Source organism: Acinetobacter sp. FDAARGOS_724 (genome assembly GCF_013364475.1).
GTDB classification, from domain to species: domain Bacteria; phylum Pseudomonadota; class Gammaproteobacteria; order Pseudomonadales; family Moraxellaceae; genus Acinetobacter; species Acinetobacter variabilis.
Genome location: NZ_CP054908.1, coordinates 227971 through 285641, shown reverse-complemented (window position 1 = coordinate 285641; position 57671 = coordinate 227971). Strand labels below are relative to the sequence as shown.

Annotated in this window: 52 protein-coding genes and 1 pseudogene (2 of these 53 only partly in view); 39 read left to right on the top strand and 14 right to left on the bottom strand. The window is 42.4% G+C overall.

Annotation, left to right across the window (positions count from 1 at the left end; translation table 11 throughout):
* The 4 genes in view from FOC32_RS02690 to FOC32_RS02675 are tightly spaced (at most 58 nt apart) and all read left to right on the top strand, a layout consistent with a single transcriptional unit that may run on beyond the window.
* Positions 1-1369, top strand: the 3' portion of a protein-coding gene (locus tag FOC32_RS02690) for a UDP-N-acetylmuramoyl-L-alanyl-D-glutamate--2,6-diaminopimelate ligase (RefSeq protein ID WP_175966250.1). The gene continues 128 nt to the left of window position 1, outside the view; 1369 of the gene's 1497 nt are visible here — the last part of the coding sequence; its start codon lies beyond the left edge, outside the window; the stop codon is at positions 1367-1369.
* An 8-nt stretch (positions 1370-1377) separates the two neighbouring features.
* Complete coding sequence (locus FOC32_RS02685; protein ID WP_175966248.1) at positions 1378-2781, top strand: UDP-N-acetylmuramoyl-tripeptide--D-alanyl-D-alanine ligase; 1404 nt, start codon at positions 1378-1380, stop codon at positions 2779-2781.
* Positions 2782-3900, top strand: coding sequence for a phospho-N-acetylmuramoyl-pentapeptide-transferase (mraY, locus tag FOC32_RS02680; protein ID WP_175966246.1), 1119 nt, complete (start codon positions 2782-2784; stop codon positions 3898-3900).
* Positions 3901-3958: 58 nt separating this feature from the next.
* Complete coding sequence (locus FOC32_RS02675; protein WP_175966244.1) at positions 3959-4762, top strand: putative RNA methyltransferase; 804 nt, start codon at positions 3959-3961, stop codon at positions 4760-4762.
* A 58-nt stretch (positions 4763-4820) separates the two neighbouring features.
* Here the strand turns inward: FOC32_RS02675 and ponA are convergent, their stop codons facing one another.
* Positions 4821-7349, bottom strand: coding sequence for a penicillin-binding protein PBP1a (gene ponA / locus FOC32_RS02670; RefSeq protein WP_175966243.1), 2529 nt, complete (start codon positions 7347-7349; stop codon positions 4821-4823).
* A gap of 166 nt (positions 7350-7515) precedes the next feature.
* Here ponA and FOC32_RS02665 point away from each other — a divergent pair, with 166 nt between their 5' ends.
* From FOC32_RS02665 to FOC32_RS02590, 16 genes and pseudogenes are all read left to right on the top strand, one after another.
* Entirely contained in the window at positions 7516-8574 is a 1059-nt protein-coding gene (locus tag FOC32_RS02665) for a pilus assembly protein PilM (RefSeq protein ID WP_004787132.1), read from the top strand.
* Complete coding sequence (locus FOC32_RS02660) at positions 8574-9212, top strand: PilN domain-containing protein (protein WP_004787129.1); 639 nt, start codon at positions 8574-8576, stop codon at positions 9210-9212. The genes FOC32_RS02665 and FOC32_RS02660 overlap by 1 nt, the downstream gene beginning before the upstream one ends.
* Positions 9209-9925, top strand: a complete 717-nt coding sequence (locus FOC32_RS02655; protein WP_175966241.1) for a type 4a pilus biogenesis protein PilO — start codon at positions 9209-9211, stop codon at positions 9923-9925. Before FOC32_RS02660 ends, FOC32_RS02655 begins: the two co-directional genes overlap by 4 nt.
* Positions 9925-10452: a pilus assembly protein PilP gene (locus FOC32_RS02650; protein ID WP_034169727.1), complete on the top strand. Its 528-nt coding sequence runs from the start codon at positions 9925-9927 to the stop codon at positions 10450-10452. Before FOC32_RS02655 ends, FOC32_RS02650 begins: the two co-directional genes overlap by 1 nt.
* Positions 10453-10468: 16 nt before the next feature.
* Entirely contained in the window at positions 10469-12634 is a 2166-nt protein-coding gene (gene pilQ, locus FOC32_RS02645) for a type IV pilus secretin PilQ family protein (RefSeq protein WP_175966239.1), read from the top strand.
* Between the two features lie 36 nt (positions 12635-12670).
* Positions 12671-13207, top strand: a complete 537-nt coding sequence (gene aroK / locus FOC32_RS02640; protein ID WP_175966238.1) for a shikimate kinase AroK — start codon at positions 12671-12673, stop codon at positions 13205-13207.
* Positions 13208-13235: 28 nt separating this feature from the next.
* A complete protein-coding gene (gene aroB / locus FOC32_RS02635; protein WP_005233594.1) occupies positions 13236-14315 on the top strand; it encodes a 3-dehydroquinate synthase in 1080 nt (359 codons plus the stop codon).
* A gap of 12 nt (positions 14316-14327) precedes the next feature.
* A complete protein-coding gene (locus FOC32_RS02630) occupies positions 14328-15179 on the top strand; it encodes a hypothetical protein (RefSeq protein WP_175966236.1) in 852 nt (283 codons plus the stop codon).
* Between the two features lie 450 nt (positions 15180-15629).
* A complete protein-coding gene (gene gltB / locus FOC32_RS02625) occupies positions 15630-20105 on the top strand; it encodes a glutamate synthase large subunit (RefSeq protein WP_164071336.1) in 4476 nt (1491 codons plus the stop codon).
* A 72-nt stretch (positions 20106-20177) separates the two neighbouring features.
* Entirely contained in the window at positions 20178-21599 is a 1422-nt protein-coding gene (locus FOC32_RS02620) for an FAD-dependent oxidoreductase (RefSeq protein WP_104425619.1), read from the top strand.
* Positions 21600-21868: 269 nt separating this feature from the next.
* Positions 21869-22462 (top strand): LemA family protein, encoded by a 594-nt coding sequence (locus FOC32_RS02615; RefSeq protein WP_218945503.1) that lies wholly within the window; start codon positions 21869-21871, stop codon positions 22460-22462.
* Positions 22463-22499: 37 nt separating this feature from the next.
* Positions 22500-23543 (top strand): TPM domain-containing protein, encoded by a 1044-nt coding sequence (locus tag FOC32_RS02610; RefSeq protein ID WP_175966234.1) that lies wholly within the window; start codon positions 22500-22502, stop codon positions 23541-23543.
* A complete protein-coding gene (locus FOC32_RS02605) occupies positions 23537-24097 on the top strand; it encodes a TPM domain-containing protein (protein ID WP_175966232.1) in 561 nt (186 codons plus the stop codon). The genes FOC32_RS02610 and FOC32_RS02605 overlap by 7 nt, the downstream gene beginning before the upstream one ends.
* Positions 24098-24305: 208 nt before the next feature.
* Positions 24306-24788 (top strand): pilin, encoded by a 483-nt coding sequence (locus tag FOC32_RS02600; RefSeq protein ID WP_416378061.1) that lies wholly within the window; start codon positions 24306-24308, stop codon positions 24786-24788.
* Between the two features lie 59 nt (positions 24789-24847).
* Complete coding sequence (locus tag FOC32_RS02595; protein WP_175966228.1) at positions 24848-26044, top strand: serine hydrolase domain-containing protein; 1197 nt, start codon at positions 24848-24850, stop codon at positions 26042-26044.
* 223 nt (positions 26045-26267) lie between these two features.
* A pseudogene (locus FOC32_RS02590) lies at positions 26268-27033 on the top strand (IS5-like element ISAba31 family transposase).
* Between the two features lie 3 nt (positions 27034-27036).
* Here the strand turns inward: FOC32_RS02590 and FOC32_RS02585 are convergent.
* On the bottom strand, positions 27037-27321 hold the full coding sequence (locus tag FOC32_RS02585) for a pilin (RefSeq protein ID WP_175966226.1): 285 nt from the start codon (positions 27319-27321) through the stop codon (positions 27037-27039).
* 215 nt (positions 27322-27536) lie between these two features.
* Here FOC32_RS02585 and tfpZ point away from each other — a divergent pair, with 215 nt between their 5' ends.
* Positions 27537-28271 carry a TfpX/TfpZ family type IV pilin accessory protein gene (tfpZ, locus tag FOC32_RS02580; protein WP_175966224.1) on the top strand — a complete coding sequence of 245 codons (735 nt, stop codon included), beginning with the start codon at positions 27537-27539 and terminating at the stop codon, positions 28269-28271.
* Between the two features lie 87 nt (positions 28272-28358).
* On the top strand, positions 28359-29993 hold the full coding sequence (locus FOC32_RS02575; protein WP_175966222.1) for a PglL family O-oligosaccharyltransferase: 1635 nt from the start codon (positions 28359-28361) through the stop codon (positions 29991-29993).
* Between the two features lie 54 nt (positions 29994-30047).
* Here the strand turns inward: FOC32_RS02575 and bfr are convergent, their stop codons facing one another.
* The 3 genes from bfr to FOC32_RS02560 all read right to left on the bottom strand — a co-directional run bounded on the left by bfr (position 30048) and on the right by FOC32_RS02560 (position 31535).
* Positions 30048-30512, bottom strand: a complete 465-nt coding sequence (gene bfr / locus FOC32_RS02570; RefSeq protein WP_175966220.1) for a heteropolymeric bacterioferritin subunit Bfr — start codon at positions 30510-30512, stop codon at positions 30048-30050.
* A 226-nt stretch (positions 30513-30738) separates the two neighbouring features.
* Positions 30739-30933 carry a bacterioferritin-associated ferredoxin gene (locus FOC32_RS02565; RefSeq protein WP_159122679.1) on the bottom strand — a complete coding sequence of 65 codons (195 nt, stop codon included), beginning with the start codon at positions 30931-30933 and terminating at the stop codon, positions 30739-30741.
* A gap of 218 nt (positions 30934-31151) precedes the next feature.
* Positions 31152-31535, bottom strand: a complete 384-nt coding sequence (locus FOC32_RS02560) for a RidA family protein (protein WP_004787096.1) — start codon at positions 31533-31535, stop codon at positions 31152-31154.
* Between the two features lie 131 nt (positions 31536-31666).
* Between FOC32_RS02560 and FOC32_RS02555 the strand changes: the two genes are divergently transcribed.
* Positions 31667-32725, top strand: coding sequence for an RNA-guided endonuclease InsQ/TnpB family protein (locus FOC32_RS02555; RefSeq protein ID WP_004787095.1), 1059 nt, complete (start codon positions 31667-31669; stop codon positions 32723-32725).
* Positions 32726-32798: 73 nt separating this feature from the next.
* Here the strand turns inward: FOC32_RS02555 and FOC32_RS02550 are convergent, their stop codons facing one another.
* From FOC32_RS02550 to gmk, 3 genes are all read right to left on the bottom strand, one after another.
* Complete coding sequence (locus tag FOC32_RS02550; protein WP_175966218.1) at positions 32799-34904, bottom strand: RelA/SpoT family protein; 2106 nt, start codon at positions 34902-34904, stop codon at positions 32799-32801.
* Between the two features lie 219 nt (positions 34905-35123).
* A complete protein-coding gene (gene rpoZ / locus FOC32_RS02545; RefSeq protein WP_004650579.1) occupies positions 35124-35405 on the bottom strand; it encodes a DNA-directed RNA polymerase subunit omega in 282 nt (93 codons plus the stop codon).
* A 77-nt stretch (positions 35406-35482) separates the two neighbouring features.
* Complete coding sequence (gene gmk, locus FOC32_RS02540) at positions 35483-36106, bottom strand: guanylate kinase (protein WP_004787090.1); 624 nt, start codon at positions 36104-36106, stop codon at positions 35483-35485.
* A 135-nt stretch (positions 36107-36241) separates the two neighbouring features.
* On the opposite strand from gmk, the gene ispH reads away from it, so the two are divergent.
* From ispH to rplS, 12 genes are all read left to right on the top strand, one after another.
* Positions 36242-37192 (top strand): 4-hydroxy-3-methylbut-2-enyl diphosphate reductase, encoded by a 951-nt coding sequence (gene ispH, locus FOC32_RS02535; RefSeq protein WP_075167883.1) that lies wholly within the window; start codon positions 36242-36244, stop codon positions 37190-37192.
* A 163-nt stretch (positions 37193-37355) separates the two neighbouring features.
* Entirely contained in the window at positions 37356-37802 is a 447-nt protein-coding gene (locus FOC32_RS02530; RefSeq protein ID WP_175966216.1) for a pilus assembly FimT family protein, read from the top strand.
* Positions 37802-38350 (top strand): type IV pilus modification protein PilV, encoded by a 549-nt coding sequence (gene pilV, locus FOC32_RS02525; RefSeq protein ID WP_175966214.1) that lies wholly within the window; start codon positions 37802-37804, stop codon positions 38348-38350. Before FOC32_RS02530 ends, pilV begins: the two co-directional genes overlap by 1 nt.
* A 1-nt stretch (position 38351) precedes the next feature.
* Positions 38352-39389 (top strand): PilW family protein, encoded by a 1038-nt coding sequence (locus tag FOC32_RS02520; protein WP_175966212.1) that lies wholly within the window; start codon positions 38352-38354, stop codon positions 39387-39389.
* Positions 39386-40153 carry a pilus assembly PilX family protein gene (locus FOC32_RS02515; protein WP_175966210.1) on the top strand — a complete coding sequence of 256 codons (768 nt, stop codon included), beginning with the start codon at positions 39386-39388 and terminating at the stop codon, positions 40151-40153. The genes FOC32_RS02520 and FOC32_RS02515 overlap by 4 nt, the downstream gene beginning before the upstream one ends.
* A 15-nt stretch (positions 40154-40168) precedes the next feature.
* On the top strand, positions 40169-43858 hold the full coding sequence (locus FOC32_RS02510) for a pilus assembly protein (RefSeq protein ID WP_175966209.1): 3690 nt from the start codon (positions 40169-40171) through the stop codon (positions 43856-43858).
* Between the two features lie 9 nt (positions 43859-43867).
* A complete protein-coding gene (locus FOC32_RS02505; RefSeq protein ID WP_175966207.1) occupies positions 43868-44320 on the top strand; it encodes a type IV pilin protein in 453 nt (150 codons plus the stop codon).
* A complete protein-coding gene (locus FOC32_RS02500) occupies positions 44314-44781 on the top strand; it encodes a type IV pilin protein (protein WP_175966205.1) in 468 nt (155 codons plus the stop codon). The genes FOC32_RS02505 and FOC32_RS02500 overlap by 7 nt, the downstream gene beginning before the upstream one ends.
* A gap of 143 nt (positions 44782-44924) precedes the next feature.
* Positions 44925-45182 (top strand): 30S ribosomal protein S16, encoded by a 258-nt coding sequence (gene rpsP, locus FOC32_RS02495; protein ID WP_004809941.1) that lies wholly within the window; start codon positions 44925-44927, stop codon positions 45180-45182.
* Positions 45183-45203: 21 nt separating this feature from the next.
* Positions 45204-45752, top strand: a complete 549-nt coding sequence (gene rimM / locus FOC32_RS02490) for a ribosome maturation factor RimM (RefSeq protein ID WP_004787070.1) — start codon at positions 45204-45206, stop codon at positions 45750-45752.
* A 43-nt stretch (positions 45753-45795) separates the two neighbouring features.
* Positions 45796-46545, top strand: coding sequence for a tRNA (guanosine(37)-N1)-methyltransferase TrmD (gene trmD, locus FOC32_RS02485; protein ID WP_175966203.1), 750 nt, complete (start codon positions 45796-45798; stop codon positions 46543-46545).
* A 171-nt stretch (positions 46546-46716) separates the two neighbouring features.
* Entirely contained in the window at positions 46717-47088 is a 372-nt protein-coding gene (rplS, locus tag FOC32_RS02480; protein ID WP_004787066.1) for a 50S ribosomal protein L19, read from the top strand.
* Between the two features lie 522 nt (positions 47089-47610).
* On the opposite strand, the gene FOC32_RS02475 is transcribed toward rplS, so the two are convergent.
* The 3 genes from FOC32_RS02475 to FOC32_RS02465 form a co-directional block, all read right to left on the bottom strand.
* Positions 47611-48579, bottom strand: a complete 969-nt coding sequence (locus tag FOC32_RS02475) for a lipase family alpha/beta hydrolase (protein WP_175966201.1) — start codon at positions 48577-48579, stop codon at positions 47611-47613.
* Between the two features lie 169 nt (positions 48580-48748).
* Positions 48749-49759 (bottom strand): esterase/lipase family protein, encoded by a 1011-nt coding sequence (locus tag FOC32_RS02470; RefSeq protein ID WP_175966199.1) that lies wholly within the window; start codon positions 49757-49759, stop codon positions 48749-48751.
* Positions 49760-50265: 506 nt separating this feature from the next.
* Complete coding sequence (locus FOC32_RS02465) at positions 50266-51294, bottom strand: lipase secretion chaperone (protein WP_175966197.1); 1029 nt, start codon at positions 51292-51294, stop codon at positions 50266-50268.
* Between the two features lie 153 nt (positions 51295-51447).
* Here FOC32_RS02465 and truB point away from each other — a divergent pair, with 153 nt between their 5' ends.
* The 3 genes from truB (at position 51448) to FOC32_RS02450 (ending at position 53731) form a co-directional block, all read left to right on the top strand.
* Positions 51448-52353 carry a tRNA pseudouridine(55) synthase TruB gene (gene truB, locus FOC32_RS02460; protein WP_175966195.1) on the top strand — a complete coding sequence of 302 codons (906 nt, stop codon included), beginning with the start codon at positions 51448-51450 and terminating at the stop codon, positions 52351-52353.
* Positions 52354-52368: 15 nt separating this feature from the next.
* Positions 52369-53136 carry a sulfite exporter TauE/SafE family protein gene (locus tag FOC32_RS02455; protein ID WP_004787054.1) on the top strand — a complete coding sequence of 256 codons (768 nt, stop codon included), beginning with the start codon at positions 52369-52371 and terminating at the stop codon, positions 53134-53136.
* A 127-nt stretch (positions 53137-53263) separates the two neighbouring features.
* Complete coding sequence (locus FOC32_RS02450; RefSeq protein ID WP_005233643.1) at positions 53264-53731, top strand: hemerythrin domain-containing protein; 468 nt, start codon at positions 53264-53266, stop codon at positions 53729-53731.
* A 61-nt stretch (positions 53732-53792) separates the two neighbouring features.
* Here FOC32_RS02450 and FOC32_RS02445 read toward each other — a convergent pair whose 3' ends face one another.
* Positions 53793-54677 (bottom strand): EamA family transporter, encoded by an 885-nt coding sequence (locus FOC32_RS02445; protein ID WP_175966193.1) that lies wholly within the window; start codon positions 54675-54677, stop codon positions 53793-53795.
* Between the two features lie 332 nt (positions 54678-55009).
* Here FOC32_RS02445 and FOC32_RS02440 point away from each other — a divergent pair, with 332 nt between their 5' ends.
* Complete coding sequence (locus FOC32_RS02440; protein ID WP_175966192.1) at positions 55010-56158, top strand: hypothetical protein; 1149 nt, start codon at positions 55010-55012, stop codon at positions 56156-56158.
* Positions 56159-56202: 44 nt separating this feature from the next.
* Here the strand turns inward: FOC32_RS02440 and FOC32_RS02435 are convergent, their stop codons facing one another.
* Both FOC32_RS02435 and serA read right to left on the bottom strand, forming a co-directional pair.
* Complete coding sequence (locus FOC32_RS02435) at positions 56203-57069, bottom strand: EamA family transporter (RefSeq protein WP_175966191.1); 867 nt, start codon at positions 57067-57069, stop codon at positions 56203-56205.
* 124 nt (positions 57070-57193) lie between these two features.
* Positions 57194-57671, bottom strand: partial view of a phosphoglycerate dehydrogenase gene (gene serA, locus FOC32_RS02430; protein WP_004787044.1) — the final stretch only. 755 nt of this gene lie beyond the right edge of the window; the window shows 478 of its 1233 coding nt (coding positions 756-1233); its start codon lies off the right edge, out of view; the stop codon is at positions 57194-57196.

The window sequence follows — 57671 nt, the reverse complement described above, 5'->3', positions numbered from 1 at the left end:
CTTGTCTCAACCTGAAAAAACTGCAGAATATGCCAAGAAAGCCTTGTCATTGGGTGCACTGGCCGTGATTTCAGAACAAGATCTGGATATTGCTCCAGCTTTGGTAGTACCGAATGTCCGTCACTTGATGGGCGAATGGCAGAAGCACTATCTGCAAGCGACTCAGCCAGTCAATACTGCCCGTATTCTGGCCGTAACTGGTACCAATGGTAAAACCACAATTTCCCGTCTGGTTGCTGAGTTGCTGATGCTGCAAGGCAAAGCCTGTGCAGTTATGGGGACTACAGGAAATGGTATTTTGCCGAATCTGGAAGCCTCTTCTCATACCACACTCGATGCCCTGCAATTGCAAAATGCCTTGCATGCCTATGCACAGGCAGGTGCGGAATTTGCCTCAATTGAAGCGAGTTCGCATGGTCTGGAGCAGGGTCGTCTGAATGGTTGTACGATTGAAATTGCGGCTTATAGCAATTTAAGTCGAGATCATCTCGACTATCACGGTACGCTGGAAGCTTATGCAGAAGCCAAATCGCGTTTATTCAGCTTTAAATCTCTGAAAATTGCAGTCATCAATATTGATGACGCACATGCAGAGGTGATGCTGAATGCTGCAAAAACCAATCCAAACCAACCGAAAATTTTGACTTATTCTTTGTCGCAAGCAGCCGATTATCGGGTTCAGGATATCCAGTACAGTATTTCCGGTGCTGACTTTAAACTGATCACTGCACAAGATACATTTACTGTGCATAGTCCTTTGTTGGGTCATTTCAATATCGAAAATTTGGTTGCGAGCCTAGTTGTGGTAGAGCAGGTGGGATTTTCATTAGCCGATTTAATCGCAACTGTGCCTGAGCTGAAAGGTGCACCAGGCCGTATGCAGGTCATTCGTGATGATGAGCGTTTATTTGTCGTGGATTATGCGCATACTCCAGATGCCCTGAATCAGGTCTTGCTTACGCTGAAGCGTCATGTCAGCCAAAAACTCTGGGTTGCTTTTGGCTGTGGCGGTGATCGTGATCGTGGCAAACGTCCGTTGATGACACAGGCTGCACTTGAGGGCGCTGATATTGCAGTGCTGACTTCGGACAACCCACGTACTGAAGATCCAAACCAGATTTTCGCTGACATGAAGCAGGGTGTCGATTTTTCAGACAAAAGCTATCATGAAATTCATGACCGTCGTGAAGCAATTCGCTTTTTAGTCGACCAGGCGCAGCCAGGTGACATTGTAGTGATTGCCGGTAAGGGACACGAAAATTATCAGGAGATTGATGGGGTGCGACATTGGTTTGATGATTTGGTCGAGGTACAGGCCGCGATTGATGCCCAGCATCACAACCGTGATTTAGCATTTCCAGCGCATTAGGATTTTACATGCATACTTCAACAACAAGTACCGTGCCTCTAGAGCCATGGACAATTGAACAGTTACAGCAAGCCACTCATGGTTATTGGCTGAATGATAAAAAACCTGAAGGTCAGATTAAGCGGATTTTAACTGATTCCCGTCATGCCGAAGCAGGGGATGTTTTCCTAGCACTTAAAGGTGAGCGTTTTGATGCACATGACTTTATTGCTCAAGTGGCTGAGAAGGGCTGTGGAATCGCGATTGTCAGCCAACCTGTTGACGCAGATATTTGCCAGCTAGTAGTTGAAGATACTCGTCTGGCATTGGGTCATCTTGGCACTTATCGTCGTCAGCAAAACTCACAGCTTAAAGTCATTGCCTTGACTGGTAGTAGCGGTAAAACCACGACCAAAGAAATGCTGGGTAGTATCCTGTCGCGTTTGGCACCGACTTTAGTCACTCGCGGTAACCTGAATAATGATTTGGGTGTCCCAATGATGTTGCTGGAATTGCGTGCTGAACATCAGTATGCAGTGATGGAACTGGGTGCAAGCCATCAGGGTGAAATTGATTACACTTCCAACCTGGTACAGCCACATGTGGCCGGTATCATTAATATCGGTACCGCACACTTAGGTGAGTTTGGTGGCCGTGATGGGATTTGTCGCGCCAAGTCTGAAATCTATTCGCATATTTTTGAAACTTCGATTGTGCCTGCAGCAGATGATTATGCCGAGCAAATCCGTGCAGCCGTCAAAACCGAGAAAACTTTGAGTTTTGGTCAGGGTGGTGACGTCTATGCAACTGACGTAGAACTACATCCGCAATCTGCGACTTTCACGCTAAATACACCACAAGGTACTAAAACCGTAAATCTACCATTTGCTGGTGAACACAATGTGCAAAACGCAACTGCAGCGGTGGCTTTTTCTTTGGCAATTGGTATTAGTCTGGATGATATCGTGGCTGGCCTTGAACAAGCTGTTGGTGCCAAAGGTCGTTTGAACTTTATACCGCATAAAGATTTTTTATTTATTGATGATACCTACAATGCCAATCCAAGCTCGATGCGTGCAGCGGCTGAAGTTTTAGCGCAGCAGCAGGGCATTCGAGTGATGGTGACCGGCGATATCGGTGAACTGGGTTCATCTGCTGCAATCGAGCATTATAAACTTGGTCGGGATCTGGTATCGGTCAAAGGCATTAATTTTGTGGTGGCTGTGGGTGAATTTGCTCCAGCTGCACAAGAAGGTGCACGTAGTACGCAATATGGTAAGAAAATGCAGGCTTTCCTGAATCAAGAGCAGGCTTTACCGTTTTTAATTGATTTGATTGAAACACATCATCCCCAGCCAATGTCTTTCCTGTTCAAGGGGTCACGTTTTACCCATATGGAAACATTGATGGCTGCATTGATGGAGAAACTCTAAATGCTGTTATGGCTATTTGATCATCTGGCGGGCTTTGATAGCACGTTTCAGGTGGTTCGTTATCTAACTTTACGTGCTTTGCTCAGCGTCTTGACCGCTATGACTATCGGTTTGGTCTTGGGTCCGATCATGATCCGTAAATTGCAGGCACTAAAATATGGTCAGGCAGTAAGTTCGTTTGCTCCTGAGAATCATGCCAAGAAAATGGGTACACCGACTATGGGTGGGGTGTTAATCCTGCTCTCGATCGGGATCTCCACCTTACTGTGGGCAGACCTGACGAATCCTTATGTCTGGATTGTGCTCTCGGTGATGGTGATTTTCGGCGCCGTGGGCTGGGCGGATGACTGGATTAAAATCCGTTATAAGGACAATGCCGGCCTACCTGCACGCAAGAAATTCTTCTGGACATCAGTGGGTTCTTTGGGTGCTGGTATTGCACTGTATGTGATCGCACAGCAGCAACCGAATCCGGTTGTGACTGCCAATATGCTGGATGTGCTGATTCCATTCTTTAAGGATCACACCATTCCATTGTCCGTGATTCCGCTGGGAATTGGCTTCATTATTTTCACTTACTTCGTGATTAATGGTGCATCCAATGCCGTAAATCTGACCGATGGCCTGGATGGTCTGGCGATCATGCCAATTGTTCTGGTTGCAGCAGGTTTAGGGGTATTTGCTTATCTGGCAGGCGATGTACGTTTCGCTAACTACTTACATATTCCTTATGTGAAATATTCTTCCGAACTGGTAGTCATCTGTGCTGCGATGATTGGTGCCGGTCTGGCATTCCTCTGGTATAACGCTCACCCAGCTCAGGTGTTTATGGGTGATGTGGGTGCGTTATCTTTAGGTGCAATGCTGGGTACAATTGCCGTGATGGTGCGTCAGGAAATCGTGTTTGCGATTATGGCAGGTGTATTCTTGGTGGAAGCAATTTCTGTATTCTTGCAGATTGGTTCACTGCGGATGCGTAATAAACGCGTTTTCTTAATGGCACCTTTACATCACCATTATGAAAAGAAAGGCTGGCGTGAAACTCAAGTCGTCATTCGTTTCTGGATTATTACAATTATGCTGGTAGTTTTAGGCCTAATGACCTTAAAATTACGCTAAGAAATGCATTTGAAAAAGTCGGCGCATGCCGGCTTTTTTGTTTTGGAGAAATTAAAAAATGAACTTACTGATGTGTCCTGTTTGTCGTGAGCAGTTACGCTTAAATGAACGTACATGGCGCTGTGACAATCAGCATAGCTATGATATAGCCAAGCAGGGTTATGTGAATCTGCATGTAGTGCAGCATAAACATAGTAAAAATCCGGGTGATACGCCTGAATCTGTGCAGGCACGCCGTGCATTTCTGAGCGCAGGTCACTATGCACCTCTGCAACAGGCTGTGGTCAAGAAAATCTGTGAGCTGCGGATTGAAAATCTGCTCGATATTGGTTGTGGCGAAGGTTATTACACCGATGCCATGCAGGCTGAAGTGATGCAATGTGTCGGTGTAGATATTGCCAAAAATGCAGTTCAGGTTGCAGCTAAACTGAATAAAGAAATTACCTGGGTGGTAGGGACAGGGGCGACCTTGCCGGTATTGGATCAATCCATTGATCTGTGTACCAGCTTATTTAGCCCAATTCCGAAACAGGAAATCTTACGGGTATTAAAGCCAAAATCTTATTTGATGGTGGTAACCCCTGCACCACAACATTTATATGCGATGCGTGAAGCCTTATTTGAGGAAGTAAAAGCACACGAGCCACATAAATTTGTTGAGCAGTTGCAGGATGCATTTAATCTGGTAAGTGAACAGGTGATTGATGCGCCAATGACTTTGGCTCAAGCAGATTTAAAAAACCTGATTACTATGACTCCCTATGCTTATAAAACCAAACCTGAACGCCGTCTGGCACTTGAGCAGCAGGATCAATTCGATTTAATGGCTCAATTCCAGATTTATGTATTTCAGAAGAAATAAATTTAAAATCCAAAAATAAAAAATCCCTCAATAATGAGGGATTTTTTATTGGTTCAGATTATTCAATTTCTTCAATCAAGTTTTCCAAAGGATCCACCACCCGATTTGGCTGTAGTGGCTGGTCTCTTGGCGCTACTCTTTCATCATCCGGTATGCGAATTTCCTGATCAGGTAAATCTTCAAAATCATTGCTTTGTCGTTTAGGTATCACAACCGGAGCAGGTCGATACAGAGGCGTCGCTAAAGGTGGAGACGACGGATCATGCTGTTCTTGCTCACCTTGTACTACTTTATTACGGTTAATTGGCGCCTTGGCATTACGATCCAGGCGAACCCAAGCTTCTGGTGTGCCTTTTAAGGCATTCCCCATAAAGTCGGTCCAGATTGGTAAGGCTGCCACGCCACCATATTCACGGCGACCTAAAGTTTTTGGCTGGTCGAAACCGACCCAGGCAACGGTGACTAGCTTGCCATTAAAACCTGCAAACCAGGCATCTTTGGCATCATTGGTGGTACCGGTTTTACCCCCAATATCGCTACGACCAATTCTTAAAGCAGCACGTCCCGTACCATGCTGAATCACATCACGCAGGATATTAGCCATATCATAAGCAGAGCTAGATTTTAGAATACGTTCTGCCTGACGGTAATTACTGTCTTCAGCCGAGATTTGTGGTGTCTCTGGTTTCTGTGCTAAGGTTTTGTTATTGATTTCAATTGCTTCATCATCAGGAGTGAGCGCGCCTGTTGGTTGAGGGCTTTCTTCCTGAGCATTAATACACGAGATGCAGGCATATTCAGGCTTAGCCTCAAAAATAGTCTTGCCATAGGGATCTTCGATACGCGTAATAAAATGTGGCTGAATCCGATAACCACCATTGGCGAACGTAGCATAACCAGTGGCCATTTGGATTGGTAAAACCTGAGGTGTACCTAGAGCAATGGTGTAGTTACGTGGAATCTGGTTATCCTGTAAGCCAAAATCCATAAATAACTGACGGGTACGCTCAATACCGACGGTTTGTAATAGGCGAACTGAAACCGTGTTACGTGACAGATATAAAGCACGACGTAAAGGAATCATCCCTAAATAACGACCATCCGAATTACGCGGACTCCATTTACCAATAGTAATCGGTGCATCATTGACCATGGTGTGTGGAGTCATACCACGTTCTAAAGCCAGAGCGTAAACGAAGGGTTTAATAGTTGAACCCGGCTGACGCCAGCCTTTGGTCGCACGGTTAAATTTGGATTGATAAAAATTATAACCACCGACAATGGCTTCAATGGCACCATTATTCGGGTTTAATGCAATTAATTGACCCTGTACCTGAGGTGTTTGTACCAGTGCCCAGGAACTTTTATTCTCATTAGGTCTTAAACGAACAATATCTTTAACTTTAACAATCTGTGATGCTCTGCTTGGTGCAGCACCTACACTGTTTGCACTACGATAAGGACGAGCCCAGGACATGCCTGACCAAGGCACAGTTACGGTTGTACCATCCTGCATCAATGCTTCAAAGCTATTATTGTTGACCTTAGTCACTTCAGCAGGGTAAGTGTTGGCATAGACACGGAAATTTTGCAGGGGCTGATCATGAGCCTCAGCACCTCGCCAGCCATGACGACGATCATAAGCTTCTAAACCATCCTGTACCGCCTGTTCAGCATAAGCCTGACGTTCACTGTGGATCGTCGTGTAAACTTTATAGCCTGAATCTATGGCCTGTTCACCAAAATTTTCTACCAGTTCAGAGCGAACCATTTCACCGACGTAGGGAAATTTGTTACGCGTACTGCGGTCAGGCATATCCAGTTTAATCGGTTCAGCAATGGCTTCCTGATATTGGCTTTGATTCAGATAACCCAATTGCAGCATACGACCTAAAATCCAGTTACGACGTTCCAGTGCACGTTTAGGATTGGCCACCGGATTGTAGCGAGAAGGTGCTTTAGGAAGACCGGCGATCATTGCCATTTGCGCAATCGAAAGCTCATCTAAACTTTTGTTGTAATAGATTTTGGCTGCTGCCGCGATGCCGTAAGCATTTTTTCCCAAGAAAATTTTATTGACATATAAAGTCAGAATTTCTTCTTTACTTAAATTCTGTTCTATTTTACGTGCCAGGAAAATTTCAGTTAGCTTACGCTTTAAAGTACGTTCGGGACTTAAATAGTAGTTTTTGGCGACCTGCATGGTAATGGTCGAACCACCAGTCTGTACATCAGAGCCAGTAATGGTTTCACTGACTGCACGTCCTAAACCTTTAAAGCTGATCCCGCTGTGTTCGAAGAAACTAGAATCTTCTGCAGCGAGGAAGGCGTGAATAAATTCTTTCGGAATCTGTTCATAATTCACAGGAACAGAAAGCTTGCCACCATACTCTGCAATGAGCTTATTATCTGAGCTAAAAACTTGTAAAGGCTTTAATAAAGGTGCCTTTTTAAGCGTAGACATTTCAGGCAAAGATGGGGCAATATAGAGATACATGCCATAGAAACCCATCGGAATTGAGATCAAAATAATGATAATGATCAAAAAAAATGGATGAACAAGGCCTGAACAAGATAGCTTTTTCATAACAAGTAAGTTTTAATAAGAGCTAATGGCAAACTAATTACCGGTCAGTATATCCTTTAGATATACATATTGTTAGATGAGTTATTGTATCTGTATAAAATTATAGGCCGGCACAGATTGGTGAGTTTGTTTTTATTGGGGATAAAAAAATAATAGGAATTGTATTGTGCGCAGGTTATATCGTAAGCCAAATAAGGGGTTAATAGGAGTCGATATTAGTTCGACTTCTGTTAAAGTTTTAGAGCTCTCTGTAAAGAACGGTCGGTACTGGGTAGAAAGTTATGCTTTGGTCCCACTACCAGAAAGTAGTGTCGTTGAAAAAAACATTTTAAATCCAGAAGCGGTGGGTGATGCGTTGGGGCGTGCGATTAATTTGGCCAATACCCAGTCCAGTCAGTCAGCTTTTGCGATTCCAACTTCTATGGTCATCACCAAAATCATCGAAATGGATGCCGATATGTCGGATGATGAACGTGAAGTTCAGATTCGTGAAGATGCTGAACAATATATTCCTTTCCCACTTGACGAAGCCAGCTTGGACTTCGAAGTTCTGCCAGACCGTTTAACCAATCCGAACCGGGTCAATGTCCTGTTGGTAGCGACCCGAATAGAAAATGTTGAAGCGCGTTCTGAAGTACTGCAAATTGCCAATCTTAATCCAAAAATTGCAGATGTCGAAAGTTTTGCATTAGAAAATGCATTCAAGGTGTTTTCGGATACCTTACCGATGGGGGTAAATACTGTCGGGATCCTGGATATTGGTCATAGTATGACGACCTTATCCGTCATGCAGAATAACAAGATCATTTATACCCGTGAGCAGGTTTTTGGTGGCAAACAGCTGACTCAGGAAATCCAGAACCGTTATGGATTGTCTTTTGAGGAAGCAGGTCGTGCTAAAAAAACCCGTGCCTTACCGGATGACTATGACATCGAAGTGCTGGAACCTTTTCTAGATGCAGTCGTGCAGCAGGCAGCGCGTTCATTACAGTTCTTCTTCTCTTCATCTCAGTTTAACGAGATTGACCATATTTTATTGGCAGGGGGGAATGCCAATATTCCAGGTCTGGCAAAACTATTACAGCAAAAACTCGGCTACCGGGTCACGATTGCCAATCCGTTCCTGCAAATGGGCTTTTCTCCTCAAATTGATATTAAAAAAATTGAAAATGACGCGTCCTCACTCATGGTTGCATGTGGTTTGGCATTGAGGAGTTTTGATTAATGGCAAAGATTAACTTACTCCCTTGGCGCGATGAGCTAAGAATTAAAAGAAATAATGAATTTGTAGCGATTTGTGCCGGGGCACTTTTTCTAGGATTGGCAGCAGCAGGTTCAACCTGGTTCTATTACGATCAAAAACTTCAGGATCAGGAACAGGCCAATCAGCTGGTGATCAGTACTAACCAGAATCTGGATGTACAGCTGAAAGCATTGGATGGTTTACAAGACCAGCGTAATGCAATTGTTGAACGTATGAAGCTGATTCAGGGTTTACAGACTCAACGGCCGATCGCAGTTCACCTGATTGATGAAATTGTACGGGTCACACCAAGCAATATGTACATTACCAAATTCCAGCGTACCGGCGATAAATTCACCATTGAAGGTAAGGCGGAAAGTCCGAATACAGTGGCTGAATTGCTACGTAATCTGGAGGCTTCTACCTGGTATCGTAATGCATTTATGAATGCTTTCCTGGTTGCTGAAGAACCAAAAGATAAAGCGCCATCATCAGTGATTCCTCGAGTGGAAGAATCTTATGGCAGCTTTACGGTCACGGTTGATCTGGATCAAATCGCTGAGCCAACACTTAAAGAAGGACAAACACCAGTCACAACTACAGCGGAGGCATCATCATGAGTAATGACGGATTCGATGAATTAAGCCAAGACGTAGGGACTGTTCCTAGAAAAAAAATGACAGTTGAAAAGTTCTTTCAACAATTCAATACACTAGATCCAAATAATTATGGTAGCTGGCCATTATCAGTCAAAATTACCTGCTGGATCTTTATTGTTATTCTGGTTTTTATGCTGGGGTATTTCGGGTTTATTCGCGGCAAGATAGAAGCAATTTCACAAGCCAGTGCTCAAGAACAAAACCTGTTAAATGAATTCCGGGAAAAGGAATCCAAGCTGCGTAATTTACAGCAGTATCAGATTCAGTTGCAGGAGATGGAAGCACGTTTTAATCAGCAATTGGAACAATTGCCGAAAGAAACTGAAATTCCTGGTCTGGTTGAAGATATTAACCTGAGTGGAGTGAACTCCGGACTGAAATTCAAAAATATTCGTCTGGAACCTGAAATCAAGCAGGAATTCTTTATTGAACAACCAATCGCTATTGAAGCCACTGGGGATTATCATGCCTTTGGTTCTTTTGTGAGCAGTATTGCAGGACTTTCGCGCATCGTTACACTGCATGACTTCACCATTACAGGGACTGAAAATAAAGAAAAGAAATCTGAAATTCCTGTCATTGATTATGTGGTAAAAGCGAAAACCTATCGTTATGTTGGTAATGCAGATGCTTCATCTACTCCAGCCACAACTGATACGCAGGGAGCTCAGTAATGAATATCATTAAAATTACTTCAGCTTTAACGCTCGGATTTTTATTGGTGGGCTGTGAATCAAGAATTGATGCAGTCAATCAGGAAATGGCCAATATTCGTAATCAACCGCCATTACCGATTGAACCGGCGCCGGATTTTATTCCGACAGAAATGTTTAATTACGCAGCTCATCAGCTGAAAAGTCCTTTCCTGCCAAGCTCTTTAGCAGCCGAATTGAAAATTATGGCAGGTAAGCGAGTTTATCCCAACTTGTCACGCCAATTACAGCCTTTAGAAAGCTATCCACTCGAAACCTTAAGCATGAAAGGTAGTATGCGGAATCAGGCGGGGCAGATTCTGGCTCTAATTCAAACGCCTGATGGGGAAATTGAACGGATACAACGTGGCAGCTATATGGGACTTAATCATGGTCGTGTAACGAGAATTACGCCGACACAGATTGACTTGATTGAGATTATTCCAGATGGCCGTGAGGGATATGTGGAACGTCCACGAAGTCTGGTTTTGATTGGACCAGCGCCATAAGTTTTAAGGAATAAAAATGAATAAGAGTATTAAAGAATTTATTTTTGGGGATGCTAATACAATGAATCATGTGTTTCGTCAGTTTTCTATGGGGGCTGTCGCGATTGCTGTGATGCAAGCAGCGAGTGCGCAGGTTTCAATGACCAATGTGGTACCAATGCAGATTCCTGGACAGGGAACTGAAATCCGAGTGATGTTTAATGGTCTGCCACCTCAGCCTCAAGCCTATCAGCTGGAATCTCCATCACGTCTGATTCTGGATTTTAATGAGGCACAACAAAATCTAAAACAGTCTAGTATTCCAGTTGCGACTGCTGAAGCCAGTTCAGTGGATGTTAGCTCAGATGCACAGCGTTCTCGACTGACGGTGAATCTCGCTAATGCAGGTGCATTTACGACACGTGTGGAAGGCAATACCTTTATTTTAAAAATTAATTCTGCTACTCCAGTTGCTATTGCTCAGCCTGTACAACAGCAGGTCGTTCAAGGGATTACCAATATTGGTTTCCAGCGGGGTGCGCAAGGTGAAGGACTGGTGGTAATTGATCTGGCAGGTCAGAACACACCAGTCGATGTACAGCAGCAGGGAACCAAAGTGATTGTGCGGACTCTGGGCTCCAAGATTCCGGCACATTTGACCCGACGTTTGAATGTGAATGATTTTGCCACGCCTGTTTCAACCGTAGATGCAGTCAACCAGAATGGATCAGGCATGATTACCATTCAGTCTGCGGAAAGCTATGAATATATGGCTTTCCAGACAGATAATAAGCTGACTATCAGTTTGAAGCGTCCAGAAGTTAAAGGGCCTTTACGTCCTAAATCAGTCGCTTATACAGGTAAGAAGATTTCTCTAGATTTTCAGGATATTGAAGTCCGTCGAGTTCTACAGTTATTAGCCGATTTTACCGATATCAATATGGTTGCTGCAGATAGCGTACAGGGTAATATTACCTTACGCCTCAAGGAAGTTCCTTGGGATCAGGCTTTAGATATTGTATTAAAAACCAAAAATCTGGATAAGCGTCGTAATGGTAATGTGATCTGGATTGCACCAGTGGCAGAATTAATTAAGGCTGAAGAGGAAGAAGCTAAGGCCTTAAAGCAAAGTGTTGCACTTGCGCCGATTCAAACTGAATATATGCAGCTCAGTTATGCAAAAGCAGCAGATATTGAAAAACTGATTACTCAAAATAAGAGCGCATCAGGATCAGGGAGTTCGAATGGCACGAGTAACAATGATGATAGAGAAAGTTTATTAAGTTCACGTGGCTCTATCTCTATTGATGCCCGTACCAATACGATTATTGTGAATGATACCCAGCCTTTCATTGATAAAATCCGTAATATGGTCGATCTGCTTGATGTGCAAGTGAAACAGGTGATGGTTGAGGCGCGTATCGTTCGTGCAACTACTGACTTTACCAAAGAAATGGGTGTGAAATGGGGAATCCTGTCTCAAGGGATTACCAATAATAATCACCTTCTTGTGGGGGGGAGTGACACTACCCTATGGGATTTGAGAGACCCTCAGGAAAGTGATCTAGGCGGATTTACCTATGATATTCAGCGCCCAGATAACCTGAATGTAGATTTAGGGGTAACCAGTCAAGGGGCTAGCCGTATTGCTTTTGGCTTAATTAGCCTTTCGGATTTTATGCTGGATCTTGAACTTTCTGCGCTACAGGCAGACGGTTATGGTGAAGTGATTTCTACGCCAAAAGTGCTCACTGCTGACAAGCAAAAAGCGACTGTGGCATCTGGTTCCCAAATTCCTTATCAGTCTTCAGAAGGCGGTGGTGCTAATGCAGTGTCGACTACAGAGTTTATTGATGCAACTTTAAGTTTGGACGTTACACCAAGTATTACGCCAGATGGCAAGGTGCAAATGGAGTTGAATATAACCAGTGACTCACCAGGAAATCCGACACCAACTGGACAGTTAACCATTAATAAAAACCAGATCAATACTAATGTACTGGTTGATAATGGTGAAACAGTGGTGTTAGGTGGTATTTTTGAGCAAGAAACTCGAAATGCGCAAACTAAAGTTCCTTTCTTGGGTGATCTACCTTATTTAGGTCGTTTGTTCCGTAAAGATGTTAAATCAGATAACAAGCGTGAGTTGCTGATTTTTGTTACACCTCGAATTGTTAATGACAGTGTTTCAAGAAATCATTAATATATTTTGAATTTAACAAAATGAATAGGTGACTCCTTGCCAAGCAAAGAGTTTGAAACCCTGCCAAATATCTATTTGGTAGGGCCGATGGGGGCCGGTAAAACAACAGTAGGACGACATTTAGCAGAACTGTTAGGACGAGAATTTCTGGACAGCGATCATGAAATTGAGCGGAAAACAGGGGCTACGATTCCCTGGATCTTCGAAAAAGAGGGTGAAAAGGGTTTTCGTCATCGTGAAACTGTTGTAATTGATGAGTTAACCTCACGTCCACAGTTGGTACTTGCGACTGGTGGTGGTGCAATTACTCAGGCTCCTAATCGGGATTATTTAAAGCAGCGAGGCATCGTTGTTTATCTTTACACTCCAGTTGAAATTCAGCTTCAGCGAACCTATCGCGACAAAAACCGTCCCTTGTTACAAGTCGAAAATCCTGAACAGAAACTCAGAGATTTGCTTGCATTACGGGATCCGTTATACCGGGAAGTCGCACATTACATCATTGAGACCAATCAGGGAGCTGCACGAGATCTGGCGCAGCGTATTCTGAATCTCATCCTTCCAAAAAAATAAGTTCAGTTGAAAAAGTGGTTATCCCCTCATGAAAACCTTATATGTCGAACTCGGTGAACGTCGTTACCCTATTTTTATTGGTAGTAACTTGAATCCTCAGGAATTGCTTGAGTCCTATATTCATGGCAAGCAGGTGATGGTTGTCAGTAATGAGACGGTGGCACCACTCTATCTGGATCGCTATAAGGCTGCATTGAAAAATTTGGGTAAAACTGTGGCGACCTGTATTTTGCCGGATGGTGAGAAATACAAAAATATTGAACATCTAAACCTAATTTTTGATGCATTGCTTGAGGCAGGCTTTAACCGCGACTGTACGGTTCTGGCACTCGGTGGTGGTGTTATTGGAGATATGGCCGGCTTTGCCTCTGCCTGTTTCCAGCGTGGTGTCTATTTTATTCAGGTGCCAACAACGTTACTTTCTCAAGTGGATTCTAGTGTAGGAGGTAAAACCGGCATTAATCATCCACTGGGTAAAAACATGATTGGTGCTTTCCAGCAGCCACAAGTGGTGCTGGCAGATATGTCGCAGCTATCTACGCTGCCAGATCGTGAACTGTCTGCGGGTCTGGCTGAAGTGATCAAATATGCCTTACTCGGAGATGAAGATTTTCTGGTCTGGTTAGAAGCCAATATGGAAGGTCTTATTGCCCGTGATGAGCAATTGCTGGCCGAAGCGGTTTATCGTTCTTGTGCACATAAAGCTCGTATTGTAGCCAATGATGAAAAAGAGCAGGGTGAGCGTGCTTTACTTAATCTCGGTCATACATTCGGTCATGCGATTGAGTCTTATCTGGGTTATGGTAAATGGCTGCACGGAGAAGCGGTAGCCACGGGGATGGTGATGGCAGCAGATTTATCCCATCGCATGGGCTGGATTTCATTAGAAGACCTTGAGCGTACAAAAAAAATCATTTCTCGTGCGCAATTACCTATTGTTTGTCCTAAAATTCCACTTGACGATTTCCTGGCTTATATGGCTCACGACAAGAAAGTTTTAAATGGGCAGCTTCGTCTTGTATTATTGCAGCAACTTGGAAAAGCGATCATTACTCGAAACTTTGATGTCGAGTTGATGCAACAGGCGATTTTAGCTCATCAGGCATAGGTTTAAATTTTTATGACAGCATTACGTACCCCTTGGCAAAAGATTCAGCATTACTTCTGGCTGGTCTGTGGCGTATGCTGTCTATTTGCTGCCTTGGTTTTTTGGGCTATTACCGATACAGATGAAGTGGTAGAAGTAGAGAAGAAGCCGGAAACGGAAGTTGAATTACAGATTCAACCAGAAAAAGTGGCCTCAATGACCCATCTTGGTGCACTTTCTGATGAAGTTAAGCCTCTTGATCTCAATACTCGAATTGTTGTCAATGTTAGTCATGAGCCTGAATTTCGTGGAACCAAATATATTGGTGAAGTAAAAAAACAGCATGCGATTGAGCTATTTCGTGTAGGTAATGAAGCCATTCTAAAAACCTTCCTGAAAAAGCAGCAGGATCGTAAGCCTTTTGTTTATTTAAGGCTTTCAGGTGAGAACCAGCCTGAACAATATGTATTGTTATATGGTTTGTATAAAACCGCAGCAGAAGCTCAACAGGCTTTATCAGCGCTCAATCTGAATCTGCCTAAATCTGTCCAGCCTAAAGTTGTGGCCATGCAACAATATGCGAGCCTGGTCAACAGTATGGGTTCGGAAGAACTGGCAAGTAATCAAAAACTTTATGAAATTCAGTTGAAAAATGTACCTTTACCGAAAGTTGATGAATCCGTACAGATAAGACCGAAAGCTCAGCCTTCAGCCCTTGTAGCCACCCCTAAAGAAAGCACCACAAGTACCACGATTGTTCGACGTGATCAGGAAGGTAATGTAGTGGAGGTACAGAAATCTCAAAGTCATGTCGAAGGAAGTCCGCGCTCATCAAATGGCAATGCTCGACCTCAAGAAAACGAGATTAGTGATCCATTTAACTAGGCCGGTCTAAAATAGCGCACAGACACTTTATCTTTATTATAAATGTGCGCTTTTGGTGCAAAAAATACGCACCATAAATAATCATAATTTTCCTTTTGTAAGCTAAATCTTTGTCATTTGTGTTGTTTTGATTTTTGCTCCTTAAGTTGGCATGAAATTTGCTTTATCGGTGCATGAATTGAATTAATCTCCCTGTTTTGGCGCGAAAATGATTCGATGAATAGGCGTAATTGTCATCTTTGTTGCTTATTTTTATCTTATCCATCAGCAAAATGAATGTTATTTTTCATGCATTCCGTCTGAAAAAGGATTATGTTGAAAAGATACTCAATGATATTTTGCTCTATAAAGCTGCTTGGCTTGCGGAGTAAATCAGACAGTCACGCACAGCAGAATTTAGATTGTTTAATAGCCTATCGGGCTTAGTGAAAAGAAGGGTACGCTATGCACATGCCATCGCCTAATAATGTAGCTCCCGCTCAAGGTTTATACCAACCGGATGAGTTTAAAGATAACTGTGGTTTCGGTTTAATCGCCCATATGCAGGGTGATGCCAGTCATGATCTGGTCAAGACCGCAATTCATAGTCTAAGTTGTATGACCCACCGTGGCGGTATTGCTGCTGATGGCAAAACCGGTGATGGTTGTGGTCTATTGCTGGCAATGCCTAAAGAATTCTTCCGTGAAGAGGCCAAACGCTTAAGCGACATTACCTTAAGTGAGATTTTTGCTGTGGGTACAGTATTCCTGAATCTGGATCCAGCATTAGCCGCACATGCAAAACAAGTCCTGGCGAAAGAAATTGAAGAAGAAGGCTGTCGTGTTATCGCATGGCGTGTTGTACCGACAAATAATGATGCGCTTGGTGAGATTGCAATGCAGTCTCTACCAGCTTTTGAACAGGTGATTGTTAACTGCCCAATCGGTGTAACTGAAGTTGAATTCAACCGTAAATTGTTCCTTGCGCGTCGTCGTGCTGAACAGCAGTTAACCAGTGATCCATACTTCTATGTGACGACCTTATGCTCAACTGTAATCAGCTATAAAGGTCTGATGATGCCGGCAGCTATTGCTGACTTCTATACTGACCTGGCTGATGAGCGTCTGACATCACATATCGTGGTCTTCCACCAACGTTTCTCTACCAATACATTGCCACGCTGGCCATTGGCTCAGCCATTCCGTTACCTTGCCCACAATGGTGAGATCAACACTATTACGGCTAACCGTAACTGGGCAATGGCGCGTACGCCTAAATTTGAAAACCCATTACTGCCAGGTCTGACTGAGCTGAATCCAATCGTAAACCGTACTGGTTCAGATTCATCTAGTCTGGATAACATGCTGGAAATTCTAGTTGGTGGTGGTATGGATCTGTTCCGTGCGCTACGTATGCTGGTTCCACCTGCTTGGCAGAACGTTGAAACGCTTGATGCTGACTTACGTGCATTCTATGAGTTCAACTCTAAACATATGGAAGCATGGGATGGCCCTGCTGGTTTAGTTATCCAAGACGGTCGTCATGCGATCTGTATGCTGGATCGTAACGGCTTGCGTCCGGCACGTTGGGTCATCACTAAAAATGGCTACATCACACTGGCTTCAGAAATTGGTGTATGGGGTTATGAACCTGAAGATGTCATTTCTAAAGGACGTGTAGGTCCTGGCCAAATGCTGGTGATCGATACTTATACCGGTAAAGTACTAGATACTCAGGATGTGAATAATCACCTGAAACGTATGCGTCCGTACCGTGAATGGTTACGTGAAAATGCTGTACGTCTACAAGGTAGCCCTGAGCTGGAAGAATATCTATGTGAGCGAGGCTTAAAAGGTGACAACCTGAAAGCGGCACAGAAAATGTTCATGGTAACTTTCGAAGAACGTGACCAGTTGCTGCGTCCAATCGCTGAAAGCGGTCAGGAAGCTGTAGGTTCTATGGGTGACGATACACCGATGGCGGTTCTGTCACGTCAGGTACGTCATGTATCAGACTATTTCCGTCAGCAATTCGCTCAGGTAACCAACCCGCCAATCGATCCATTACGTGAATCGATTGTGATGTCGCTAGAAACCTGCTTAGGTCGTGAACAAAACGTTTTCGAACAGGGTCCAGAACATGCAGACCGTCTGATTATTTCAAGTCCGGTCCTGTCTAACTCAAAAATGCATCAGATCCGTACGCTAGGCCGTACAGGTTATGAGATTGCAGATATTGATCTGAACTATGCTGAAACCGAAGGCTTAGAAGCTGCGATTGCTCGTATTTGCGAAGAATCAGCGCAAGCGATTCGTGACGGCAAAACTTTATTGGTACTTTCAGACAAGAAAATCCGTGAAGGTTTCTTGCCAGCCAATGCTGTGATGGTTACTGGTGCAGTACACCATCATCTAATCAATACTGGCCTACGTACTGATGCCAACCTGATTGTCGAAACTGGTTTCGCCCGTGATCCACATCAATTTGCCGTTCTGCTTGGCTTTGGTGCGACAGCAATTTATCCATACTTAGCATATGACGTGATCAATGATCTGGTGGCTAAAGGTGAGTTGCTGGGTGATCCAGTATATGCCCAAAACAATTTCCGTAAGGGGATTGAAAAAGGCCTGCTGAAAGTCCTCTCTAAGATGGGTATTTCAACTGTGGCTTCTTACCGTGGCGGTCAGCTGTTTGAAGCAGTTGGCCTATCCAATGAAGTTGTGGGCAAATGCTTCGTAGGTGTTCCGAGTCGTATTCAGGGTGCAACTTTTGCTGACCTTGAAAATGACCAGAAGCAACTGGCAGATTTAGCCTGGAAAAACCGTAAGCCAATTGATCAGGGCGGTATGCTGAAATTCGTCTTCGGCAAGGAATACCATGCGTTTAACCCGGATGTGATTAACTCACTGCATAAAGCAGTACGTTCTGGTAATTATGCTGACTTTAAAGAATATGCAGAGCTGGTAAACAATCGTCCGATTGCAACCATTCGTGACTTATTCAAGCTGAAAACTGACAATTCAATTCCAGTGGATCAGGTTGAGTCTGTAGAAGATATCCTGCCTCGCTTTGACTCTGCGGGTATGTCTTTGGGTGCACTATCTCCTGAAGCACATGAAGCGATTGCGATTGCCATGAACACCATCGGTGGTCGTTCTAACTCTGGTGAGGGCGGTGAAGATCCAGCGCGTTATGGCACCATCCGTAACTCGAAAATCAAACAGATTGCATCCGGACGTTTTGGTGTAACTCCAGCGTACTTAACATCAGCAGAAGTACTGCAGATTAAAGTGGCTCAAGGCGCGAAACCGGGTGAAGGTGGTCAGTTACCTGGTGGTAAAGTGAATGGCTTGATTGCTCGTTTACGTTATTCTGTTCCAGGTGTGACCCTGATTTCGCCACCACCACACCATGATATCTATTCGATCGAAGATTTATCGCAGTTGATCTTTGACTTGAAACAGGTCAATCCAAAGGCAATGGTATCGGTGAAACTGGTGTCTGAACCAGGTGTAGGTACGATTGCAGCAGGTGTTGCGAAAGCGTATGCCGATTTCATTACTATTTCTGGTTATGACGGTGGTACAGCAGCATCTCCATTGTCTTCGATTCACCATGCAGGTTCTCCATGGGAATTAGGTTTAAGTGAAGCGCATCAAGCACTTCGTGTAAATGACTTACGTGGCAAAGTGCGCGTTCAAACTGATGGTGGTTTAAAAACTGGTCTGGACGTCGTAAAAGCCGCGATCTTGGGTGCAGAAAGCTTTGGCTTTGGTTCAACACCAATGATTGCCTTAGGTTGTAAATACCTGCGTATCTGTCATTTGAATAACTGTGCGACCGGTGTTGCGACTCAGCAGGATTATCTGCGTCAAGAGCACTACATCGGCGAACCACAAATGCTGATCAACTTCTTCACTTTCATTGCTGAAGAAACACGTGAATGGTTGGCGGCACTTGGCGTATCTAGCCTGAAAGACCTGATCGGTCGTACCGACTTGCTGGAAATCCTGCCAGGTGAAACTGACAAACATGCTCACCTTGACCTGAGCAAACTGCTAGAGTCACATCCAGCAGCAGAAGGTAAAGCACAGTACTGTGAAGTACAAGGTAATGAACCATTCGATAAAGGTATTCTGGCTGAGAAGATGGTAGAAGAAATTCTTCCAGCAATCGAAGCAGGTACAGGTGGTGAATACAGCTTCACAGTAGGTAACTGTGACCGTTCGATTGGTGCACGTCTGTCAGGTGAAATTGCCAAACGTTATGGCAACCTGAGTATGGAAGCACATCCAGTTAAAGTAAATCTGACTGGTACAGCGGGTCAGTCACTCGGTGTTTGGAATGCCGGTGGTCTATATCTCAAACTGGAAGGTGATGCAAACGACTACGTGGGTAAAGGTATGGCAGGTGGTCGTATCTCGATCTTCCCGCCAAAAGGTTCGCCATTCCAGACTCAAAATACTGCCATCATTGGTAATACCTGTTTGTATGGTGCGACTGGCGGTAAATTGTTTGCTGCGGGTACTGCAGGTGAGCGTTTTGCAGTTCGTAACTCGGGTGCCTTTGCCGTGATTGAGGGTGCAGGCGATCACTGCTGTGAATACATGACTGGCGGTATTGTGACTGTCCTGGGTAAAGTAGGCCATAACTTCGGTGCAGGTATGACCGGCGGTTTCGCTTATGTATTGGACCTGGACAATGATTTCGTAGATCATTACAACCATGAGTTGATTGAACTGAACCGTATCTCAACTGAAGCGATGGAAGAACATCAGACCTTCTTGCTTCGCATTTTAGATGAACATATTGCAGAAACAGGTAGTGCTTGGGCGTACAAGATCCGCCATGAGTTTGATTTCTATAGTCGTAAGTTCTGGCTGGTAAAACCAAAAGCAGCTAACTTATTGACCTTGTTGAAAACAACTCAAGCTGATCCACAATAATTCCACTACTGCAGATATAGGCAGACCTAAGGTAATGCGAATAAAGCCTTGGGTCTACCCACGGAGAGAGAGATGGCAGAGCGCCTAAATAATGACTTTCAATTCCTGGATGTCGCACGCCAAGATCCAGAGAAAAAAGAGATTGACGTCCGCAAAGCAGAATTTGTGGAAATTTATAAACCTTTCACAACAGAAGTGGCTGCAAATCAGTCACATCGTTGTCTAGGTTGTGGTAACCCGTACTGTGAATGGAAATGTCCGGTTCATAACTACATTCCAAACTGGTTGAAGTTACTGGCAGAAGGCCGTATTTTCCAAGCAGCAGAATTGTGTCACCAAACCAATACTTTGCCAGAAGTCTGTGGTCGTGTTTGTCCCCAAGACCGTCTGTGTGAAGGTGCTTGTACCTTAAATGATGGTTTTGGTGCAGTCACCATTGGTAATGCTGAAAAATATATCAATGACACCGCTTTCGCTTTAGGCTGGCGTCCAGACATGTCTCATGTGAAATGGACTGACAAGAAAGTTGCTATCATTGGGGCAGGTCCTGCCGGTCTAGGCTGTGCTGATATTCTGGTACGTAATGGTGTTAAGCCAGTTGTATTTGATAAACGTCCTGAAATTGGTGGTCTGCTGACTTTCGGTATTCCAGAATTCAAGATGGAAAAAGACGTGATGAAACGCCGACGTGAAATTTTCACGGGTATGGGTGTTGAATTCCGTCTGAATACTGAAATTGGTACCGATGTTACTATCGACCAGTTACTCGCTGACTATGATGCTGTCTTTATGGGTATGGGAACATACACTTATATGAAAGGTGGCTTTGCTGGTGAAGATCTGGATGGTGTATATGATGCACTGGATTTCCTGATTGCTAACGTGAACCGTTGCCAGGGGTGGGAAAAAGATCCATCCGAATACATCAGCGTTGAAGGCAAAAAAGTGATTGTCTTGGGTGGTGGTGATACCGCGATGGACTGTAACCGTACTTCAATCCGTCAAGGTGCTGAGTCAGTAGTTTGTGCTTATCGTCGTGATGAAGCGAACATGCCGGGTTCACGTCGTGAAGTAAAAAATGCGCGTGAAGAAGGTGTGGAATTCCAGTTCAACCGTCAGCCTATCGAAATCGTGGGTGAAAATGGCAAAGTGACTGGCGTAAAAGTGGTAACGACTCAACTGGGCGAACCAGACAGCCGTGGCCGCCGTAGTCCGGAACCAATTCCAGGTTCAGAAGAAATTCTGCCTGCAGATGCGGTATTGCTGGCATTTGGTTTCCGTACCAGCCCAGCAGACTGGTTCACTGATGTAGAAATCAATCTGGATGGTTCAGGCCGCGTACTTGCAGCTGAACAACAGCAATACAAATTCCAGACTTCAAATCCAAAAATCTTTGCTGGTGGCGACATGGTCCGTGGTTCTGACCTGGTGGTGACTGCGATCTGGGAAGGTCGTCAGGCTGCAGAAGGTATTCTGGATTACCTTGATGTTTAATATAATTTAATCATCCATTTAAAAACCCGCTATGGCGGGTTTTTTATTTTTCTTCATTTTACTAATTTATTCAGCTTAGTTCTAAGTAGTTATAATAAATATGGATTTAAACTTATCAATATATCCAATATTAATTCGTAGCTCTGAAGCAGAACAGAAGGAATAAAAACGGTATAAGTAAAAAATTATAAAAATTAACAAAAAATGAGAAAAATATGTTTAAAATCAAATTTATTAAATAAATATCAATAAAGAATTGAGGAGAAAAGATGATTCCTGTATTAAAAAAATCTTTCATTGCTCTGATGTTAGCCAGTACCCTGACGCTTACAGGTTGTGGCTATAACACCTTACAAGTTAAGGATGAGGCGGTGACTGCGGCATGGTCTGAAGTACAAAACCAGTATCAGCGTCGTGCTGACTTGGTGCCAAATTTAGTGAATGTGGTAAAAGGCTATGCCGCACATGAAGAGCAGGTGTTAACTGAAGTGACTCAGGCACGTGCCAATGTGGCAGGCCTAAAAGTCGACCGTGAAGTGCTGGAAGATCCTGAACTGTTCCAGCGCTATCAGGAAGCTCAAGCACAAATGACCAGTGCCTTGTCACGTCTACTGGCAGTAACTGAAAATTATCCTGATCTAAAAGCCAATGAGCAGTTCCGCGATTTACAGGTACAACTTGAGGGTACTGAAAACCGTATTGCGGTAGCGCGTAACCGTTATATTACGACTGTACAAGATTTTAACTCTTATGCACGTCAGTTCCCGCAGGTGATGACGGCCAAAGTTATTGGGATGGATACCAAACCAAACTTTAGTGCAGAGCAGAGTGCGCAACAGGCACCTAAGGTTTCATTTGAATAAGCCTGATCTTGGGTAATCTGCTAATAAGGTGGCTGCAATGATGCATATAAGCGCTGTAAAACTTTGTACAGGTCTATTTCTCAGCCTCATTATGAGCCTGATGAATCCTGCCTGGAGTGAAACAGCAACGGCAACTGATACAGAAGAAGTCATTGTTGCACGTGAAATTTTGCAGCCTAAGACGAATACTGCAGATCAAAATGCTGAACCTACAGCGACCGCACCGCAGCCACAAATTGCCAATGATATGGCAGAAGGTCAGGTTCAGCGCAACTTGCCTAGCATGAATGAACCGGTGATTGATCAGGCAAATTTATTAACGGCAGCAGAAAAACAACAACTTAGTCAACGAATCATCAATCTTTATCAGGCAGGTAAGGCTCAGATCGGAGTAGTGATTGTCCCTACTACTGGACAGGAAGATATTTTTGACTATTCCATGCGTGTGGCGGATCGCTGGCAATTGGGCTCAAAAGAACATGATAATGGTTTGTTAATGACCATTGCGGTAAATGACCATCGTATCCAGATTTTAACTGGATATGGGTTAGAAGGTGTTTTGCCAGATATTGTGGCTGGACGAATTATTAATAACAAAATTACACCTTTGTTTAAGCAGGGTCAGTATGCGCAAGGGATAGATGCGGGGCTGGCAGAAATTGAGCGTATTCTCAACTTGGATCCTGAAATTGCAGCTCAAGCAGCGGCTGAGCTTAAAGAACGTCAGGAACAGGCATATCAAGCGCAGCAAGCATCTCAAGCGACTTTGGGTTCGGTTATTTTTATTATCGTCGCTGGTGTCATTGGTTCCATGATCTTTGGCAGAAAGCTGAGTGCAGCCACTGCTGCAGTGGCTGGAACTGCAGCCGGGTTAGTCAATGGCATGGGATTGGTCGCTAGCCTATTAATTGGTGCTGGAGTTTTCTTTTTACTCGTGACCTCACTTGCTCAGTTGATCCTGCATGCCTTTATGGCAGGTGGAGGTCGTGGCGGTGGTAGTGGACGTGGTGGTTTTGGAGGCGGCGGCTTCGGTGGAGGCGGCGGTGGTTTTGGTGGGGGAGGAGCATCAGGCTCATGGTAACAACTACAGATACAACAGATATTGTCACGCAGCCTAAGCTGGAAGAGCATGCCCAACCAAGTTTTAAGCGCTGGCTTAAGCACTTCTTTTATATGCCTGCAACCAAGCGGTTTTTCTCCAAGCAGGATCAGCATGCGATTGCATTAGCTGTAGAAGAAGCAGAGCATGGGCATGTGGGGGAAATTCAGGTCGTGATTGAAGGATCTCTACCTTCTCGTTCTGCTTATTACCAAGATACGCTGTGTCGTGCCCGACAACTTTTTGCTGAATTGGGTGTGTGGGATACAGAGCATAATAGTGGCGTGCTTTTATATTTAAACCTCTGTGATCATAAAGTAGAAATTGTGATTGATCGAGGAATTAAACAGGCAACTACACAAGAAGTATGGGATCAGATTTGTGAAAATATTATTCAGCAGTTGAAGCAACAGAAGTATAAGAATGGGGTGATTTTTGGGGTTAAGCAGATTGGAGAAATTTTAAATCAATACTATGATCGAAAAATGGATGATTTAAAGAATGAATTAGGAAACAAGCCCATCATTCTAGGGTGACTTTAGTCAAATAAATGACAATTTTTGTCAGTTATCTACACAAAATGAAACCCAAAAATAACAAATTGAAAAATATTTTTTTAAACTGCTGTTTTTTCTGTCAAAATTATTATAATAAAAGTTGGCACGTTTAGTGCTAATATTAAAATAGCTTACAAAGCTTATAATTAAATTAACAAAACATTTGTGGAGAATGTTTATGAAGACGATGCAAAAAGGTTTTACCCTTATCGAGTTGATGATCGTTGTAGCGATCATCGGTATTTTGGCTGCAATTGCGATTCCTCAATACCAAAACTACGTAACTAAATCACAAGTTACACGTGTAGTTGGTGAGTTGGGTAACCTTCGTACCTTAGTTGACTTGTGTTTGACTGATGGCAATGAGTGTAATTTTAATATTCCTGCATCAAGCTTATTAGGTGCGACTGCACCAGCTGCTGGTACAGTTCCTACAGGTGGTGCAGATGGTGCAGCTGGTGGCAAGCAACCAACCTTAAATTTTGATGAGGCAACAGGTGCGGGCACGATTACTGGTACATTTGGTGCTGCTGCAAGTGGCGCGATTCGAACTAAATCTGTAGTTTGGACACGTGCTACCAATGCAAATGGTGGTGACTGGGCTTGTTCGACAACTATCACTGAAGCTAAGTTTGTACCAGCTGGTTGTAAAGTTGGTACAGGTCAATAAGACTTGAAAAATTAAAGAAAAACCTCCTTAGGGAGGTTTTTTATTTAAAAGAGAAGAATATGCGCCGTGAACTTAAATTATCAGAATTAATGATTGTTCTTTTTTTATTTTTTTTGGCAGGTGTCGGTGTTTATTATTATGTAAATACGCTTGAGCGCAATAAGCTACGTTTGCAGTTGTATCCCTTACAAGCAAAAATAGAACAACATGCTTTGCAATGTAGTGACAATAGTCCAACTTGGTTGACACAACTTTTAAAACAGACCACTTTGTTACACCGCGCGCCCAATACCCAAATCGCTTATCTTTCTCCTCAAGGGCAATTATTTCATTGTGAAAGTGGATATTTGGGGCTGCCGCTTTTATCTGCCAAAGTAAATGAAAATACACGCTTCCGTTATGCCAGTGTGTCCAAATTATGGACCAGTGATGCAGTTTTAGATTTGATTAAACAAAATAAAATTCAGCTAGATACGCCAATATTAAAACTATTACCCAACATACCTAAACCTGAAGATGTTCGTATTGAACAAATCACGGTAGGCGATTTGTTACAACATCGTGCAGGATTTAATCGTACAGGTTTAATGGGGGATGAAATGTTTAGATCTGGACAAACACCATTTTGTCCATCATCTTTGCAGCGACTGGCTCAAACACAACTTTCATTTGACCCAAACACGACCTATAGTTATTCAAATTTGGGTTATTGTTTGTTGGGAGAGGCTGTAGCAGCACAAACCCAAATGAGTTTCCAAGGTGAAATTGAAAAAAAATATGCTTTGGCAGAAAATGGAATCCAATTCTTAGACAATCAGCGTAAAGAAGATGAGGCGAAATACCTGTATGTTGAAACATCTTTAACAGGTTATGGCAATATTTATACAGCTTTTGACTTTCCTGCTTTAGCATCTTCGGCTGGACTTTCTGGAAGTGCCAGTGCATTGGCTTTACAAGTGGCAAAAATGATTCAAAAACCGCAACCGAATATTTTGAGTCAATCAAAATTGGCTTGTGACATCACAAAACTAAGAGATTGTTACGGCTATGCTATGTTTCCTTATCAACAAGATGCAAATAGTTTAAAAGTATATTTCCGAGATGGAACTTTGCTAGGAGCAAGTTCCTTGGTTGTGGTAGATGATAAAGGTGGTGTTGTGACGTTATTGGCAAGTGGTCAAGCTGCTTTAGGTCAAGCACAATATGACCAAACTAAAATGTTAATTTATCAAAACTTAAAGCAGCAATATCAGTAAATTTTATTTGCATTGCGTTGGGATAAGATAGGTCGGGATTCCAATCGTTTTACAGTGATACTGTCCTGTGGTGCTGCGTATTAAATATATTTCTGCATTATTTTGTAGTGCAGATTTATTTTTTAAGTGACAACTTAAAACTTTAGGGTGTGTTGACACTTTTAGCTTAAAAAAATAGCGAAGTAGTAAAATCAAATCGCCAAACCCAATTTTACTATTCGCTATGCCTCGTACCATGCTGACAGATCAACACTGGCAAAAGTTGAAAGTTATTCTGCGTAATTTATCCATTCACCACAACTCAAATTTACGCAATTTTATTGAAGCTATTCTCTATAGAATTAGGACAGGTTGTCCGTGGCGAGATATTCCTTCTTGTTTTGGTCATTCAAACTCTATTTTCAAACGTTTTAATCGTTGGTCAAGCAGCGGTAAGTTACTTAGATTATTCAAATTACTAGCCTCATGCCCCGATATGGAGTGGATTTTTATTGATGGCTCTCATGTACGTGCTCATCAACATTCTGCCGGCATAGCGAATCAATCTATTTCTAAAAGTGCAGGAGGAAACTCCTCAAAAATACATTTGATTGTTGATGCACATGGCAATCCTATTGATTTCATGATTACCGATGGAACCACACATGATGTTAAAGTTGCACCTGATTTAATATCAACATTAGATTTAAAAGAGACAAAAGTGGTATGTGCAGATAAAGGCTATGATTCAGAACCACTGCGTGAACAGATCAGGAAAACAGGGACTAAAGCGAATATACCAAAGAAAACGAATAGCCAATCGAACAATGACCATATGGACTGGTATTTATATAAAATCAGGCATTTAGTTGAAAATATGTTTTGTAGATTAAAGCAATTTAGAGGAATAGCTACTCGATATGACAAGCTCAAAAGAAATTATCAAAGTTCTGTTGCCTTAGCCTGTATATTTTTATGGCTACCGTTATAGGGTTAATTATGAACAGTAAGTGTCAACAGACCCTACTTTCATCTGTATTGTAGCTAGGCAACGCAATGTCAATTTTGCATAGGGCTGTTTCTGATTTTATGTTTAAGTCCGCATAAGTTAGAGTTGTGGGTGAACTTTGAGTAATAATAACTTCATAAGCAGGTTTAATTGAAGAAACTTCATAAAGTGCAGTATTCAGTCTGGTTTTTAAGGTAAAAAAGAAATAGCTTGAAATGGCGAGTGCAGATAGAACACCAACGATGGCGATAACAATCATTAATTCAATGAGGGTAAAACCTTTTTGCATATTTAACTCGAAAGGTGATATTTTTAACAAACTATGCAAAAAAACATTCCACTTCTAAAATATAATAAAAAACATAATGTTGTGTTTTTTTTAGGGCTTATATTAAAAAAATGTAATTAACTGACAAAAAGTGTCAATCCTAAAAAATATTAGGATTATTGATTGGTTGTCGTTAAAATCGAGTTTTCTATTTAATCTATTTAATCCATTAAAAAATGAACAATCGCATTAAGTTTTTTCTAAGTCATCTATGTATTTCAGTTTTGGTGGCACTTATTGTAATTTGTGTGGTCTTTGTATTGTGGTATCCATCACCACTCGCAAAAGCTGCAGGCGTGACCCATATTTTTTTAATGTTATTGGTTATAGATGTAATTTTAGGGCCTTTGCTTGGTCTGTTGGCCTATAAAGAAGGCAAAAAAACCTTAAAAATGGATTTAACGGTTATTATTTTAATTCAAATCGCGGCATTAAGTTATGGTCTATATAGCATTGCACAAGCACGTCCTGTGTGGATTGCATTCAATAATGATCGTTTTGAACTGGTGCGTAATAATGAACTAAAAACTGAGAATATTACGCACGCACAACCACAATATCAGCAACCTACATGGTTACAGCCACAATATGTCGCTGTTAAACAAGCAGCAGATCCACAGGAGCAACAAATTGAGCAAATGAGTGCGATGTTGAATGGAATATCGCTAGCTCTATACCCTGAACGTTATATTCCGCTTAATCAAGTCCAAGAGCAGATGAAAATCAAAGCTCATGATCTACCTGAGCTTAATCAATGGAATGCAAAGGTGGCTGTGCAGCAGGTACTTAAGGTGTATCCAGAAGCGAATGCATGGTTACCTTTAGAAACCTATGGTTTAGCTATGGTTATTTTAGTCAATAAGGAAACCGCAGAAGTCATTAAAATCGTCGATCTCCGCCCTTGGAACTAATTTCTTCTAAGCTAACCCAAAAGCAGATTAACCACTAAACTGCTTTTTTGTTTATCATGAGTAAAATTTCTTTTTCTTAAAGTTCACATGAAATTCCTGCTGGTGCTGCTCGCAGCAATTCTGATCTCCCTCGCTTGGCTCATACCCGTACATTACCGTCCATGGGTTACTTACACGGGTGAGCTGTATGCTTTTTTTGCATTATTTGCCCTTACAGCTTTTTTCTTAAAAGAAAAAATTAAATTACCTACTATTGGTTTGCCTTTATTAGCACTGACGTGTGTTCCTTTGATCCAGTTGTTAGCAGGCCAAGTATTTTTCTTTAGTACTGCCATGATGGGAACAATTTATGTTTTTAGTTTTTGGCTGGCAGCTGTATTAGGCTATAACTTTTCAACGGGGCAGCTTAATCGGGAAGAAACTTTTACCAACTTAAGCTATGCATTTTTAGCTTCAGGAACAATCACAGGTTTAATTGCTTTGTGTCAGTGGACTAACTTGGATGCAAGCTTACCTGGTATGGTAAATATTAGTGGTAATCAGCGACCTTATGCCAACTTCGCCCAGCCAAATAATATGGCAACTTTTTTAGTCATGGCATTGATGAGCTGTCTTTATCTGTATGAGAAGAAAAAAATCCCGACCCAATGGCTCATGGCTTGTGCTTTACCTATTGTTATGGGAGTTGCTTTAAGCCAGTCTCGTACAGCCTGGGTGGCTGCGATTGCGATCATGTTGTATCTGGTGTTCTACCAATATAAAGGGATTATTCGCCTGAAATGGTATTACAGTATTGCTTGGTTTATTTTATTTATTTCTTGTATTGTCGCTTTCCCATTGCTAAGTCAACTGGCAACACAGGTTATGGATGCCCAGGTGGTACAAAGCCGTGATGTAGTTGCTCGTGCAACAGGCGATATGTCTCGTTTAGCGATCTGGCAGCAAATGCTAGCGGCAATTCAGGCACAGCCATGGTTTGGATATGGCTGGTATCAGACCAGTGTTGCCTTTGTCTCGATCACTGATACAGTTCAAGGTCCGGTCTGGATTCGCAGTGCACATAACTTTATTATTGATTTCTTGCTGTGGAATGGGCTGGTTATTGGTCTGCCTTTCTTAGCCTATTTCGGCTATTTAGGTTATCAGCTTCAAAGATGGGTGAAAACTCCTGAGTCTGTCATTGGTATTTTAATGATTGGAGCTTTTTTTACTCATGCTATGTTCGAGTTTCCGCAGCACTATGCCTATTTCCTTTTACCAGTAGGTTTTATTTTAGGTACTGTTCTAGCCCAAAATCCGAATATCAAAACCGTGACCTTACCTTCTATAGCAATGAAACTTATTTTCGGATTGGGGCTGCTGTTATTGATTGTGAGCTATCGGGATTATGATGTCGCTGTGCCAAAACTTGGTCAAAGTATTCGTTATGAGCAACAGCCCGAAAAAATCACCAATCAGCAGCCAATCTATTTATTAACAGAGTTTAATCATCGTATTGATTGGATTCGTCTTAACCCTTATAGCAAAGCATCCCCTGAACAGATTCAAGCAGGTGAGCAGATGGTATTAAGTTATCCAACTAAATATAATCTGATTAAATACGCCAAACTGCTAGCTTTTAATGGTTATGAAAATGAAGCCAAGCATCAGCTGCAACGCTTAAAAGTTATTCAAAAAACCGAACTCAGTTATGAAGAATTGATTCAGGATATGCCAAGATAAATTCCATATAAAAAAGCCAGCAAGAGCTGGCTTTTTTATTGATTCATTCTAAGTTTAGAGCTGGCTTTGAATATAGTTTTCGATACCAACACTTTCGATAAGATCTAGCTGAGTCGTAGTCCAGTCCAGATATTCCTCTTCTTTTTCCAGAATTTCTCGCACTAAATCACGAGTCACATAATCCATCTGTGTTTCTGCCAAAGCCACAGCCTGCTGAATGACTTCAATATTTTCTTTTACTTTACGTACATCACAATGCAGTACTTCTTGAGTATGCTGGCCAATATACAATTTGCCAAGATGTTGTAGGTTTGGTAAGCCTTCTAGAAATAAAATACGTTCAATGATTTTATCGGCATGCTTCATCTGGCGGATGGACTCTTTATATTCTGCCGAACCCAGTTTTTCAATGCCCCAGTCATTAAACATGCGTGAATGCAGGAAATACTGGTTAATCGCTGTAAGGTGGTGATACAACACCTGGTTCAGCTGATTAATTACATCACGATTGCCTTTCATCGTATCACTCCATATAGCCTGTTAACCCATTCATCGCTATGGGTTTTTGATTAACTTATCTTAAATCAATCGACCGAGCAATGGCGAGTAATTTATTGAACTGCAAATGAAAATCGCAATCAAAAAGCTTCAGGTGAAATATAAAGCAATAAAAACCCGCCAGAGTCAGAGGCGGGGGAGGAGTAATGATACGAGACCATTGATTTTATAATTATCGTTATCCGCTTTAGGCAGCAACCGCTAGCCGTGCAGCAATCTGGGAAATTTCATCACTGATGATCATACGAGCTTCAGGAGCACAACGACCACAACATGTACCTAGGTCAAGCATTTCACGTACATCACGGTAATTTTCAGCGCCATTTGCAATAGCATCTTTAATGTCTTGATCTGTAATGCCACGGCATAAACAAACGTACATAGGACACAACCACAGTGTTTAAATAAGATAAGTAATATTATTGATAATTGTTATCGTTTGTCAATAAAAATCATTTGAAATAGCTTTTATTGTGATTGGTGATTTAGATAAAAAAATATCACTCAAGCAAAAATCCGATTATTGCTCGGGTTTTTGCTTGAGTGATTCATGATTGCAAACGAAATATAGAAGCTTAGGTGTTACATAAATTTTAAAAATTATTGCTGAATGATGACTACGCCATCCATCTCGACCAGAGCATCTTTCGGTAGGCTGGCAACACCGAGTGCTGCGCGTGCTGGATAAGGCTGGGCAAAATATTCACCCATAATCTGATTCACCAGCTGGAAGTGCGATAAATCAGTCAGATAAATATTCAGTTTGGCGATGTCTGCCAGAGAGCCACCGGCCGCTTCGCAGACGGCTTTTAAATTATCGAATACACGGCGAATCTGTGCTTCAATGCCTTCAACCAGTTCCATGCTGTATGGATCTAAACCTATTTGACCAGATAGATACAGGGTATCGCCCACAAGAATGGCTTGCGAATAGGTGCCAATGGCAGCAGGGGCATTTTCAGTATGGATTACTTGGCGGAACATTAATTTCTCCTTTTATCAAATGGAGCGTAAAACTCTGTCCTTCAGGGCAGAGATATAAGCGATACGACATAAAATGTCGTTGAATTTTTTAAAATCAACACCTTTAATTTAACATGATCTAAAATAAGCTCATGAAAACACTTAAATTACGCATAAAAGACAAACATTGCAAGGTGCTAGACCAATTAGCATCTGAGGTGAACTTTGTTTGGAATTATGTGAATGATTTGAGTTTCAAACACCTGAAAAGAACAGGTGACTTTTTCTCAGCATTTGATATGACTCAATACACAAAAGGAACTTCAAAATTGTGTGGTTTGCATAGTCAAACAGTGCAAGGGATAACAGAAGAATATGTTGATAAAAGAAGACAACACAAGAAAGCAAAGCTGAAATGGCGTGTGAGTAACAAGAAGTCAGCAAGACGTTCGCTTGGTTGGATACCATTTAAAAAAGTAGCGATTAAATATGCTGATGGATATGTGCAATACGGCAAGCAGAAATTTAAGCTATGGGATAGCTACGGCATAAGTAAATACAGCGTGAGAACAGGCTCATTCGTTGAGGATAGTCGTGGGCGCTGGTATGTGTGTCTTGTTGTGGACTCACCTAAACAAGACAAACCAACGGCAACTAAAGCGATTGGTATTGATCTTGGTCTAAAAGACGTTGCCACCTGCTCAGATGGTACTGTAATTTCAAATCCTAAGTTTTACCGTAATTACGAGCAGAAATTAGGGATTGCTCAAAGAGCAAGAAATAAAAAACGTGTACGTGCATTACACGCTAAAATTGCCAATTGTCGTAAAGACCATTTGCATAAAGCAAGCACTCTGCTTGTGAAAGAAAATGCACTGATTGTTGTAGGTGACTTAAGTGCGAGCAAACTTGTAAAAACCAAGATGGCGAAATCTGTTTTGGACACAGGATTTTCAGCACTGAAAACAATGCTCAAGTATAAATGCGAGAACGCAGGGGTATTGTTTGAGGAAGTCAGTGAGAAATTCACAACCCAAATCTGTTCGTGCTGCGGTGAAATCACCTCTAGCAGTCCCAAAGGTAGAACAGATTTGCGAATAAGAGTATGGGAATGTGAGTGTGGAAGTATAAATCATCGTGATTTAAATTCCGCTAAGAACATACTTGCGCTTGGGCATGAGCGTCTAGCAGTAGGAATCCGCTTGCTTTAGCTGGAGGATGTCAACATCAACATACATCATATTAGATCAATTCAACTGACAAAAGCATTATCGTTTTAAATGATTAACTGGCTTTAGAGGTTTCAGCAATATTGAGCGGTTGTTCTAAGCGGATAATTCGCGGAAAACCAAAATGCATGCGTAAATCACGAATAATCTTGGCAATCTGTTTACGGTTATGCACCACAATATTTACATAAGTTTTGCCATCATAATTACGCACCATCTCTACACCTGTATGGCCTTTACGACATTGATAAATCAGATCGGAAATCTGTTCATCGTCCATGGCCTGATCAATACAGAGATAGGCAGTAAAGCTGACATCATCCAAATCTTCAGTCGTCCATTGTAGAGGCATAATATTTTCAGGATGCATATGTTGTTCCTGCAATAAATTATGGCAACGGGCACGATGCACAATTAAGCCACGACGAGTCAGATGACCTTGAATTGGATCACCAAGTACCGGGTTGCAGCAATGTGCGTATTTAACATCTACACCTTCTGTACCCTGAATAAGGCGACCTGAACTGTTCGCATTTTGATGCTGGTCATGTGCAAATAAATGGTTGGCAACCAGTTGTGGTAATAAGTCACCTACAGCAATCTGTTCAAATAGTTGCTCTTTAGTCGATACATGACGCCATTCTAGTACATTTTTCCAGTCAGCTTCGGTCAGATCACGAATAGAACACTGGAAAAGTTTTAAAGCACGGTTGAGGGCCTGTTGACCCACAAGACGCTGTTCATCAATATCCTGATCACGCAGGATATTCTGAATCGCACGACGGGCTTTTTGGGTATTAATAAAGCTGAGCCAGTCCGGGTTTGGGGTTGCAAGAACGTCAGTGATGACTTCAACCACCTGACCACTTAATAATGGCGTAGAAAGTGGTTTAGTTTCACCATTAATTTTGGCACCAATAGCATGGTTACCCAAGAACAGGCTGGCAGCATAGGCAAAATCAACTGCAGTCGCACCTTGCGGTAATTCATGCAGATGACCGTGAGGGGTATAAACCCAAATTTTTTCCTGATGCAAATAATCCAGTAATTCGCTGAACGTGGTTTTGGCACATTCGCCATCAACGAGTACGTTCAGGTTTTGCATAGATGCCTGAATAGCAGAGCGGCAGGCTTGAGGGGCATTTTCACCAAGTACGACACCAAAGCGTGCGGCTTTACGCATTAGTTCAGTTTGAATAGTCAGCGATAAAGTAGTCTTTTCGCCTTTTAAGCGCATGGTTAAAGACTGGTTGCCGCCCGGAAGAGGGCGACGGATATTATCCTGATAATTTTGAACCGTAAAACTCTCAGTCAGAATATCTGCGAGACGGTCACAGTCGGCAATGCTCTGTAAGATAATTTCAAATGCGTGGCTATGCGTAAGTTCCTGTAGATCAATATCATTTTTTACAAAGTGGCGTAATAGCTCAATATTATTGTTTTTCTTTTTAACCCGGCCTTCAATGGCATATTGCTGAAGCAGTTCATTAAGTTTCTGTTCCCATTTGGCCTGATATTCACAACGTTTAGGCTTGGTTTCTAGAAGGGCAGCCTGGACATCGTTATACATATCCAGATCCAGATTCTGATAACAGAGATGTTCCAGATTATCAGCCATTTCATTCATGCCGACCAAGCGTGCCATTGGAACAAAAATTTCAAAGGTTTCGCGGGCAATACGGGCGCGTTTATCCGGGCGTAATGCTTCCAGCGTGGTCATGTTGTGATAGCGATCTGCCAGTTTCACAATAATGACACGTGGATCCTGTAGAGTCGCTTGCAGAATTTTACGGAAAGAGGCCGCTTTATTATATTCTTTATCACTGGAATGGCTGAGCTTGGTGACACCATCAACCAGCTCTGCAACCGTACTACCAAATTTTTCTGTAATGTCATCTTTATTGAAGTCGGTATCTTCAATGACATCATGCAGCAGCGCTGCCATTAAGGTTTCAGTATCCAGACGCATATGGGCCAGAATACAGCTCACCGCGATAGGGTGCAGAATATAAGGTTCACCACTTTTACGGGTAATGCCATCATGGGCGATATCGGCATAATCACAGGCCGCAAGCACACGTTCGACATCGCTTTCACTTAAGTACGCGTCGATGATGATTTTTAACTGTTGCTTAGCTTCACTGACCTGTGGGCCTGGCATAAAACACCTTTAAAACTGGATTTTTTAACAAATAAAACAGAGAAAGCTCGTATGAAATGTATAACATAAAGTGGGTCAGTTTTTTCATATCAACAAGTGAAAAATTTATACTGACTTTAGAGCTAACCCTTATGTTATAACCGTTCTGCGCAAAATATAAAAGTCACAGAACAAAAAAAGCCTAGTTTAAAACTAGGCTTTTTGGAATGGTTTATTTTCTTATTGGAAAGAAAAACCATCTAAATTTAGATTATTTGCAGAAAGAGCAAGGTCTAAACTTGAAGTTTGATAATCTTGATCACGTTGTTTCAAAATATCTTTTGATACATGACCTGCAGCGATTTCACGTAAAGCAACTACAGTCGGTTTGTCATTGTCCCATTCTACAGTTGGTTCAATGCCTTGACGTGCCAATTGACGCGCGCGTTTGCTTGCCACTAGTACAAGCTCAAAGCGGTTGTCTACATGGTCTAAACAATCTTCAACGGTTACGCGTGCCATAAGAATTCTCGTTTTGAATAGTAAATTTCAACAGACTGCACAGTATAAAATGCTTTGTCTGGAGACTCAAGTTTTAATCACTGTTCGCTTGGAGTAATTAGAGCCTGGATCAATTTTTCATGGCGGGTCGCTTGCTGGGAAAGCACCAGTCGATTGGCGATAATCACAGATTCAAGATCATGTAATGCCTTATTAAAGTCATCATTGATAATGACGTAATCAAAGTTGACGTATTGCTGCATATCTTCGACTGCACAGCTAAGACGGTGTTCAATCACTTCAACAGAGTCTGTACCACGGTTGGAAAGACGCTGACGCAAATCAAACTGGCTTGGCGGAAGAATAAAAATCTGTTTAGATTCAGGAAAAAGTCGACGAACTTGTTGTGCACCTTGCCAGTCAATTTCAAGTAATACATCATGACCTTTGGCAAGTTGTTCTTTTACAGTCGCTTGCGCTGTGCCGTAATAGTTACCAAAGACTTCGGCATATTCAATAAAACCACCTTCCTCGACCAGATTTAAAAAGTCTTCTTTAGTCGAGAAATGATAATGTACGCCATCGAGTTCGCCAGGTCGTTGACCGCGTGTCGTATGAGAAACAGAAACATGAAGATTGTTGACGCGTTCAAGTAATGCTTTAACGAGGGATGTTTTGCCCGTTCCAGACGCTGCAGAAACGACAAACAAGAGACCCGACATGATATTTTTCCTGATATGATAAAATATCTTCTCTATTTTAGAGTAGACCGGCTTTAAACTAAATAGTTGTATGTCGATTGTTTTACATTTATTTCAATTGTAGCGCCATAAATTGAGTGAGTATTGAGGATTTCTATGGAAATTGTTTTAGCTAACCCGCGTGGTTTCTGTGCCGGTGTGGATCGTGCCATTGCGATCGTGAACCGTGCCCTAGAATGCTTTAATCCACCCATTTATGTGCGTCATGAAGTGGTACATAACAAATTTGTCGTAGATGATTTACGTCAACGTGGTGCGATCTTTGTCGATGAGCTAGATGAAGTGCCAGATGACAATATCGTGATTTTCAGTGCACATGGTGTGTCTAAGGCTGTACAACAGGAAGCCGAACGCCGTGGTTTAAAAGTTTTTGATGCGACCTGTCCTCTAGTCACTAAAGTACATATTGAAGTGACCAAATATGCCCGCGAAGGGGTGGAAGCGATTCTGATTGGTCATGAGGGCCACCCAGAAGTTGAAGGCACCATGGGACAATATGATAAAAATAATGGTGGTGACATTTACTTGGTCGAAGATGAAGAAGATGTTGCGGCTTTAAGCGTGCGTCATCCTGAAAAAGTCGCGTTTGTTACGCAAACCACGCTGTCGATTGATGATACTGCCAAAGTGATTGATGCCTTGCGCCAGAAATTCCCGCAGATTCAGGGGCCGCGTAAAGATGATATCTGTTATGCCACCCAGAACCGTCAGGATGCGGTGCGTGATTTGGCCAGTCAGTGTGATGTAGTGCTGGTGGTCGGGTCACCAAACTCTTCGAATTCGAACCGTTTACGTGAACTGGCCGAACGCATGGGCAAACAGGCGTATCTGGTCGATAATGCCGATCAGCTGGATCAGGCCTGGTTTAATCCTGAAACGAAAATTGGTGTGACTGCCGGCGCGTCTGCACCAGAAATTTTAATTAAACAGGTGATTCAGCGCTTGCAGGACTGGGGGGCAACCGCCCCTACCGAGCTTGCCGGTCGTGAAGAGAACATTACCTTTAGTTTACCGAAAGAGTTACGTATTCCTGTAACTCAGGCTTAAACTGAGAAATAGATAACAATCTAATTTTTCTTTTAAAAATAAGCAGATGATTGTGATATGACAGTCATCTGCTTTTTTGTGCCTTTTATCTGTTCTGTGTAGTTTTTGTAACTTTAATAAGTATGATTTTAACTGGGCCAACATTTTTGCCTAGGGGGAGAGCATGCGAAAAAGTCAGGGATTTACCTTAATTGAGTTGATGGTCACGATTGCGGTGCTGGCGATTGTGGCGATGATGGCGGCTCCTGTATTCAGAGACATGATGCTCCGACAAAACTTAAATAGTAGTAGCCAAGAGTTAATTGCTGTATTGACTCAAGCAAGGGCAAAAGCCGTGCTTGAGCGTAGAGTAGTAGAGGTGCAGCTCAGCACAGCTCGGTTGGATACTCCAGTTGGAAATACTGAAGATGAATTAAATTGGATGCCGAAAGGTAATGCAATATTAGTTTCAAGCCCTACTTCAATCGAATTTGCAATTAACGGGAGTGTTCGGGGGGCGAATAGCGACACAACTTTTAATATCTGTAATGAGGCAGGTGGATCTATTTCAAGAATTGTGAGTATTTCTAGAATGGGGACGATTCAACAGGTTGCAGAGGGGACTTGCTAATGAAAACAATGGGTCAGCAACGTGGTGTGGGTTTGGTTGAAATCTTGGTGGCATTACTTATTCTTGCATTAGGTGTATTAGGTTTTGTGGCATTGCAATATCGAGCTATTGAGGCTTCGTCTGAGAGCACCTATAGAGTGCAAGCTGTAAATATTGCAAGAGACTTGGCTGAAAGAATCAGGGTGAATCGTGGGGGAGTGGGGGAGTATGTTTGTGAGTTTAGGAATGCAGATACATCTATTACCTGTCCTGCGGGGCAAGCAATTGCAACACAAGCCACTTTAAGAGCTTTTGCAAGGAACTGTATTGAAGAAAATTGTAACTCTACAGAAATGGCTGATTTTGATGTCGCGCAAGTCGCTGTTAAAGCAGAAACGATAGGTATGACAGTGAACATGTTGCCTTGTCAGGGTAATGTTAATGAGCGTCAGTGTATTTATGTGGCGTGGAATGATACAAGTGCAACCAATGGGGATGGTGCTGACGATTGTACAAATGGCGCAGCCTATAATGCTAATTCTACTTGCCTAATTATGGAGGTGTATTGAGATGACCAAGCAGAAGGGCTTTACCCTGATTGAGCTCATGATTGCACTTGCTTTAGGTTTGGTGATTACTGCATCTGCAATTTTGTTATTTTTCACAGGACAGAAGGGCTATTTTTTGCAGCGAGGTATGGCTGATGTGCAAGATAATGCCAACTTTGGTCTAAATCAAATCACAAAAGATATTCGTTTAGCAAATTTAAATGTAGATCAAGCTGTAATTAATGACCGTACTTCCTATGGTGGCGTGGTTTTAACCTCTTCTATAAATGCTGATAAAGACAATTCAACTCCAGCAATTCCGCTGAGCAATTTATTTAGAACAATTACTGGTAACTCTGCAAATGAAAATTTACTTTCTAGAAGTGCTTTGCATGATTCAAATGTAGAGTGTGCTTTAGATTCTGAAGGGTGTGATCTTGGTGATGACTTAATGAGTGATCAATTAGTGATCCAATATAGACCTCAATATATAAAAGTGGATGGTGAATGGTTTGGTGGTTTTGATTGTGAGGGAAACCCTATTCAGTTTGCTATAACTTTACCTAAAAGAATTATTGTACAGCGTTATTTTTTGCGGACAGACACGAATGCTTCTGCAGATGAGCCGAACCAAACTTTGGCGTTAGCCTGTGATGCTGGTTGGTATGCTGAGCCACATGTGAATGCGAGTGGCACACGAGTAAACCCAACAGCTGTAACGGGTTTTGGCGGAGGTGGTGAAATTATTATGAAGCGAGTGGATCATTTTCGTGTATTGCTAGGAATAGAAAACAATGGTCGTTATCAATATGTTCCAGTAGATGAGTATATGGCGCTGGCTGCACCTAAGCCACGTATTCTATCGTTACAGATAGGCGCGTTAGTACGTTCTGCACAAACTGTTGGGCGTGATAACTTAATCAGAGATGACCAACAATTTAGAGTGTTAGACCAAACAGTTTCGGTCACAGTGCCTACAAATACTAATGCAAGATATGTTCGTCAGGTTGTTTCTCAGACTGTTGCATTGCGCAACACTTTTGGAGGGCGTGGGCAATGAAGCTTAGACAACAGGGCTCTACCCTAATTATTGTTCTGATTTTTTTGGTGGCAATTACCATTATTGGAACTTTAGCGATTCGTCAAAGTATGGTTGGGTTGAATATTGCAACCAATAGTCAGGTGCAACAATTACTTGTACAAAACTCAGATGCGGCTTTTTTTAATGTAGAAGAAGAACGTAACTTACTTCGTAGTCTAGCTTCTAATGGTATGTTCGGATTTATAGATACGCCTAATAGAAAGGATGTGGAAATGGTGTTTTGTTTTAGGGGAACAAACACTGATTTCTTTAACTTAAATCAGGCAAGTTTAATGCAGTGGCGCGAAGGCGATACGACGCCAACCAACGATATGATGGGGACCAATGGTTATTGTGATGTTGAGAAAACAGGTAATTTCTTTACCAGTGGTCGTAGAGTAACAATGACTCAGGTTGCGGTTAAGTTTCCAAGTAGTATGCCTGACACAGATCCTTTTTTTGGTGCACTTTATAACACTGATGAGGAGGTATTAAAGCGTCTGGAGGCGGTGAAAGTTGTAAAAGTATTTGCTGTGTCTATTACGCCTGGCATTAGCAATGTAGATCGCACTCGTATTAACGAATGCTTACAACAGCGTATGAATGAAGTGACGATTCCTGATGGTACAACAGTGAATGAAAATGCACCTGAGAGATTAAGTGTAACCGAGTGTCTAGACAGTTTAAATATTCCTTTTGCCTCACATGTCAATGAGTATGTTATTGCTCAAGACTTTAGTTAATATTGGAGTAAGAAAATGAATAAAATGAAGAAAAATGCTTTGCACAAAGCTTATATTCGGACTCTACTTGCCACCAGTATTAGCGCCGTGGTGACGGGTACAACTTTAAGTGGTATTGCACAGGCAAGTGATATTGATATTTATCAGACTGCAAGGTCTGGTGATATTACATTAATGTTTTTGCTGGACTTATCAGGAAGTATGGACAGAAAAGCAGGAGGTGGAGGGGGGGCATGTGACCTGCCAAAAGGGGTGAGTGCTGGCACAATAAGGTCTGCGACAGAAACATACATTGCTGGTGCACCAAGTTATATTCGGCAATGGTGCCAGAATGGCAGTTCAAACAGTGCACACCGCTATTATGATCGTATTACGCGTGTAAAAGATGGGATGTTTGATTTGTTATATGGGAATGCAGAAAAAAATATTGAGCGATTGGATGATACAAAAGTTATTGGATTAAGTACCTTTCAAGGAAATACAGGACGGGTGCGTATTCCAGCAAGACCATTAGGTGAGCTAGTTGGGTCGAAAACCCAAAGACAATTGCTTCTTGAGACGATAGCGTCTTCTGACTTCCAGGCCACAGGGCGAACTCCGACAGCAAATGCATATGCAGAAGCTGCTGCATATCTATTGGGTACAACTACAGGTAAAACAGAAGGTGGTATACTTGGTAGATTGCCAACAGGGTATCCTTCAAGATTTTACAAGTGTCTATTGCCTACAACTACAGGAGGGTGTGGTGGATATTCAAGTACGTACACTTCTACTCCTGATTTCGATTATTATATTACTTCTGGTGGTTATTATTATCTTTATAAAGAAAAAATTGCAGATTCAGCTTATAGCGGTTTTTCATCATCAGATCCTTTGACTAACAATGGAAGTAATTATCTTCAACCTAACTCCTTGAGACAGACTGAAGAGATGAGGCAGTGTAGTGGTCAAGGTATATATGTATTAACTGATGGTGAACCCAACCAAAGTTCAGTGAGTATTGCGAGTAGTTTAATGGGGCGTGCACTTGATAATACAAATTTTAATTGTGATGGGAGCTTATTATCAGAAGTTAACAACCCAACTTATGGAACTGATGGGGCATGGAGCTGTATTGGCAAGTTCTCACAATCTTTATTAGACGCTACGTCTAACCCGAGTTCGTTGACCATTAAAACAGCTGTTGTTGGTTTTGGGTCGGCATTCAACTCAGTAAGTTCTTACGATAAAAGTTTATCTCAAGATCAAAATTTACAAACCGTTAATAATGCGAATTTGTCAGGGAATAGTTTGGCAAATGATATTAAGAATGCTGCACGTTGGGGAATTATTGGAGAAGGCGGTTGGTATTCAGGTAATGAGTCACAAGATGTCGTAAATAGCGTAAATGATTTTATTAGCAGCTTAAGTACAGAAATCCCTTCGGTTACCACAGGTTCACCTACAATTCCTGCGGATGCGCTGAATCCGTCCGTATTGCAAAACAATGCTTATTTCCCACAATTTCAACCTACACCAGAAAAACCAACTCAATTATGGTTGGGGAATTTGAAAAAATACTTGGTACATAGCTCAGGGAAATTGGTGGGTAAAAGTGGAGCAAGTATTTTTGATGATCGTGGAGCGATTAAAAAAGATGTAAGTGATTATTGGACTTCTGATGCAACCTCCTCAGGGGGGGTGCTTGAACAACTTAAATTACGTAGCAATACGACAGCACCAGATATAGCTTCTCGTAAACTACTCACAAACCGTACTTTTAATACAACAACTTCTGCGTTTGAAAGCGGTACGAATCTACAACGTGTCAATTTAGATTATTTAACTCAGGCAGGCACAAAAGATGATCCATATAGAGGGTATTTAATGTCTCTCTTAGGATATAAGCTGTCTGAAAGTCAACTCAATAATCCAAGCACGATAAGTAATTTGGGCGCCGTGGAAGAGCTTCGACAGTTAGGTGCTGTAATGCATTCATCTCCTGTTTTATTAACAACAGAGGGTGAAATTAAGTTTATAGATAACAAGCTTGATACAACCCAACGTAAAGACTTTGTCTTATTTGGTACAACGCAAGGTTTATTACATGTTGTAGATGCCAAAACAGGTGATGAAAAATTTGCTTTTGTACCAAATGAAATGCTTGAGAGTCAAAAAGAAGCTTTTTCAATACCAGAGTTATCTAATGGTGGTTTGAGCAAGCTCTATTATGGGGTTGATGGTCCTTGGACGGCTTATACTGAATATGCTGTCAATTCAACAGGTAAATTGGTTGTAGGAAAAGGTGCATATAGCCAAGAAGGTAAATTGAATGTATATGGCGGCTTACGCATGGGTGGGCGTAGCTATTATGCACTCGATTTGCAAGATATGAATAATCCTAAACTCAAGTTTCATATTAATCCTGATGCTGCAACCTCAGGGCCTTTAAGCTATATGGGGCAAAGTTGGTCTAAACCACGTTTGGCGTGGGTAAATTGGAAAGGAAAACGAACACAAGTGATGTTCGTTGGTGGCGGCTATGATGCTGGCGGAGTGGATGGTAATGCTAAAGATGCCGCTGGTCTGAAAGGCATCTATACTGGTTATGAAAATGATGAATATGTGCAGAACAATAAACGCGGTGCTGGTGTTTATATGTTTGATGCTGACGATGGAGAACTCTTGTGGTGGGCGAGTGCTAATGCAGGATCCAGTAGCAGTGCTTCAACAGATTCGGGCGTGATAAGAACACATCATGATGATTTAAAATATAGTGTAGTCAGTGAAATTAGAACGGTCGACCGTGACAGTGATGGTTTAACTGATCATTTATATTTTGGTGATCTGGGTGGGCAGGTATTCCGTATTGATTTGGACAATAAAACGAAGACTTTAGGTGCTTTTGCAAAGAGTCCTGTGCGTCTGTTGGATTTAACAGTCACAGGTGGGAAGAAAACACGTTTTTATGATATGCCTGCTTTTTCCTTATATAAGTCAAAGACTGGGGATACTTTTGCAGTGGTATCCATAGGTAGTGGTAATAGAAGCTCACCTTTAGCTGAATATACCAATGGCTCAGGCTATAGCGAAGACGCAATATTTAATATTTATGATAAAGATGTTGCTAATCGAGATCTATATAAGACAGGATATAGTTATACCACACGAAATATACGTAAAAATGACTTGGGTTTAATTACTGAAAGTGACCGTAAAAATGATTCGGATTTAAAAGCACCATATACGAGTAGCAACGGTTGGTATTATCCATTCCAATCTTTTAAAGTACAAAGTGAAAAAGTATATGGTACGCCAGTGGCGATGAAGTCGGTGTTGCATGTTTCTACTTTTGATGGATCTAAGCCAGGTATTTCGGGCGACTGTGGGGCAGGTGTGAAAGGAGAAAGTTTTGTAACTCGTTTTTGCTTACCTTACGGGCAATGTGAACCAAGTAAATTTGGCAATGATTGGTTTAGTAAAGATAATCAGGGCCCTGGTATTCATACTATTGCAGTAATTGGTGGTGGTACTGGTGGTGGTGGCACTGGTGGCGGTACTGGTGGTGGTACTGGTGGTGGTACTGGTGGTGGAAGTGAGAAAAATTATTGCTTGAATGCAGATTCAGTCAGAGTTTATAACCAGTCTGGAGGTAATGAAGGGGAGCCAACTCAAGTTTGTTTAATTCCTCAACGCTGGTATGAAAAAATTAGTTCGATTAGGTAGGGCAGATATATGAATAATGCATTATCTATTCAGAAAGGTTTTACCTTAATTGAGCTGATGGTTGTGGTGGTGATTGTTGCAATTATTGCAGCAATCGCTATTCCAAGCTATCAGGAATATGCACGTAGAGCTAACGCAGCACAAGCACAGCAAGAGGTGCAGCGCTTAGCAAGTGAACTTGAACGTTGGAAATCACGTAATTTTAATTATTTAGGTTTTAATCTTACTCCCAATGCTGTTCAAAACTACACTTTTGTGGTTCGAGATGGTGCTGCGGGAAATCCAGCTCTTACAGCAACAGCAGCAAGCGGGACGAGTTGGGTGATACGTGCTGTGCACAATGATGGTCGAAACTTTAGCTTCTTAATGAGTAGTAATGGAATTCGTTGTAAAAATAAAACCAGCAGCAATGTGACATTCACAGATTGTGGGACAGATACAACAGGGAGTGAGGCATGGTAAAAAAACACTTCTCTGGATTTACATTGATTGAACTTATGATTGTGGTGGCAATCGTTGCTATTTTGGCAGCAATAGCTTATCCCTCTTATCAGGAATATGTACGCAAAACAAAACGTGTTGAAGCTCAAGCAGAGCTTATGGAGCTTGCTAGTAAATTGCAGCGCTACAAAGTTGCCAATTTTACGTTTATACAAGCTGATGGAAACCCCATTACATTGGCAAATATTGGAGAAACAGTTCCATTAACAATTCCACGCCAAGGACAAGCACTTTATACAGTTACTCTAACTGGAGTAACTGCAAACACGTGGACTTTAACTGCAACACCAACAGGATCACAAAGTACGGATGGTCATTTGGTATTAAATCATCGTGGGCAGCGCTGTTGGACCAAGGGTTCTGATAAGAATAGTGGTACAGCTTGCGTTCCATCTGCAACTTCCAACTGGGACGGCCGCTAATTTAAATTCAAAACTGCGGATAAACACTTTTTGATCTTTCATTCAGGGCAAACTTCGCGTAAAATACTGCCCTCTATGAAAGGGGTTTGAAATGTATCGATGGTCGGTACAGGGATAATCCGTAAAAACTATAAGGTTGTATCATGGTAGTTATTCGTCTTACTCGCGGTGGTGCTAAAAAGCGTCCATTCTATCAAATCGTTGTAACTGATAGCCGCAATCCACGTGACGGTCGTTTCATCGAACGTATCGGTTTCTTCAACCCTACAGCGCAAGGTAAAGCAGAAAAACTTCGTTTAGATGCTGACCGTTTTGCTCACTGGGTAGCACAAGGTGCTCAACCTTCTGAACGTGTTGCTTCTTTAGCTGCTCAAGCTAAGAAAGCTGCAGCTGCTGCTTAATTTTAAGGTAGCAGGTAGCCCATGACACCAACACAGAATGTTCCCGAAGATCGTATTCAGATTGGACAGTTACGTTCAGCATATGGATTAAATGGGTGGCTCTGGGTCTATTCCAATACAGAACCTATGAGCAATATATTTGATTACCTTCCTTGGTACATTGAGACCAAAGCAGGTTGGCAAATTGTCGATGTAAAACGTTGGAAACCACATGGCAAGGGCCTGGTTGTTTCGCTAAAAGGTGTGAGTGATCGTACCGCAGCAGACGGCCTGGTGGGTGCTAATGTCTGGATCTCTAAATCGCAACTGCCTCAACCAGGCGTGGATGAGTATTACTGGTCTGATTTAAAAGGTCTAACTGTGTTAGGTCTGGATGAAGAAGAACAGGAAGTGAATCTCGGTCAAATCCATGAAATGTTTGAAACAGGTGCCAATGACGTGATGGTAGTTCGCGCTACTGCTGATAGCGTTGATGGCGAAGAGCGGATGATTCCATGGCATAAAGATGTGGTACAGCGGGTTGATCTCGAAGCTGGTCGTATCTACGTAAATTGGGGCGTAGATTATTAATCCTTAAAAAGGGTTAACGCAGCAGGAAAATGAGGAGTCTGCGGTGTTCTTTGCAGTCATTACGCTTTTTCCTGAAATGTTTGAAGCGATTACAGCCTACGGTATTAGCGGGCGCGCAGCAAAACGTGATTTGATGCAAATTCATTGTATTAATCCACGAGAATTTGCTGAAGGGAACTATAAACGGGTGGATGAACGTCCATTTGGTGGTGGTCCCGGTATGGTGATGATGGCTGAGCCATTAGCGAAAGCAATTCATCGTGCCAAAGAGCTTGCAGCGCAAGCGGGTGCAGTTAACGTTCTTGTGGTGTATATGTCACCACAAGGAAAAACCTTAAATGAACCTGCGGTACAGGACTTCGTTAAATATGACGGACTGATTGTATTGTGCGGACGTTATGAAGGTGTCGATGAACGTTTGATCCAGAAATATGTTGATCAGGAATGGTCGATTGGAGATTACGTGTTATCGGGTGGTGAGCTCCCTGCGATGGTTTTATTGGACAGTATTATCCGGAGACTTCCGGGTGCAATGTCAGATGAACAATCACACGTACAAGACTCATTTGTGGATGGTCTGTTAGATTGCCCACAATATACCAAGCCAGACCATTTTGAAGGTATGGATGTACCGGACATCTTGAAATCGGGACATCATGCCAATATTGAGAAATGGCGGTTTTTGCAGCGATATCAGCGCACTTTGGAACGCCGGCCTGAATTGGTAGAAAAAGTTGAACTGACCAAGCAGCAAAAGAAATGGCTAAAAGATTTAAAAAGTGGCAACAACTAATCCTGTTGTCCAAATCTGTATTTAAGCAATGTTGTTTAAATATTTAAAATAGGCTCTTTATGCATTGAAGCGGTCAAGCATAAAGGGAAAGTCAATCGGGTCTATGCGATTTAGCCTCTATACCCAGCGATAATCAGACCTCTTCTGACTCGCACATATTGGAGATACCCCATGAGCGGTAAGCATCCTTTAGTACAAGCTGTTGAAAATGCTCAGCTTAAACAAGACATCCCAGCTTTTGCACCAGGTGACACAGTAGTTGTCCAAGTAAAAGTAAAAGAAGGCGACCGTGAACGTCTACAAGCGTTCGAAGGCGTTGTCATTGCTAAGAAAAACCGTGGTCTGAACTCTGCGTTCACAGTACGTAAAATTTCTAGCGGTGTTGGCGTTGAGCGTGTATTCCAAACTCACTCTCCAATCGTTGCTAAAATCGAAGTGAAACGTCGTGGTGACGTTCGTCGTGCTAAACTTTACTACCTACGTGAATTGTCTGGTAAAGCTGCACGTATTCGTGAAAAATTACCAGCTCGTAAACAAGGTTAATTTTAGCCTTGCTTTTAAGCAAAAAATGCGCCTTTGGGCGCATTTTTTATGCCTGATTTTTATTTGGATTTATTCGAAATGTTCCTGCAAAGGCAAGATCATGGCATCCAAAATATCCAAGAAAATTTTATGAATAAACATCAGGAATAATACAAAATATCCCCAAGACTGGAATCCTGCATTAAAAAGTTGAATGCAAATAAAACATTGTGTGATAGCCAGTAAAATACTGATCCATACATTTGCGATAATATGTCGATGACAAGAGGGACAATAATAAGGCTCATATTTTTTAAATTGAAAAGGATTAATCACTTTTCGTTTGCAACAGGGGCAGGTTCTTTTAAATCTGTTTTTGATTTCTATAGAAGGTATCTGCATTTATTTTATTTCACAGTTCTTTTTATATTTGATGAATATTTTATATGCAGTTTAATCATGATTAACAAGTAAATTTCAAGAAAAAATTTGGAGAAAAATAAGATGGAAAAAGCCTCTGGATGAATAGAGGCTTGTGTAGCTCTATAAACCTTGCAGTTTTAAGCGGTTGGCATGCTGGCGATAAACATCGACTGGGTCTGGAGCAAAGACATTTTTTAACCCGAGTAACTGGTTCACTTCGTCCAGGTGGTTCCAGTTGTAGTTATCCCGAATGGTTTTACCGAATTTGGCACTACAGCGGGAGACCAGACCATCATTTTCCTTGCCGCCATCAATGAGCAGGGCTGTAACTTTGAGTGCTGAATCAGGATCGAGCGGGTTGGTAACTTGGCCTACACCTGTGAATGAATAGTTGTAGATACCTTTTTGTTGATATGCACCTTCACCACAGGCGGTGGTGGGTATACCAATTGGATATCTCTGGTTAAATTTCGCAGAACCTGATGCCGTTAAACTGCCGCCACCCGCAAGTGAATCATGCGGATAAGAGTTTGGATCCAGACCTTGGGCCCAGGTAATGGCTTTAGAAACCAGATTTATCGTACCGACCAGTGGCGCTTCAATAGCAGTCCCTTCAGCTTTTAAAATCAGGTCTCCAACCGGCGAACCTTTGTGTGGTGCACCTACTGTGGTTAATGAAGCCACCAGTTTAGGTTCTGAACCAGCCACATAACGAATCGTTGGTCCACCATGTGAATGTCCGATCAGGTTGACTTTATCTGCACCGGTAATTGCAGCAATTTCCTTGACCTGCTCCAAAAGTTGTTCACCGCGAATTTCAGATGAGTTAAAAGGGGAGACCCGTGTCGCCCAGACATTCGCACCATTACGGGCCAGATCAGGTAAAATCTGATACCAGTAATCCAGTCCAAACTGATCAGTGCCAACTCGGATGAAACCCGCCATACCATGTGAAAATACAATCGGATATTTGGTTTTGGCATATTGTGAACTGGCTTTCGCCGTCACCTGACTGGCCTGAGTGGAGGCATGAGTCGTGAAACAGGCCGCTGCCATGAGCAGACCTGCCGTTAATACTCCATATTTCATCATTATTTCCTCATTCTTATTGTTGTGTTAAGGCGATCCTCGCCATAATGTGGGGAATAGCCAGCTGAAAAGCTGACCCATTAAGCGTTTTGAGTGTTTTATCTCCCTATTTTTTTAAGTGAAAATAACGAAAAAGCCCTTATATCCGCAGATAGAAGGGCGATGAAAATTATAGATTCTGAAGTTTTAAACGATTGGCATGTTGACGGTACATTGCAACTGGATCCGGAGCAAACAGGCCTTTAAGACCAAACATCATATTGGCCAGATCGGTATGGTTCAGCTTGTATTGGTCATTAATCACCTTACCAATGAATGCACTACAACGGGCAATCATGCCATCGTTGTCTTTATTGCCGTAAGATAAAGGGCCAAGCTGCATCAGGATGGTATCGATATCCAGTGCATTGGTCGCTTGAGCCACACCGGTCCAAGAATAATAATAGATACCGTTACGGTCTTTTGATTTCAGGTTCTTATTACAGTTTTCTGTGGAGGCTAAGACACCATCCTGCACCATCTGTTTGGCCACGCTGGCATTAAAAGAGCTGGAGCCAGTTTGGGTCAGGGATTTGATGGATGCATCGAAATCAATTTCCAGTTCAGGTTTGAACTGTCCCAGTGCGATCAGTGGCCCAATAATATAATCACCGAGAACATTAAAAGCAGTGCGGGTAAGAGTATTGTTCTGAATATCATCGGCCACTTTAGAGCCATGATAGGTGCCTGCGACCCCTGTAATGGATGCAATCTGCTGCGGTCGAGTTGCTGCCACATAGAGTACTGTCGGACCACCATGTGAGTGACCGATGAGATTGATTTTTTCCTTCCCTGTAATTGCCAGCACTTCATCGACCTGATGAATGAGCTGTTCACCGCGGTGGGTCGTGGTATTGGCAGGCGACAATTGGGCGGCAAACACGGTCGAACCATTACGAGCCATATCCGGCAGAATCTGATACCAGTAATCTAAACCAATGGTATCGGTACCTATGCGTTGCCAGCCTAACCAGCCATGCACCATCAAAATAGGATACTTGGTTTTGGCATAGTCTGATTTGGCTTTTTCAGTGACCTGAACTGCACTTGCTGCCGCCTGGGTTTGTGTTGAAAAGCCAAAACCGAGGCCTGCTGCCAAGGAAAGCGCCAGCATCTGTGTTGTTTTAATAAAAGTACGCATAACCGTTCCTTTGTTCATTTTATTGTTATAAAAAGCAATCATTGCTCGGGAGTATTGATGCGCGATAAATATTGAAGTTGGATGTCTCGATCGTGCAGACCTAATCTTCAATCACGTGCAAAAATTATTATTTTGAAGCAGAAGCATTTTTTCATGCTGATGAGCCAATTCCATGTCATTTCGGGCCATGCCCGATGAGCATTTATGAGTCCATAAATTTACAATTTATATACGTGTGTATTTTATTGTTAACTCCTTGAAATATAAGATTGATGAATGTTTAGGTTGAAATAGTTAGAAACAAATAACAATGTTAAAAAAAGTAATCAGCCCAAGAAAATCAAGGCTTTCAGAGGGAAATGGCTCTGTCAAACTCTCAAAATAGAGGGTCAGCGTTACTGTTTTTATATAAGAGATGAGACAAAAAAAAAGGGAATAAGAGAAGATATTCGACGCCGTAGCAGTACTGTGTAGCTACGGCGTCAATGAGCAATTTTAGCTGAAAATTAATTGGCAAAGGGTAGGGTCCCACCCTGATCATGTACCTGTTCAAATGTACCTACACGAAGCCGTTCTTCAGGGCGCTGGAAATGTTTCTGACGCAACTGATCAACTGCCTGCTGTTTGGCATTTTCACTCAGGCCACTTTTTAGGATGTTATCGCGCTCGCCCAAGTAACGCGTCACCCTGGATTTCCAATTCGCACGTTCATCATCAAGTTTTTCCAGACGTTGGGTTGCTTCAGGACCGACCAGATTCAGGCGCATCTGACGGATTTCTTCCGCAGAACCACCCCGGGCTTTAATATCAGCGGTGAGTTTACGCAGATCTTCCAGTTTATTCAGTTGCTCCAGATTTTCTTGCCAGTCCTGCGGTAACTGCGCAAACAGTTCTTTTAGCTTCTGGGCTTTTTCTGCTTCGCTCAGCTTTTTATCCGCCATGACTGCCATCCGGTCTAAGGTATATTCATGATAGGTATCTTCAGTGCCAAACAGTCCTTCAATTTCATAATCAGAGAAAAAGCGTTTACGCAGGTTCTGGGTGCTGGCATAGATACTGCGGTAGTAAGCTGGATCTTCTTGATCCAGACCTGCAGGTGGAGTCAATTCTCCCAAACCTTGACGATACTGGATATAACGGTCCCAAAGATCCAGAACTTGTGAAAGTGCAGGTTCCTGATAATTTTGCTGAATATAAGTTTTAAAATCTCGCTGGATCTGTTCGAGGGTTTTTTCCCCATACTGGGTAATAAAATATTCAAAACAGTTACGGGTCTGTTCATTGGCAATCAGGCGATTGCTGGCATCCATCTGCATCTGGCAATTAATTTCCGTATCCTGCTGGCTTGGACTCAGGAATATATTATTTACAGGGCCATTGGCCAGTGCTGCTGCCTGTTGAGCGCTGCTTTCATTGGTGGATTGCGGGCCTGAGACACGTGCCTGTGCTTCATCCCTAGGAGCAAGCCATAGAATCAGGGTAATCAAGCACAATACGATGAGCGCAATCACGATCCATAGTTTATATTTCTGCATATCCTATGCACCTTTATTTTAATTATTGGATTATTTTAAATTTTGCATTCGGCAGGATAGGAGATATTGCACCTTATATGCTGTAGAAAAGTTGTAAATAATTGACAGGGGTTTTACCATTGCGCCAATTTATAAAATGTCTGACTTTTTGCCATGAAAGCTTCATCTCCTAAAATTCAGCGTCGTCATATCAGCGGTGTATTTCTATTAAATAAGCCTCTAGGCATCAGCTCGAATGCTGCATTGCAAAAAGTACGCTGGTTATATCGTGCGCAAAAAGCTGGACATACTGGTGCACTAGATCCCTTGGCATCCGGTCTTTTACCGATCTGTCTGGGTGAGGCGACCAAGTTTTCGCATTATCTGCTGGATTCAACCAAACGTTACCAGACCACAGTTTTTCTGGGACATAGCACTACGACAGGTGATGTCGAAGGAGAGATTCTGCTGGAAAAGCCAGTCCCTGAACTGAATGAAGAGTTGATTCAGGAGACAATTGCCAAGTTTGTCGGTGAAATCCAGCAAGTGCCACCGATGTATTCAGCCCTGAAAAAAGAAGGCCGTCCGCTGTACGAGCTGGCGCGTAAGGGTATTGAGATCGAGCGTGAAGCGCGCCCAATTACCATTTATGCAATTGAGCTTTTATCTTTTACTGAAAATAGCATCACGCTGGATGTGACCTGTTCCAAAGGTACTTATATTCGGGTACTCGGCGAAGATATTGCGAAAGCACTTGGTACTTATGGTCATCTGACTTATCTGCATCGGATTCAAACTGGTCATTTTGACCTTATTCCAAGCTATACCATTGAATATCTGGAAAGCTTGACTGAGGCAGAACGTGAAGCACTATTACTGCCAGCTTATGCACCGGTACAACATTTCCCGCAGATTCAGGCACCGGAAGGCCGTGCAGAATATTTTAGCCGGGGTATGGAAAGTAATATCGACCATCCGGCAGAGCCACAGGTGCTGGTTTTTGATGGCGAGAAATGCTTAGGTCTGGCTGAAATCACGGATAAAAAACGTTTGGTACCCAAACGTGTTCTTAATCTCTAGGCGCGTTGAATAACAATGGACATCGAGATTATCCTCAGTCTGGTGCTTTTTGCCTTTATGGCAGGAGCGATTGACGCTGCCGTCGGTGGTGGTGGTCTGATCCAGATCCCGGCAATTATGAGTAGCCTGCCGCAGCTGCAACCCGCCACAGTATTTGGCACTAACAAGCTGGCCTCTATTTTTGGTACAGGCTCGGCAGCCTTTTCCTATCTTAGACAGGTCAAACTGCCCTGGGTTTTACTTGGTGTAATTGCGCTGTGCAGCTTTATTAGCTCATTTATTGGAGCAGCCAGTGTCACCTTGATTCCGGTGGATATTCTCAAGCCTTTTGTGCTGATCATGCTGATCGTGATTGCAATCTATACATTCATGAAAAAGCAATTCGGACGGGTACATGTCGAACAAAAGCTGAATAAAAAGATGCTGATACTAGCAGCACTAGGCAGCCTGGCCATCGGTTTTTATGACGGAATTTTTGGCCCGGGGACAGGCAGTTTCTTTATCTTTTTCTTTATCCGTTATCTGAGCGTGGATTTCTTGCATGCCTCAGCCTTATCGAAAATTGCCAATTTCACTACCAATCTTGCGGCACTCAGCTTCTTCATTCCTACAGGTCATGTCCTGTTTCTGGTGGGTGCCATGATGGCAGCTGCGAATATTTGCGGTTCGCTGTTAGGGGTTAAACTGGCCTTTAAATATGGCAGCGGTTTTATCCGGATTCTGTTTCTGATCCTGGTCAGTTTGCTGATTTGCCGTATGGCTTATCAGATGTTTTTAGCCTAAAAATAGATGTAAACTATTCTCGATATTAAAGTTTTTTATACAAATTCGCCTTATAAATATTCCTGACCATTTGCCTGTTTCACTCTATGCTGGAGTAAAGGCATGACAAAAACAGGAGAAAAATTACATGACCACCATTTTTGAAGCATTAAGGGAAAGTCATGAAATCCAGCGTGATCTGGCAGAAAAATTACTGCAAACTTCGGGGGATTCACCAGAACGTCGTGAGTTGTTCAAGCAGCTGAAGAATGAACTGTTTGCGCATGAAACGGCAGAAGACCGTTACTTTTATATTCCATTGATGATGACAGATCCCGGCCTGAACATTACCCGTCATGCCTTGGCAGAACATCATGAAATGGATGAAATGATTGAGGAACTGACTGAAACTGAATTTAGTAGCCCAAGCTGGATTGCAATTGCCAAGAGACTGTCAGATAAGGTTCATCATCATTTGAAAGAAGAGGAGCATGCTTTCTTTCAGCAGGCCGGGAAAATCCTGGGAGATGAACAAAAACAGGCTTTAGCGGATCAGTACAAAACTGAATATCAGCGCTATAAAGAAATGAAAAAAGACATGCTGGTTAAAAGCTAATATTGAAATTCAAATTTTCATGACAAAAAAGATGGCCAGAGTGCCATCTTTTTTTATTTATTCAGCTTTCTATTTTCCGGGTTTTATATTTCTGCCGCGCTTCCCGCATAGTCACGCCAACTGAAGCCAGCATAATACAAACCAGCGCGAGTGTCTGAAGTAGCGTAATTTTTTCACCCAGCAAGATAAAACCTACCAGTGCTGCCAGAGCTGGAGACAGACTGGAAAGCGTGCCATAACTGGTTTTATTCAAGTACTGGAGCGCTTTTAAATCCAGCGCATAAGGAATAGCGGTTGCCAGTACTGCAATGGTAATGGCCTTGCCCCAGTATTGGGTATCAATGAGCGCAGGAGCATTGTTATACAGTCCGATTGGTAGCAAACACAGGGCTGAAATACTGATGGCAATCGTCAGTGCATGCATCCCGATATTTTGCTGTACCACGCGTTGCCCAAAATAGATATACAGCGCCCAGCAGAGGCCAGCCCCTAGGGCACAGGCTGCACCAAACAGATCAAAGTTACTGCTATTGGCTTCCCCCCATGGCACCATCAGCACGATACCTAAAATTGCCAGTAACACCCAGACATAGTCCTTGCGGTTTTGAATCGAAATTAAGGCCAAGCCTAGCGGGCCAATAAATTCCAGTCCGACCGCAATTCCTTGCGGGAGTTTACCCAGCGACATATAGAACAGGATATTCATCACACCCAGAGAAGCACTATAGCAAAGCAGATCCCGCCATTTCAGGAATTGTAAACGTCGAATAACTTTCCAGGAACGGAACATGACACAGACAATAATGGCGGCAAAGCAGAGTCTTAAAATAGTGACAGTGATCGGATCAAGCACCAGGAAAAGTTGCTTGGCGAAGGATGCACTGATCTGGTATGAAGTCATGGAGAGAACCATGTACAACACAGCAAGAAGTTGGACGTTTGGCATGGGAGAAACTACTTATACCAGAAGGGTATAATCGAGATACAGAAGAAAGCGGAAGTATATCAAACTGGTTAATTTTTGATGAGTAGGGCAGACGAATATTTTGTGAATGCGAAGCAGATTTTGGATCAGTGAATTTAAATTTTTGATTTCGTCCCTCACCGAAAAAATTAAATTCAAAATGAATTATTGATGAGATTGTGGTTGCAAATTAATCAATTTTTAATTTGATCTTAATTTTATATTTATTAAAATAGCTTAGACCTCATGATTTGGGTCAACTTTAAAATAACAATGAAAAATAAAACGATGAAAAAATAATAAGGTAGATAATAATGAAATTAAGATTACTCTCTTGTGCTGTCTTGAGCCTTATGCTGACTGCATGTGGTGGCTCTGATTCTGATAATAACGAGCCAGTCGCAGGTCAACCAACCCCAACCAATCCTGGTAATCCGAGCAATCCTGGAACTCCGGATAATGGTGATGGAACATCAGATACGATTTCTGAATTCTATACCTATCAGTTCAACCTGCCGAATATTGATGCTTCAGATATGGAGTCGGAAAAGCTTCTATTGGCCAGCCATAAAAATAAAATTACTGACGGCATTTTGTATGCAGATGATAACCGGGCTGTTGATACTGAATATGATCTTGACGAAGATATGACCTTCCCAATTTATGTCACAGAAAAAGGTGTATTCCCTGCAGATCGTGCCCGTACAGCATTAGGTTATAAACTGGAAAAAGTACTGGAAAATACTTCTGAACAATTTACCAGTCGTCCCGTCACTATTCCGGAAAATAACATCAGTAATCATCGACACCTGGAGTGGTACGACCTGTCAGGTAAAGCCTTAACTGAACGTACCAATATTACTGTCGTGAAGATGTATGACGATACCGAGACCAGAGTTTTCTTTGATACTGATACCATGGATGCTGAGCGTAAATATTACAATCAGTTTGCTACCAATTTTGTCAGTTTGCAGAAGGCGCGTACTTTCCCGAACGGATCTAAATGTTTCCGTATTCTGGCGGAGCATCCTGAGGAAGAATTTATTGAATTTGATCCGGATATCAAAACTGGCTATCGTACACTGTCTGAATGGCAGACAGGCGAGTCTGTTCAAGAGATGGCGAAAACCATTTTAGATGGCACGATGGCTAACCTGAAATTTAAAAAAGCCGAATATAAAGACGATGCCCAGCAATATTATAAATACTTTGGTGCGATCGAATATCAGGGTGAAATTTATTCCAGTACTTTCTCGGAACATGGAGAGCATATTGATCATGCCGATTATATTGCTCAGGCAAGAAAAGCTGCCTTGGACAATTTAAGGGAAGAGGGTGCAACTCCTCTAATGCTTAAATGGACAGATTACCTGTATGACCATCTTGCTTCGGCATGTGATGGCTATAATGTGACAGCAGCTACTGCATTAAATACGGCTATTAAAGATGCAACGCCACGCTAAAATTAAATAGGTTATTAAAAAAGGCGCTTGAGCGCCTTTTTTATTTAATGCTTTCTTCTTTGTGTGGTCACCGTACAGCCAATTGAAGCGCTAATGATTGTGCCTAATGCCAGCCATTGGGTCCATAATAAAGTTTCACCCAAAAAGATAAAACCGGAAAATGCTGCAATTGCAGGTTCCAGACTCATCAAGGTTCCAAAACTCAAAGCGGTTAAATTTCTAAGTGCAATCATTTCCAGGGTAAAGGGCAGTGCACTGGCCAATATTGCCAGAGCTAAAAAGTACATCAGGCTGATTGGTTCAAAAGTATGAGCTGGCATTCCTGCAAAGAGTGCAATTGGCATCAGTACCAGCATGCCGACGAACATGCCCAGACACACGGTATGATTCCCTGATACACCCGAAGGTTTTTGTCCGGCCACGATATACAGTGCCCAGCAGGCACCTGCACTCAAGGCAAATAGAATACCAATCGGATCAAGTGGGTGTACGGCCTGATCAAAGGGAAACAGCAGCACCAGCCCTAGAATTGCCAGTCCGACCCAGATAAAATCAAACTTCTGCCGGGCATGAAAAAGCGCAACACTTAAGGGCCCAATAAATTCAAAAGAAACTGCAATACCAAGTGGCAGGCGATCAATCGCCAGATAGAACAGCATATTCATGCCAGCTAATGCCAAGCCATAGCTGATAATCGCTGACCATTTCACCTGACGGAAATTGATTTGCCAGATTTTAAAAATCAACGCCAACACGGCTGCACCTAAGAGCAGGCGCATGGCTGAGACGGTCAGGATCGGGAACTGGCCAAACAGATATTTGGCAAAGGAGCCACTGCTTTGCATGCTGATCATGGCGATTAGCAAAATCAGTGGCGCTTGCACCATCGGTGCAATTTTAAAATCTGGCATGACTAAATTTGGCTTCGAAGTAACCGAATACGGCGCACAGGAGCGGACTGTACTCAGGGAAAATAAATCCCTAAAAAATAAAAAAAACCGCAGACCGAAGCCTGCGGTTTTTTCAGTAGTTGAATTAGAACAATACGCGTACGCGAATCGTGCCTTCAACTTCGTGTAGCGTATCAAGTGCTTCTTTAGATGCAGTCGCGTCTACATCCATCACCAGGTAACCTACATCACCTTTGGTCATTAAAGACTGACCAGAGATGTTGATGCCGTGTTCAGCAAACAGATTGTTAATCTTAGACAGAACACCCGGGATGTTTTTGTGGATGTGAAGCAGACGGTGTTTGCCTTCAGTTAATGGAAGCGCGATTTCTGGGAAGTTCACCGCAGAAAGCGTCATACCTTTATCTGAATAAGCTACAAATTTCTCAGCAACTTCCAGACCGATGTTTGCCTGAGCTTCCATCGTAGAACCGCCCACGTGTGGAGTCAGGATCACATTTGGAATGTTGCGTAGTGGAGAAACGAATTCTTCGCCATTTGCTTTAGGCTCTTTCGGGAATACGTCAACCGCAGCACCTGCAAGGTGGCCAGATTTCAATGCT

What these genes read in the sequence shown, in the direction of transcription:
- FOC32_RS02650 (WP_034169727.1), top strand. Translation starts at nt 9,925, where the DNA reads ATGAATATCATTAAAATTACTTCAGCTTTAACGCTCGGATTTTTATTG.
- rimM (WP_004787070.1), top strand. Translation starts at nt 45,204, where the DNA reads ATGACACCAACACAGAATGTTCCCGAAGATCGTATTCAGATTGGACAG.
- FOC32_RS02605 (WP_175966232.1), top strand. Translation starts at nt 23,537, where the DNA reads ATGGTAACAACTACAGATACAACAGATATTGTCACGCAGCCTAAGCTG.
- FOC32_RS02475 (WP_175966201.1), bottom strand. Translation starts at nt 48,579, where the DNA reads ATGAAATATGGAGTATTAACGGCAGGTCTGCTCATGGCAGCGGCCTGT.
- FOC32_RS02615 (WP_218945503.1), top strand. Translation starts at nt 21,869, where the DNA reads ATGATTCCTGTATTAAAAAAATCTTTCATTGCTCTGATGTTAGCCAGT.
- rpsP (WP_004809941.1), top strand. Translation starts at nt 44,925, where the DNA reads ATGGTAGTTATTCGTCTTACTCGCGGTGGTGCTAAAAAGCGTCCATTC.
- pilV (WP_175966214.1), top strand. Translation starts at nt 37,802, where the DNA reads ATGAAAACAATGGGTCAGCAACGTGGTGTGGGTTTGGTTGAAATCTTG.
- gmk (WP_004787090.1), bottom strand. Translation starts at nt 36,106, where the DNA reads ATGTCGGGTCTCTTGTTTGTCGTTTCTGCAGCGTCTGGAACGGGCAAA.
- FOC32_RS02575 (WP_175966222.1), top strand. Translation starts at nt 28,359, where the DNA reads ATGAAATTCCTGCTGGTGCTGCTCGCAGCAATTCTGATCTCCCTCGCT.
- FOC32_RS02445 (WP_175966193.1), bottom strand. Translation starts at nt 54,677, where the DNA reads ATGCCAAACGTCCAACTTCTTGCTGTGTTGTACATGGTTCTCTCCATG.
- FOC32_RS02565 (WP_159122679.1), bottom strand. Translation starts at nt 30,933, where the DNA reads ATGTACGTTTGTTTATGCCGTGGCATTACAGATCAAGACATTAAAGAT.
- FOC32_RS02660 (WP_004787129.1), top strand. Translation starts at nt 8,574, where the DNA reads ATGGCAAAGATTAACTTACTCCCTTGGCGCGATGAGCTAAGAATTAAA.
- pilQ (WP_175966239.1), top strand. Translation starts at nt 10,469, where the DNA reads ATGAATAAGAGTATTAAAGAATTTATTTTTGGGGATGCTAATACAATG.
- tfpZ (WP_175966224.1), top strand. Translation starts at nt 27,537, where the DNA reads ATGAACAATCGCATTAAGTTTTTTCTAAGTCATCTATGTATTTCAGTT.
- FOC32_RS02500 (WP_175966205.1), top strand. Translation starts at nt 44,314, where the DNA reads ATGGTAAAAAAACACTTCTCTGGATTTACATTGATTGAACTTATGATT.
- FOC32_RS02515 (WP_175966210.1), top strand. Translation starts at nt 39,386, where the DNA reads ATGAAGCTTAGACAACAGGGCTCTACCCTAATTATTGTTCTGATTTTT.
- FOC32_RS02520 (WP_175966212.1), top strand. Translation starts at nt 38,352, where the DNA reads ATGACCAAGCAGAAGGGCTTTACCCTGATTGAGCTCATGATTGCACTT.
- FOC32_RS02655 (WP_175966241.1), top strand. Translation starts at nt 9,209, where the DNA reads ATGAGTAATGACGGATTCGATGAATTAAGCCAAGACGTAGGGACTGTT.
- FOC32_RS02440 (WP_175966192.1), top strand. Translation starts at nt 55,010, where the DNA reads ATGAAATTAAGATTACTCTCTTGTGCTGTCTTGAGCCTTATGCTGACT.
- FOC32_RS02470 (WP_175966199.1), bottom strand. Translation starts at nt 49,759, where the DNA reads ATGCGTACTTTTATTAAAACAACACAGATGCTGGCGCTTTCCTTGGCA.
- mraY (WP_175966246.1), top strand. Translation starts at nt 2,782, where the DNA reads ATGCTGTTATGGCTATTTGATCATCTGGCGGGCTTTGATAGCACGTTT.
- FOC32_RS02465 (WP_175966197.1), bottom strand. Translation starts at nt 51,294, where the DNA reads ATGCAGAAATATAAACTATGGATCGTGATTGCGCTCATCGTATTGTGC.
- FOC32_RS02555 (WP_004787095.1), top strand. Translation starts at nt 31,667, where the DNA reads ATGAAAACACTTAAATTACGCATAAAAGACAAACATTGCAAGGTGCTA.
- FOC32_RS02600 (WP_416378061.1), top strand. Translation starts at nt 24,306, where the DNA reads ATGCAAAAAGGTTTTACCCTTATCGAGTTGATGATCGTTGTAGCGATC.
- FOC32_RS02585 (WP_175966226.1), bottom strand. Translation starts at nt 27,321, where the DNA reads ATGCAAAAAGGTTTTACCCTCATTGAATTAATGATTGTTATCGCCATC.
- ponA (WP_175966243.1), bottom strand. Translation starts at nt 7,349, where the DNA reads ATGAAAAAGCTATCTTGTTCAGGCCTTGTTCATCCATTTTTTTTGATC.
- FOC32_RS02435 (WP_175966191.1), bottom strand. Translation starts at nt 57,069, where the DNA reads ATGCCAGATTTTAAAATTGCACCGATGGTGCAAGCGCCACTGATTTTG.
- FOC32_RS02450 (WP_005233643.1), top strand. Translation starts at nt 53,264, where the DNA reads ATGACCACCATTTTTGAAGCATTAAGGGAAAGTCATGAAATCCAGCGT.
- FOC32_RS02505 (WP_175966207.1), top strand. Translation starts at nt 43,868, where the DNA reads ATGAATAATGCATTATCTATTCAGAAAGGTTTTACCTTAATTGAGCTG.
- aroB (WP_005233594.1), top strand. Translation starts at nt 13,236, where the DNA reads ATGAAAACCTTATATGTCGAACTCGGTGAACGTCGTTACCCTATTTTT.
- FOC32_RS02595 (WP_175966228.1), top strand. Translation starts at nt 24,848, where the DNA reads ATGCGCCGTGAACTTAAATTATCAGAATTAATGATTGTTCTTTTTTTA.
- FOC32_RS02610 (WP_175966234.1), top strand. Translation starts at nt 22,500, where the DNA reads ATGATGCATATAAGCGCTGTAAAACTTTGTACAGGTCTATTTCTCAGC.
- gltB (WP_164071336.1), top strand. Translation starts at nt 15,630, where the DNA reads ATGCCATCGCCTAATAATGTAGCTCCCGCTCAAGGTTTATACCAACCG.
- truB (WP_175966195.1), top strand. Translation starts at nt 51,448, where the DNA reads ATGAAAGCTTCATCTCCTAAAATTCAGCGTCGTCATATCAGCGGTGTA.
- rplS (WP_004787066.1), top strand. Translation starts at nt 46,717, where the DNA reads ATGAGCGGTAAGCATCCTTTAGTACAAGCTGTTGAAAATGCTCAGCTT.
- FOC32_RS02550 (WP_175966218.1), bottom strand. Translation starts at nt 34,904, where the DNA reads ATGCCAGGCCCACAGGTCAGTGAAGCTAAGCAACAGTTAAAAATCATC.
- rpoZ (WP_004650579.1), bottom strand. Translation starts at nt 35,405, where the DNA reads ATGGCACGCGTAACCGTTGAAGATTGTTTAGACCATGTAGACAACCGC.
- FOC32_RS02560 (WP_004787096.1), bottom strand. Translation starts at nt 31,535, where the DNA reads ATGTTCCGCCAAGTAATCCATACTGAAAATGCCCCTGCTGCCATTGGC.
- FOC32_RS02685 (WP_175966248.1), top strand. Translation starts at nt 1,378, where the DNA reads ATGCATACTTCAACAACAAGTACCGTGCCTCTAGAGCCATGGACAATT.
- FOC32_RS02620 (WP_104425619.1), top strand. Translation starts at nt 20,178, where the DNA reads ATGGCAGAGCGCCTAAATAATGACTTTCAATTCCTGGATGTCGCACGC.
- FOC32_RS02510 (WP_175966209.1), top strand. Translation starts at nt 40,169, where the DNA reads ATGAATAAAATGAAGAAAAATGCTTTGCACAAAGCTTATATTCGGACT.
- FOC32_RS02630 (WP_175966236.1), top strand. Translation starts at nt 14,328, where the DNA reads ATGACAGCATTACGTACCCCTTGGCAAAAGATTCAGCATTACTTCTGG.
- FOC32_RS02675 (WP_175966244.1), top strand. Translation starts at nt 3,959, where the DNA reads ATGAACTTACTGATGTGTCCTGTTTGTCGTGAGCAGTTACGCTTAAAT.
- FOC32_RS02455 (WP_004787054.1), top strand. Translation starts at nt 52,369, where the DNA reads ATGGACATCGAGATTATCCTCAGTCTGGTGCTTTTTGCCTTTATGGCA.
- bfr (WP_175966220.1), bottom strand. Translation starts at nt 30,512, where the DNA reads ATGAAAGGCAATCGTGATGTAATTAATCAGCTGAACCAGGTGTTGTAT.
- FOC32_RS02530 (WP_175966216.1), top strand. Translation starts at nt 37,356, where the DNA reads ATGCGAAAAAGTCAGGGATTTACCTTAATTGAGTTGATGGTCACGATT.
- ispH (WP_075167883.1), top strand. Translation starts at nt 36,242, where the DNA reads ATGGAAATTGTTTTAGCTAACCCGCGTGGTTTCTGTGCCGGTGTGGAT.